The sequence below is a fragment of the Mesorhizobium sp. GW821-FHT04C10 genome (assembly GCF_059420305.1).
On sequence record NZ_JBWKTL010000001.1, the window covers coordinates 4,620,453 to 4,676,325 of the forward strand.

Below are 55,873 nucleotides of genomic sequence, written 5' to 3' on the forward strand. Positions count from 1 at the left end.
ATGGTCACGATGGTATGGCCGGGGCCCAATTCCCGGGCCAGCCTGATCGCGCCGGCAATGTTGATGCCTGTCGAGCCGCCGACGCAAAGACCTTCTTCCTGAATGAGATCGAAGACGATCGGCAATGCGTCCTCGTCCTTGATCTGGAAAGAGAAGTCCGGCGTGAACCCTTCGAGATTGGCGGTGATGCGCCCCTGCCCGATGCCCTCGGTGATCGAGCTGCCCTCCGACTTCAATTCGCCGCTGGTGTAGAAACTGTAAAGCGCGGCACCCAGTGGATCAGCGAGCGCGATCTTCACATCCTTGCTCTTGGCCTTCAGCCCGAAGGCAACGCCGGCAAGCGTTCCACCGGATCCCACCGCCGAGACGAAACCATCGACCTTGCCGCCGGTCTGGCTCCAGATTTCCTCCGCCGTGGTCCGGATATGGCCGTCGCGGTTGGCGACGTTGTCGAACTGGTTGGCCCATATGGCGCCGTTCGGCTCGCTTCTGGCCATCTGCTCGGCCAGCCGCCCTGACAGTTTCACATAATTGTTGGGGTTCCTGTAGGGCACGGCCGGCACCTCGATCAGCTCGGCGCCGAGCAACCGGATCGTATCCTTCTTTTCCTGGCTCTGCGTGTCCGGGATGACGATGACGGTGCGATACCCCAGCGCCTTGGCGACCAGCGTCAGGCCGATGCCGGTATTGCCGGCCGTCCCCTCGACGATGACACCGCCCGGCTTCAACAAGCCGCGCTGTTCGGCGTCACGAATGATGAACAGGCCGGCGCGATCCTTGACCGATTGGCCCGGATTCATGAACTCGGCCTTGCCCAGGATCTCGCAGCCGGTTTCTTCAGAAGCCTTGTTGAGGCGGATCAGAGGCGTGTTGCCGATCGCGTCGATCACAGAACGGGGCATTCAGGATTCCTTGTGTGCGTGCGCCGAAACCCTAGAAACCCGACGCTGCGGTTTCAAGGCAAGAATTCGCCTGGTCCAGTCGCATTTCCAGCATTGCGTTGCATTGGCGTTCCCGAGGCCGGGCTCGGTATCGCACAGTTCATTTGCACCCGATGTCGAGAAGCACTCTTTTCATTCGATTTCCTGACCGCTAGAGCAAAGCACCAACAAACTCGGCAGGGCGCAGCATGACACTCTATCGGGCCGATCCGAAACACGGCGTCGCCTGGGTCACGGGCGGCAGCAGCGGCATTGGCCGCTCGCTGGCCAGGGATCTGGCGTCCCAGGGCTACGCGGTGGCGGTAACCGCACTGGACGACGATCCGATCGATACGCTCATTGTCGAGACCGCGCAGATGCCGGGCAGCGTCACCGCTTTTCCCTGCGACGTGACCGACGAACCGCGCATGGCAAGAACGGTCGCCGCGATCGAGAACGAGCTCGGCCCGATCGTGCTCGCCGTCTTCAATGCCGGAAACTACATCTCCACGCCCGGAGAGGCCCTCGTCGTCAAGGACTTTCGCAAGTCCTTCGAGGTCAATTATTTCGGCATCATCAACGGGCTGGTGCCGGTCGTGGAGCATATGCGCGTGCGATCACGCGGCCATGTCGTGCTGGTGGGATCGGTCACCGCCTATTTCGGCTGGCCAACCACCGCTGCCTATGGCGGCACTAAAGCGGCGATCAACATCCTGGCAGAGTCGCTGAAGTACGATTTCGACAAGATGAACATCCGCGTCCAGGTGATAAACCCCGGTTTTGTCGACACGCCGCTGACTGAAAAGAACATGCTGCCGATGCCGGGCCTGATGCCGGTCAGCCGAGCCACGCGCCGCATGGTGAAGGCAATCAAATCCGGTGGCTTCGAAGTCACCTTTCCGTATCGAACGAGCTGGCCGCTGAAATTTCTCAGCCTGCTGCCCAGACCGATCACCCGATCGGTGATCAGTCTGACGACCAGCTGGAAAGCACGACCGCTGCATTACGAGCGCAAACCGCCCAGCAAATAGGATGCCCACAGGATTGGTGGCGTGGCTGCGGGAACGGCCGTTGCCTGTTTGCGGCCATCACCATAGGTTTGTTGTTGTTGCGTGGAGTCTGCGATGGGGCGACGGATCGTGCTTGCTGTGCTGGGCCTGATCGCCGTCCTTGCTCTGGCTTTTGTTCTTGGCCCACGCGTTCCCGTCGACACCACGATCCGCTTCGATCCTTCCGTCATCGGTGACGATCCGCAGGCCTATGTGGCCAAGGTGGAAGCCGCCGTGCCCGGTATCCGCGACGGGCTGGAGAAGGAGATCGTCTGGGCCAACCCGATGGTGCATGCCAAGACGCCGCTATCGATCGTCTATATCCACGGTTTTTCCGCTTCCAAAGGTGAAGTCCGCCCCCTGCCCGACGAGGTGGCGGAACAGCTCGACGCCAACCTCTTCTACACCCGCCTCACCGGTCACGGGCAGGATGGCGCGGCAATGGCGCAGGGCAGCGTCAATGCCTGGATCAACGACTATGAGGAGGCGCTCGCCATCGGCCGGGCGATCGGCGACAAGGTGATCGTCATCTCGACCTCGACCGGCGGCTCGCTGGCGGCGTGGGCGGCAACACAGCCTAGCGCGTCGGATGGTGTGGCCGCCATTGCATTCATCTCGCCCAATTTCGGTGTGAAGGCGTCAGGCGCCGAGACCCTGACCATGCCGTGGGGCAAGCAGATCGCCGAACTCGTCATCGGCAAGGAACGCAGTTTCGTGCCGCGCAACGCGCTGCACGAGAAATTCTGGACCACCAAATATCCGGTTGCCGCGACATTGCCGATGCAGGCGCTGACCGAACTCGCCTATGGAGCGCCGGTGGAGAAGGCTGATATCCCTGCTTTGTTCATCTTCTCGGATTCGGACAAAGTGGTGCGGCCTGACCGCACCCGCGAAATCGCCGCGCGCTGGGGTGGCGCGCATGAGCTCGTCCCCGTCGAAAGCACTGGTGACCCCGACAATCATGTCATTGCCGGCGATGCGCTGTCGCCATCGACCACGGCTTTTCTGGCGCAACGGATTGCCGTCTGGGCCGAGGCGGTCGCGAAGTAAGGTGTAGAGACGAAAAAGGGTGGCTGAAGCATCGCTTCAACCGCCCTCTTCTATATCAGTCAGGCAACCAGCCAAGCGCCAAGGCTTGGCCGACCGCCGCGAGGCTTAGTCAGGCAGCGCGCGCCGCCGGACGCTTGCCACCGAAGCGGCGCTTGTTGTTGCCCTTGAAGGGCTTGGCGCCTTCGGGCTTGCGCTCACCGGCGAAAGCCGGCTTGTCGCCGAAACGCTTCTTGCCGAAGCCGCTGCCCTTGTTCTCGCCGCCCGGACGCCTGCCGTCGCGACGGCCATTGCGGTCGTTGCGGTCATTGGCGGGCTCGAAGCGCTCGTTCTTTTCCGCCGGATTGCGCTGCGGATCGGGGCTGCCGAGATGGTCGGCGACGATCGGCAGCTTGGTGCGGATGATGCGCTCGACCTGACGCAGCTTGCTGTTTTCCGAAGGATCGCAAAGCGTGATCGCGATGCCGTCCATGCCGTTGCGGCCGGTGCGGCCGATGCGGTGGACGTAGCTTTCAGCCTCGTCCGGCAGGTCGAAATTCACGACATGGCTGATGCCGGGCACGTCGATGCCGCGCGCGGCGATGTCTGTCGCGACCAGAATGCGCACCGATCCATCACGAAAATCGTTCAGCGCCTTCTGACGGGCATTCTGCGACTTGTTGCCATGGATGACGGCGGCCTTGAAGCCGTCGCGCTCGAGGTCCTTGGTCACCCGGTCGGCGCCATGCTTGGTGCGCGAAAAGATGATGACGGACTTCATCGCCTCGTCGGCGAGCATGGTCGACAGCACCTGGCGCTTCTGCTTGGTGCGGGCGAAAACCACGCCCTGCACGATCTCGGCCGCCGCCGTGCTTTGCGGCGAGACTTCGATGCGAACCGGGTTCTTCAACAGGCCCTTGGCCAGTTCGGCGATCTCGTCCGGCATGGTGGCCGAGAACAGCGCCGTCTGGCGGTCAGGCGCGGTCGCCTTGGCGATGCGCTTGACGTCGTTGATGAAGCCCATGTCGAGCATGCGGTCGCCCTCGTCCAGCACCAGCCATTTGGTGTCGGAGAGGATGAGGTCGCCCTCGCGCACCAGGTCGGTCAACCGGCCCGGCGTGGCAATGAGGATGTCGACGCCGGGAGCAACCTTCTTCACCTGGCTGAAGCGCGAGACGCCGCCCAGCACCAGTGCGGTCGAGACATGCTGGCCTTTTGCGAGGATCTTGATGGTGTCCTCGATCTGCACCGCGAGTTCGCGGGTCGGCGCCAGGATCAGCGCACGCGTCGTCTTGGCGCGCCGCTTGGTGCCGAGCGCGATGATCTTCGACAGGATCGGCAGCGCAAAGGCCGCGGTCTTGCCGGAGCCCGTCTGCGCGATGCCGAAAATGTCACGGCCTTCCAGCTGCGGCGGGATGGCCTGCACCTGGATCGGCTTCGGTTCGGCGAAGCCGGCATTGTGGGTGGCCTTGAGCAGCGCACCGGTAATTCCCAGCGCAGCGAAACCGGTGAGTTCCGCAGTGACGTTGCCGGGCAATGTGTTTTCGTTGGTCAAAATAATCTTCTTTCACGCGGCTTCTTGGCCGCAAACGTCGATGGCGGCAGGGCGCAACCTGCCGTCGAAAAATTGGATATGAAACGACAAGGCGGGCGGACGGTATCGTCCACTCGGCTGCGCTGTCGTGCCCGCAGGCATCATGCCACGGGGCTTTTTCGCCGCTTTGTGATGTACCGGAAAGAGGGCCGATATACCGGAAAGAGGGAAAACAGACGCAACCAGTCTCATTTGTCGAGAAGGCCGGAATCTCCCGGCCCAAGCGCCTATGGGCTGCATATGGCTGAGTTCGCCCCGGAATGCAAGGGGTGTCATGTTGCAGCGCAGCAAAAACCGGCCAAAGCCGACGCTTGCGCTCCCCGGCGGGCATCATTACCACAAACGCAGCTTTCCGTTTCTGGGGACCAGGTGATGAAGGACGTGCTGAAGGAACTCGAGCGCCGGCGCGAGATCGCCCGCATGGGCGGTGGCCAGGCCCGCATCGACGCCCAGCACAAGAAGGGCAAGCTGACCGCACGCGAACGCATCGAGGTGTTTCTCGACGAGGGTTCGTTCGAGGAGTTCGATATGTATGTCGAGCATCGCTCGACCGATTTCGGCATGGAGAAGACCAAGATCGCCGGCGACGGCGTCGTTACCGGCTGGGGCACGGTCAACGGCCGCCCGGTCTACCTCTTCGCCAAGGATTTCACCGTGTTCGGCGGCTCGCTGTCGGAAGCGCATGCCGAAAAGGTCATCAAGGTGCAGGAGATGGCGCTGCGCAACCGCGCTCCGATCATCGGGCTCTACGATGCCGGCGGCGCGCGCATCCAGGAGGGTGTGGCGGCGCTCGGCGGCTATGCCGAGATTTTTCAGCGTAATGTGCTGGCCTCCGGCGTCATTCCGCAGATTTCCGTGATCATGGGCCCGTGCGCCGGCGGTGACGTCTATTCGCCCGCGATGACCGACTTCATCTTCATGGTACGCGACACCTCCTACATGTTCGTCACCGGGCCGGATGTGGTGAAGACCGTCACCAACGAGACGGTGACCGCCGAAAGCCTCGGGGGCGCCTCGGTCCACACCACGAAATCCTCCATAGCCGACGGCGCCTATGACAATGATGTCGAGGCACTGCTGCAGATGCGCCGGCTGGTCGATCTCCTGCCCGCTTCGAACACATCAGAGATTCCCGAGATCGAATGCTACCAGTCGGTGACCGACCATGATTTGTCGCTTGATCGCCTGATCCCCGACAACGCCAACAAGCCCTACGACATCAAGGAACTGATCCTGAAGGTCGCCGACGAGGGCGACTTCTTCGAGATCCAGCAGAATTTCGCCAAGAACATCGTCACCGGCTTCGGGCGCGTCGAAGGCCGCACGGTCGGCTTCGTCGCCAACCAGCCGATGGTGCTGGCCGGCGTGCTCGATTCCGACGCCAGCCGCAAGGCGGCGCGCTTCGTGCGCTTCTGCGATTGTTTTTCGATCCCGATCGTCACCTTCGTCGACGTTCCAGGCTTCCTGCCGGGTACCGCGCAGGAGTATGGTGGGCTGATCAAGCACGGCGCCAAGCTGCTCTTCGCCTATGCCGAAGCGACCGTGCCGAAGATCACCGTCATCACCCGAAAGGCCTATGGCGGTGCCTATGACGTGATGGCCTCCAAACATCTGCGCGGCGACATGAATTATGCCTGGCCGACGGCGCAGATCGCTGTCATGGGCGCCAGGGGCGCGGTGGAAATCATCTACCGCAAGGACATTGGCGACGCTGAAAAGATCGCAGCCCATACAAAGACTTACGAGGATCGCTTCCTGTCGCCCTTCGTCGCCGCAGAGCGCGGTTATGTCGACGAGGTGATCATGCCGCACTCGACCCGCCGCCGTATCGCCCGGGCGCTGCGGATGCTGCGCAACAAGGACATGCAGAACCCCTGGAAGAAGCACGACAACATCCCGCTCTGAAGCGTCTATCAGAGTAGCTGTCGAACACTCACTCCTCTTCCGCCGCGCCGAACCCTGCATCCCTGGTAGTGGCGGTCGCGCTTGCCCAGGGCGTCGCATGGTTGTCGATGCGCATCTGGAAGATGAAATAGGTCGGCGAGCAGAAGCCGATGCCTTTGACCTTGGCCGCGCCCGGCGTGTCCGACGGCAGCGACTGACACATATAGTCCTCGCGGCAGAAATGATCGGCCGAACACGCCGGCCGGTTGCCGCGATTGACCGCGCCGCCGAGGCATTGGTCGAAATTGTTGGTTGCCACGCAAGTGTCGAATTTCTTGCCGCCGACCAACCCGCAGATTTCGTTCGGCATCGGCTTGCCCTTCTTGAAAGCGGCAAAGCCGCGGTCCTTGTCGTCGCAGGCGCGGTAGGCGATGCCGGCCGGCACGCCGATCTTCGGCGGTCGGCAGGTATAGGCTGTGCGCGAAATCCCCGGCGCGAAGGCGGCGAACTGACCGGTGATTTTGTAGCGATCGTTGAAAGGCTGCGATTGGTTGCTGGCAATCGACCCGGTCAGGCAGGGATGGCCGGAGAACATCTTTTCGCTCTCCCTGGGCGGCAGACACTGCGCCAGCGTGGTGCCCACGCCAGACGCGGTCGCCAGCGGCGTGCAGACCGTGCCGCCGCCGCATGCCCAAGTCGCGCCGAAACGCTTGGCATCGTCCGGCATCAGGCATGGCATCGCCATCTCGGCCGGCGCGTAGTCGACGTCACCGGTATCAGCCCAGGCGGCTGGCGGCGCGAAGGACAGCGGCCGATAACGGTTCGGCTCCTTGCCTTCCTGCGTTGCGCGCAGCCAGGCCTGGCGCCGGGGAATCTCGGCATGGAGATGCGGCGAGATGCCGACCTCGATGCGGTTGAGCGGCGACGTCGTCTTGTCGTCGAGGCCGATCAAGTGGAAGCCGGCCGTGGAACCCGCCTGGTGACAGCCCTGGCAGGCGCCGTTGTCGAGCCGCTCGACCAGCGCCTCCGGCGTTCGCACCAGCTTCATCGAGGAATAATCGAGCGATATGAATTCCTTGGATTGGAATATTTGCGTAAACGGATGGTTGGCCTGCCGCGCGCTGCCGAAGGTCGACCACGAGATGATTTTTTTGGCCAGGAATTCGTTCGGGATTTCGTAGACGCCGAGATCGATCGCCGCGACATTGGCGCTGACATAATCGGCAAGCTCTTTCTTCAGCGCCGCATCCTGCGATAGCCGCGCGGTATCAGGCGTGTTCTCCAGCGGCTTCTCGCTGATCGTAGCCCCATCGATGCCGAAGATCCGCATGAGGTAGGCGGCCTGGCCGCCGAATTCAGTCTCCTGGCCCGAGGGAAAGCGCACCACTTGCGCATTGAGTTCGAGCTGCTTGAAAGTGAGCCCGGCCCGCTCCAGCGGCCCGCCGCTCAGCCAGCCAGCGTCGATGCTCTCATCCAGTTGCGGCGTCCAGCGTCCGGCAACGCCAACACAGCCGCCATCGGCATCCGGTGCAGCACTGTAGACCGCGTTGAAATTGAACGGCAGCCGCGAGGCCAGGACCTTGCCGCCCTTCTTGAAGCTGTAGGCGAGGCGATAGATGAAACGCACCTCCCCACAGCTCTTGTCGCCTTCCAGGGCAGCGAAATCACGCCGGTCGAGCCGGTTGACGACGGCGACCAGACGGAAGCGTGCCGCCTCCGTCTTCAGCCAGCGCATGTCCATGATGCGACCGACATTGCCATCGGTTACCTCGTAAAGCGTGCGCCCGCCGGCCTTCATCTCGGCCCGCAATGTGGCAATGTCTGATGCCACCGTATCGACGATCGCATGATAGGCGGGCGCTTCGTCATAGAGCGCCTTCAGGTCGTCCGCGCCATCGACGGCGAAAATGCCGGCGAAGCCAAAGCCCTTGGCATCGAGGGTGGCGAGAACCGCCGGATCATCGACGATGGTCACCGGCTGCTCGGCGCGCGCGCCATGCGAGGTGAGCAGCGCGATGAAAGCCGCAACGGTGAGCGCGAAACGGTTCATCCGTTAGGCACCTTGCGCCGTGCCTCGACCAGTTCGCGCAAAACCGGCACCAGCGCCAGCGGCAGATCCTCTGCAATCAGCCCCGGTCCAAACCGGCTACCGGCCTCGGCATGGATCCACACCGCCGCGCAGGCTGCTTCGAACGCCGGCATGGCTTGCGCCATCAGGCCGGCTGATATGCCCGACAGCACGTCGCCCGACCCGGCGGTGGCAAGCCAGGCCGCGCCGTTGGAATTGATCGCCGCCCGGCCATCGGGCGCGGCGATCACCGTGTCGGCGCCCTTGTAGACGATAATGGCATTGGCACGTGCGGCCGCCGCACGCGCCTTGTCCAACTTGGACGAGGCGTCATCACCGGCTATGTCGGGAAACAGCCTGGCAAACTCCCCTTCGTGTGGTGTCATCACCAACGCCGGCGCATTCGGCCTACGCGCCGCTTCGAACAAGACGTCCTGCGCCTCACGAAACGAGGTGATCGCGTCGGCATCGAACACAAGTCCCTCGACCTGTGCGGAAGAATTCCGTGGCTGGCCGGCAGCGAGCAGCGCGAGCCCGAAAGTCCGCGTTTTTTCGCCGACACCAAAGCCGGGTCCAAGCACGAAGGCCGAAGGCCGGCGTTCGCCGGCAAATTCCTCGATGTCCGCGACATCGTCGGTCTTGCGCAGCATGATCGACGTCAGATGGGCGGCATTGACCTGCATGGCGTTGCCCGGCGACAGCACGGTCACCGCCCCTGCCCCGCTTCGGGCCGCGGCAAGCGCCGACAACCGCGCCGCGCCGGTGGCGCTCGGCCCGCCGGAAAAGACACCGACATGGCCGCGTTTGTATTTGTGCGCGTCGACAGCCGGCACCGGGAAATCGCGCAGCCAGCGGGCCGGGCTGTTCTCGAACGCCCGGGACCGGAGCCGTGCAATGACGTCGTCGCCGATGCCTATATCGGCAAGCACGATCGCACCGCATCGCTCGCGGCCCGGCAGCAGCAGATGGCCGGGTTTCTTGCGCGCAAAGGTCACGGTGACGGCCGCGGTGAATGCGACGCTCAAAACCCTGCCGCTGTCGCCGGAAACGCCCGAAGGCAGATCGACCGCGATAACCGGCAGACGTCGGTTGGAGGCGATATCGACCGCCCTGGCGGCATCACCCGACAGCGGCTTGGACAGCCCTGCCCCATAAAGCGCGTCGACCACGATCGAGCCGGGCTCGGCTTCGAAGCCGGACAGCTGCCGAGGCGCAATCAGGCATTCCGCGGCGGCGAGCGCCGCATCGCTTTTTGGCCTCGGCGCTTCGGACGCCCAGATCGTCGTGGCGACGCCGCTGTCGGCCAGGATGCGGGCGACGACATAACCGTCGCCGCCATTGTTGCCCGGCCCGCAAAGCACATGGACATGGGTCGCTTCGGGATAGCGGGTGAAAACCTCGGCCGCGACCGCTTCACCGGCGCGCCGCATCAAGCCGATGCCGGCGACTGGACCGGCGGCAATCGCCAGCCGGTCCGCCTCGCCCATTTCGACGGAAGTAAGAAGTTCATCGCTCATGGATTGCCCATCCGCATTCGATCAAGCATTGTCCAGTTTTCGATCCGAAGCAAACCAAGAGGAGTTGGCGCGACTGCGACCATAGTGTTCGGATGGGAGGCATTGCAGACGGTAAATGCCTTCTATTTAGGCGATATGCTCAATTATTGTGCCGCGACACCCCTTGGCACCGTGGAGACTCAAGAAGCCGGTGCCGCATCCGATGCAGTGAATGACGCGAATTTGCATCCCGGCGCGGTACGGCTTTGAAATCGTATGAGACCGCTTCTGTTCCGCTGAATTGGCACAGTTCGTGCTTGATGGAGGCGCAAGCGGGGGCTCACAACCCGTTTTTTTGGCAGTGGAGGCCACTTTTTACATGAAAAAGATCGAAGCGATCATCAAGCCATTCAAGCTGGACGAAGTGAAGGAAGCGCTTCAGGAGGCCGGACTGCAAGGCATCACCGTCACCGAGGCCAAGGGCTTCGGACGCCAGAAAGGCCACACCGAACTCTACCGTGGCGCCGAATATGTCGTCGATTTCCTGCCCAAGGTGAAGATCGAGGTCGTGCTCGGCGACGATGCGGTCGAAGGCGCCATCGAGGCCATCCGCAAGGCGGCGCAGACAGGCCGTATCGGCGACGGCAAGATCTTCGTCTCCAACATCGAGGAAGTCGTGCGCATCCGCACCGGCGAAACCGGAATGGACGCGGTCTGATCGGACCCGGCCACCGTTCGAAACGTCATCCATCAAAAAACACGTCATCACACAGGGATACATGACATGACGACAGCCAAAGACATCATGAAGCAGATCAAGGACAACGACGTGAAATTCGTCGACCTGCGCTTCACCGACCCGAAGGGCAAGCTGCAGCACGTGACGATGGATGTCGTCGAAGTCGAGGAAGACATGTTCGCCGACGGCGTCATGTTCGACGGCTCGTCGATTGCCGGCTGGAAGGCCATCAACGAGTCCGACATGGTGTTGATGCCCGATCCGGACACCGTTCACATGGACCCGTTCTTCGCGCAGTCGACCATGGTCATCCTGTGCGACATCCTCGACCCGGTCTCGGGCGAATCCTACAACCGCGATCCGCGCGGCACGGCCAAGAAGGCCGAAGCCTACATGAAGGCCGAAGGCATCGGCGACACCATCTATGTCGGCCCGGAAGCCGAATTCTTCGTCTTCGACGACGTCAAGTACAAGGCCGATCCCTACAACACCGGCTTCAGGCTCGATTCCACGGAACTGCCGTCGAATGACGACACCGACTACGAAACCGGCAACCTTGGCCACCGCCCGCGCGTCAAGGGCGGCTATTTCCCAGTGCCGCCGATCGACAGCGCGCAGGACATGCGCTCCGAAATGCTGACCGTGCTCGCCGAAATGGGCGTGCGCGTCGAAAAGCATCACCATGAGGTTGCGGCCGCCCAGCACGAACTCGGCATCAAGTTCGACGCATTGGTGCGCAACGCCGACAAGATGCTGATCTACAAGTACGTCGTGCACCAGGTCGCAAATGCCTACGGCAAGACGGCAACCTTCATGCCGAAGCCGATCTTCGGCGACAATGGTTCGGGCATGCATGTCCACATGTCGATCTGGAAGGGTGGCAAGCCGACCTTCGCCGGCAATGAATATGCCGGCCTGTCGGAGAACTGCCTGTTCTTCATCGGCGGTGTCATCAAGCATGCCAAAGCGATCAACGCCTTCACCAACCCGCTGACCAACTCGTACAAGCGCCTGGTGCCCGGCTATGAAGCGCCGGTGCTGCTCGCCTATTCGGCGCGCAACCGCTCGGCCTCGTGCCGCATCCCGTTCGGCTCGTCGCCGAAGGCCAAGCGCGTCGAGGTCCGCTTCCCCGATCCGGGCGCGAACCCTTACCTGGCCTTCTCCGCGCTGCTGATGGCCGGTCTCGACGGCATCAAGAACAAGATCCATCCGGGACAGCCGATGGACAAGGATCTCTACGACCTGCCGCCGAAGGAACTGAAGAAGATCCCGACGGTCTGCGGTTCGCTGCGTGAGGCGCTCCAGAGCCTCGACAAGGACCGCGGCTTCCTGAAAGCCGGCGGCGTCTTCGACGACGACCAGATCGACAGCTACATTGAACTGAAAATGGCCGAGGTGATGCGCTTCGAAATGACCCCGCATCCGGTCGAATACGACATGTACTACTCGGTCTAAGAGCCCGTTCGGATAGCTTGCAAAGCCCTTGAAGGATTTCCCCCTTCAAGGGCTTTTTTGCTGCGCCAACGCTCACTGATGGATGCGCATGGTCAGTCACATCAGTGAATTGCTTTTGGATGTCGGGATCGCGGGGCTTTGCCCGCTTGTGACCGCCGCCGAAACACGCGGCTTCATGGTCGCACTATAAAGCCATGGCAGGCGCGTTGGCGGATGGCTCTAGGGCGCAACAAGCCGCCAGGAGCGAGCGGCGCACTGCCTCAGGCTGCAATGCCCGCTCGTCCGGCGCCCCCGCCAATGCCGTCGTTCAAGAAACCCCGCCCCGTTCGAACAGCATCGCTTTGGCGTAACCCCAAGGCACGATACGCATGCCGCGGCGCGATCTGTCAACGTTGCCAGCCGGTGGTGCAAACGGTCGATCTTAGTGTTTTAACAGAGACTTATATAAGAGCCTTTGAGTTTACAAAACCGCTCGAACTGGCGGTTTTCCGGGCTTTTCAGGCAATTTCCGCGCCTACGGCCCGGAGAGCACGGTGACCAAACGTTAGCCGGGGCGGACGGGCGCCTCGTTTTGGCCGGTCCTTTTCAACCTGACTTTTTTTGGGGGAATTCATTCTACCGGGCCGGCGCCGTCAAAAAAGGCTGCTGGCAAGGACCAAAGTTCTCACGGAACAGGGATAGCGCAGGGTGGGCGTCTCATCGGCATGGTCGTCGGTGCGGTGTGGGCTGTGTTCGGAACAAGCATCAAGCGGATATCCGTCGACGCCCTGAATTAGGAGGTTACCCGAAGGCGTCGTGGTGGATGCGTGCGCTGCCTCGCCCCAAAAAACACAAAAAGCCCCGGCGTTTTCCTGCCGGGGCTTTTTGTCACTGAAGTTGCGGGCGCGGGTCATCTCATGGCCCGCGCCGCGAAAACAATCAGGCGGCGGCCGAAACCGACGCGTCGGTCGCAACCTGCGAAATCGTCTTCAGAACCTGGGAGGCGATCTGGTAGGGGTCGCCCTGGGAATTCGGACGGCGGTCTTCCAGATAACCCTTGTAGTCATTCTTGACGAAGGAGTGCGGTACGCGGATCGAAGCGCCGCGGTCAGCGACGCCGTAGCTGAACTTGTTCCACGGCGCGGTTTCGTGCTTGCCGGTCAGGCGCTTGTCGTTGTCCGGACCGTAGACGGCGATGTGGTCCATGAGGTTCTTGTCGAACTGTGCCATCAGGGCCTCGAAATAGGCCTTGCCGCCGACTTCGCGCATGAACTTGGTCGAGAAGTTGCAGTGCATGCCCGAGCCGTTCCAATCAGTATCGCCAAGCGGCTTGCAGTGGAACTCGATGTCGATGCCGTAAGTCTCGGTCAGACGCAGAAGCAGATAGCGCGCCATCCAGATCTGGTCGGCGGCCTTCTTGGAGCCCTTGCCGAAAATCTGGAATTCCCACTGGCCTTTGGCCACCTCGGCGTTGATGCCTTCATGGTTGATGCCGGCAGCAAGGCACTGGTCGAGATGCTCTTCGACGATCTTGCGTGCGACGTCGCCGACGTTCTTGTAGCCGACGCCGGTGTAGTACGGACCCTGCGGTGCCGGGTAGCCGCTCTCGGGGAAGCCGAGCGGACGGCCGTCCTTGTAGAAGAAATACTCCTGCTCGAAGCCGAACCAGGCATCCTCGTCATCGAGGATGGTCGCGCGGCTGTTCGATTCATGCGGGGTTATGCCATCGGGCATCATGACTTCGCACATGACCAGAATGCCGTTGGTGCGAGCCGGATCCGGGTAAAGCGCCACCGGCTTCAACACGCAGTCGGAGCTGCGGCCCTCGGCCTGCATGGTCGAGGAACCGTCGAACCCCCACAGCGGCAGCTGTTCGAGCGTCGGGAATTCCGCGAATTCCTTGATCTGCGTCTTGCCGCGAAGGTTGGGGACCGGGGTGTATCCATCGAGCCAAATGTACTCGAGCTTGTATTTCGTCATTCTAGCCTCTCGTTGCTTGATCACCGAACACCAAACGGCATCGACATGCGTCTGCCGCCGGCAGCCGGCGCTGCCGATCACTAAAATGCAATTCGTGTGCCACTCCGGTATTGGCGGGTGCGGCAAAATGGCCGCGATATCGCGTCGAATTTGCTGAGCCGCCTCATCAGTGGGTTCGGATCGATCAAACGCGCAACTCGCACAAATATTAGGCAAATAATGATCTTTTCGTAGGCATATTGCCTAAAGGAATCGCAGGACCTATCTTCTGAGAAAGCTGAATCGACAAGCTCCTGAAGAAGAAAGGAGACGGCCCATGGAAATCGTTCCCACCCGTCCGTCGGCGAAAATTCTGATGTTCCCCCTGGCAGCGCGTAAATCTGCCTCAAATTTAGGCGCGAAGGCGAAATTCGCGGCAGAGCTCGCCTCGTTGCGTACCACATACGCCGATTTTGACGGCTGGTATCACGAAGCGGCCGTCGAGGAAGAAAATCATCGGAAGAGCTGATCCGCTTCTTCCGGTTTCCGACATGAAAAACCCGGCGTGACTGCTCACGCCGGGCTTTTCATTGGCACATGGATCCGATCGACTAATCCTTGGCGTGCAAGTTGGTGCCGAGCGTGTCCTTGACGAAGATCATGCCGATGACGAGCGTGATCGCCGCGATCACCACCGGATACCAAAGGCCGTAGTAGATGTCGCCCCTGTAGGCGCTGAGCGCGAACACCGTCGCAGGCAGCAAACCACCGAACCAGCCATTGCCGATGTGATAGGGCAGCGACATGCCCGTGTAGCGGATGCGGGTCGGGAACATCTCGACCAGGATCGCCGCGATTGGGCCGTAGACCATGGTAACGAGCAGCACCAGGAGGAACAGGATGCCGATTGTCATCGGCCAGTTCACGGCCGCCGGATCGGCGAACATGGCGAAGGCGCCGCCACCCGGTATATTATAGACGGTGACCTCCGGGGCGCCCGCCGCCTCATCCGTGGTCAAGAGCTTGTCCTTGACCGCCTGATCGGTCGGCACCGCTGCCTTTTCACCGCCGCGGATGGCGGCAGCATCAAGTTTCAGCTCAGGGTTGGCTGCGATGAAAGCGTCGAGCTTCTGGTCCGCGACCTTGATCGCTGCCCGCTTCAACGGATAACCGCCGTCCTGCAACGACATGTTGACGGCCTTGACGAAGGCCGAGTCCTTGGCCTTGGCCTGATCGCCGGCGGCGACCGCGTCGTAGGACGTCACCGTCTCGTTGCCGATCTTGACCGACGCAGCCGTTCCGGCCGCGGCCGTCGACACCACGTCATAGGGAACCGAGTTCTTGGTCAGGAACGAAGTCGCGATGTCGCAGGACGTCGTGAACTTGGCTGTGCCGACCGGATTGAACTGGAACCTGCAGTCTCCGGGTGCCGCCGTCACCGTCGCCCGCGTGTTCTGCTGCGCCTTGGCGAGCGCCGGATTGGCGGCCCATGTCAACGCCTTGAACAACGGGAAGGTGCTGACAATGGCGAGCGCAAGGCCAGCCATGATAATCGGCTTGCGGCCGATCTTGTCGGACAGCCAGCCGAAGACGACGAAGAAGATCGAGCCAAGCGCCAGCGCAACGGCAATCATGATGTTGACCGATTGCGCGTCGACCTTGAGCACGTTCTGCAGAAAGAACAGTGCGTAGAACTGACCATTATACCAGACCACGGCCTGGCCGGCGGTAAGGCCGAACAGCGCCAGCAGAGCGATCTTGGCATTCTTCCACTGACCGAAGGCTTCCGAAAGCGGCGCCTTGGATCCCTTTCCTTCGTCCTTCATCTTCTGGAAGGTCGGCGATTCCGAAAGCGACAGCCGAATCCAGATCGAAACGGCGAGCAGCACGAAGGAGACGATGAACGGAATGCGCCAACCCCAGGCAGCGTAGGTTTCCTTGCTCAGTGATCCCTGGACGATGAGGATAACGATCAGCGACAGAAACAGTCCGAGCGTCGCCGTCGTCTGAATCCAGGACGTGTAGAAGCCACGGCGATCATCCGGCGAGTGCTCGGCAACGTAGGTCGCCGCCCCACCATATTCGCCGCCGAGCGCCAGACCCTGCAGCATGCGCAGGAAGATCAGGATCACCGGAGCGGCGATGCCCAAAGTCGCATAACCGGGCAGCAGGCCAACCAGGAAGGTCGACAGGCCCATGATCGTCATGGTGACGAGGAATGTGTATTTGCGGCCGACAAGGTCACCAAGGCGGCCGAACACCAGCGCGCCAAACGGGCGCACGAGGAAACCGGCAGCGAAGGCCAGCAGCGCGAAGATGTTGCGCGTCGCCTCGGGAATGGTCGGGCTGAAAAAGGTCGAACCGATAAAGGCCGCCAGCGAGCCGTAGAGATAGAAATCGTACCATTCGAAAACAGTGCCGAGCGAGGAAGCGAAGATGACCTTCTTCTCCTCTCGCGTCATGCCGCGGCTCGTTCCGCTGGCGGTCGATGCCATTGCCATTGATATGTCCTCCCGTGAGACCCTTGCCCTCGATGCAACGCCAATGTCCGCGTTCTCCTCCGAACGCAGACTCAAAAAAGCGGAGCCATCAGGCAAAAAATGGCAGAAAGCGTCCGCCGGCGGCAGAGCGACGATGGGATTATGACTTTGGTATTAGGTGCGGTGCGGCAACGGCCCGGGCTCAGGCCCTGAGCGCCTCGAGAAGGCCGGCCGCGGCCATCATGTCGCGCTTACGGGCGGCACGGCGCGCGACCGCTTCGGCGTCCTGCCCCCATTGCTCGATCTGCCAGTCCTCGTCGACATGGCCGGCGGCCCAGGCGGCCTCCGCGTCGAGTTCACCGAAATCGACGGCCACCGCCAGCAGCGCCGAACCGGTCAGCGAGGTCATGAGGTGGATGGCGGCCAGCCGCAGCGGCTCGGCGCGCTGATTGAGATGACTGCCCAGAACGGCGATCGTCTCGCGCGGCTGCTCGACATGGATGATGCCCTCGGCAAGGTTGAAGCGCGCCCCGAATGCGGCGCGCGCCCAATCGATGACGGGATCCCACTGCTCGTTCTGCCGGTCAACCAGCCCTTGCGGCGCGTCGGCGCGGTAGCAAAGCAGGTCGGACGAGGCAAAACGCAGTATGTCTTCCAGCACCGCCTGCGGGTCACTGGCGACGCCATCGATGGCTGTGTTGACCAGGCGCATTACCGGCATCGTCACCGGATTGATCGTCTCGCCCTGTTCAGCGAATTCGTCGGCAACCAGCACCGCCGCCGCCTCGGTCGGCAGCGCCAGCAGCGCCTTGCCGGGCGTGCGCACCGGCTTGCCGTCGAGATGCACGGCGAAACCTTGCTCTACCGGCGCAACCGAAACGGTCTTGTAGAAGCGCTTGGGCAGCGGCGTCTTCATCTGGATCTGGGCGCGACGCACAGGATCCGGATCCGAAAGATACTTGCCCGCTTCGAGGTCGTTGAGGATGTCACGCATGAAAAATCTCTCTCACACCGGTGTCAGCTTGCGCGCCGGCCGGTTGACGATGATCAGGCCCGCTGCAATCAGGCCAAGCGCCAGAAAAATGCGAATGGTCAGCGGTTCGTTCAAGATGATCGCACCGCACAAGACACCAAAAACCGGCGACAGGAACGTGAAGCTGGACAGGCTTGACGCGGGATAGCGACGCAGCAGCCAGAACCACAGGACATAGGTGAAAGCGACGATGTAGATCGCCTGGAAAAGCAGCGCCAATGTCGGCAACAAGGAGGCATCGCGCACCGGCGGACCGGCGAGAGGCAACACCAATATGCCGACGACCGCCGCACCGGCGAGTTGATAGAGCAGCAGCTTTTCGGCGCTGGCTTCAACCAGTTTCGAGCGTTTGATGAGAATATTGGTCAAGGCCCAGAAAAATCCGGAGCCGAGACTGAGGAGATCGCCGAACAGCATGTCCCCGCCGCCGCCAAGCTTGTCTGAAAAGACAGCGGCAAGGCCGGCGAAGGCCAGCAGCAGGCCAAGGAACTTGCGCATGGTGATCTGTTCGCCAAGCAGGAGATGACCGCCAATCAGCATCCAGAACGGCATTGTGTTGACCAGCAGCGTGTTGCGGGCAACCGTCGTATGCTCCAGGCCGACATAGAGGCAGAGGAACTCGACGCCGAAAAGCGCACCCACGACAATGCCGGCGAGCAATGTGCCGTCGCGCGTGAACAGAGCAATGCCGCGCCAGCGGCACCAGAGGAAGACGCAGAAGCCGCCGATGATCGAGCGTGCGATCGACAGGAAGACGGGGTCGTAGCCGGCATAGGAGATCTTGGCGGCGACGTAGTTCAGGCCCCACGAAAAGGTCAGGCCGACCATGATGGCGGCGGCGGCCATGTCGACTGTGTCGCGCCGATCGAGCGCGTCGGTGGCGCCGCTCAAGGTCAGTCCTCCGCGTTCTGCTCGTCGAAGCCGATCAGGTTCCAGCTCTGGCGCATATGCGGCGGCATCGGCGCGGTAACATCGATGACGCCCTTGTCCGGGTGCGGAATGATGATGCGGCGCGCGTGAAGATGCAGTCGGTTTTGAATGCCGCCCGGAAAGTCCCAGTTGGTGTCGGCCTCGAAATATTTCGGGTCGCCGATGATCGGGCAGCCGATATAGGCGGCGTGCACACGAAGCTGATGGGTGCGGCCGGTATAAGGCTCCATCTCCAGCCAGGTCATTGTCTGCGCCGCCTGCTCGATGATGCGGTAGTAGGATACGGCGTGATCGGCGCCCTTTTCACCATGCGCGGCAATGCGCACCCGGTCGCCGTCGGGCGTTGGTTCCTTGATCAGCCAGGTCGAGATCTTGTCCTCACGCTTGGGCGGCACGCCCTTGACCAGGGCCCAGTAGGTTTTCTTCGTTTCGCGGGCGCGGAACGCCTCGGACAGCTTCATCGCGGCGAGCCTTGTGCGGGCGACGACCAGCACGCCCGACGTGTCGCGGTCGAGCCGGTGAACCAGCCGCGGCTTCTCACCCTTCTGGTTGCGCCAGGCTTCCAGCATGTCGTCGACATTGCGGGTGACGCCCGAACCGCCCTGCACCGCAAGGCCCGCCGGCTTGTTGAAGACGAAAACCTTCGGGTCCTCATGGATAAGCATTTTCGCCAGAACGTCGGCATCGCCCTGGTTGCGGATCGAATGGCCGGTCAGCGCGCTTTCACCCTTCTTGTCGACCTCGAGTGGCGGGATACGCACCACCTGGCCAGGCTCGACACGGCTGTCGGCCTTGACGCGGCCGCCATCGACGCGGATCTGGCCGGAGCGCAGCAGCTTCTGCAAATGGCCGAAACCAAGGCCCGGAAAATGGGTCTTGAACCAGCGATCGAGCCTCATGCCCGCCTCGCCGGCCTCCACCGTGATCTGTTCAACGCCTGCCATTTTTTCTTCGCTTACCCGTTTCCAAAGCAGGGCTCGGCCTGCGCTTGGCGCGGCAATAGCATTAAGGCAGGCTTCTTGCGAGCCAAAGACCCAAAAACAGGGCGATGATGGCGCCAATGACGCTGGCCATATCCAAACGCCGGCAGCGTGGCTCCCCGTTCCCACAGCGTGGCGAAATCGAGCGAAAAGGCGGAAAAAGTGGTGAAGCCGCCCAAGATTCCGGTGGCGACAAATAGCCTGACTTCGTTCGGCCCGCCGCGGCGCGCCATGATGGCGATGAACAGACCCATGGCAAAGGAGCCAAGGATGTTGATCGCCATCGTGCCCCAGGGATAGTTGGGGCCGACCAGGCGCAGCGCGCCCATGTTGGTGAGATGGCGGATGCCGGCGCCGATGCCGCCGCCGACGACAACAAGAAGCAGATTGAACATCGCCGTTTACTGCCCTTGCGAGGGCGGCGGCGTCAACCCGTCAAGCCCCTGACGGCATTCTCCGGAACGGCACAGATGGTCGAGCGCGTCAGGAACCGCCTCTCGCGCCCATTGTCGAGCGAGAACATGCCACCCCTGCCCGGCACGACGTCGATGGTAAGGTCGGTGTGCCTCCACACTTCATATTGCGAAGCGCTGATGTAGACCGGCGTTTCGCCGATCTCGCCCAGCATGACGTCATTGTCGCCGACGATGAAGTCGCTGCGGGGATAGCACATTGGCGAGGAGCCGTCGCAACAGCCGCCCGATTGATGAAACAGCACCGGGCCGTGGTCGGCGATGATCTCCGCCAGGAAGGCGATGGCTTCCGGCGTGGCCGAGACTTTTCCGAGTGAAACCTTGTCGGACATGCCGTCCTCCTCCGTCTCCAAACCATCCGAGGCGCGACTAATGGAGCCACGCCTCGGATCACGCATGATCCTCCCCGGGGGAGGATCATGCGCCGCCTCGGGAGGCAATCAGAAGAAACCCAGCTTTTTCGGGCTGTAGCTGACCAGCATGTTCTTGGTTTGCTGATAGTGGTCGAGCATCATCTTGTGGTTTTCCCGTCCGATGCCGGACTGCTTGTAGCCACCGAAAGCCGCGTGCGCGGGATAGGCGTGGTAGCAGTTGGTCCATACACGGCCGGCCTGGATGGCGCGGCCGAAGCGGTAGCAGCGGTTCGCGTCACGGCTCCAGATACCGGCGCCGAGGCCATAGAGCGTGTCATTGGCGATCGACAATGCCTCGTCGTCATCCTTGAAGGTCGTCACCGAGACCACCGGCCCGAAAATCTCCTCCTGGAAGATACGCATCTTGTTGTGGCCCTTGAACACGGTCGGCTTGACGTAATAGCCGCCGGCCAGATCGCCCGGCAGATGGTTCTGTTCGCCGCCGGCAAGCACTTCGGCGCCTTCCTTGCGGCCGATGTCGAAGTAGCTCAGGATCTTTTCCAGCTGTTCGCTCGATGCCTGTGCGCCGATCATGGTTGCCGGATCGAGCGGGTCGCCCTGCACGATCGCCTCGACGCGCTTCAATGCCTTTTCCATGAACTTGTCGTAGATCTTCTCATGCACCAGCGCGCGGCTGGGACAGGTGCAGACCTCGCCCTGGTTCAGCGCGAACATGACAAAGCCTTCGATGGCCTTGTCGAAGAAGTCGTCATCTTCCGCGGTCACGTCCTGGAAGAAGATGTTGGGCGACTTGCCGCCGAGTTCTAGCGTCACCGGGATGAGGTTCTGGCTGGCGTACTGAGAGATCAGCCGGCCCGTCGTGGTCTCGCCGGTGAAGGCGATCTTGGCGATGCGGTTCGATGAAGCGAGCGGCTTGCCGGCCTCGAGGCCAAAGCCGTTGACGATGTTGAGCACACCATCCGGCAACAGGTCGCCGATCAGGTCCGCCCACAGCATGATGGTGGCGGGTGTCTGTTCGGCCGGCTTCAGCACCACGCAGTTGCCGGCTGCAAGTGCCGGCGCCAGTTTCCACACCGCCATCAACAGCGGGAAGTTCCAGGGAATGATCTGACCAACGACGCCAAGCGGCTCATGGAAATGATAGGCGACGGTGTCGTGGTCGATCTCCGAGATGCCGCCTTCCTGGCTGCGTACGGCACCGGCAAAATAGCGGAAATGGTCGATGGCCAGCGGCAAGTCGGCAGCGGTCGTCTCGCGGATCGGCTTGCCATTGTCCCAGGTTTCGGCAAGCGCCAGGAGGTCGAGATTGTCTTCCATGCGATCGGCGATGCGGTTGAGGATCAGCGCGCGGGCGGCGGCGCTGGTCCTGCCCCACGCGTCCTTGGCCTTGTGCGCGGCATCGAGTGCTGCCTCGATGTCCCTGGCGTCCGAGCGAGCGATTTCGCCCAGCGGCCGGCCGGTCACCGGCGATATGTTCTCGAAATATTTTCCGGAAAGCGGGGCAACCCATTTGCCGCCGATGTAATTGTCATAACGCTTGGCGAAGGGAACCTTGGCCGTGCGGGAAAATTCCACCTTGTTCATTGTCTTCCTCCCAAGTGGCAGCGTCACGGGATGTGGCGCGTCGTTGGGAAGAGTCGCGGACGGGGTCAGCTTTGTCAGCCCCGGCTCCGGCATCCGCCAGCGCGGACTGTCGCAGATCTGCGACAGTCACGGGCTCAAAGCTCAGTGCGGACGGCGGATGCCGAAGCGGGCAAGCTTGCGGTGCAGGGTCGCCCGCGAAATGCCGAGGCTGCTGGCAGCCGCCGACACATTGCCCTCGGCGCGCGCCATGGCCCTCTGGACCACGCCGCGCTCGGCTTCGTCCAGATCTTCCGCCGCCCTGGCCAAGTTGCCCAAAATGTCCGCGGCAGGGAGACCCCTGGCGAGGATCTGCTGGGTGATGCCGAGGCCAAGGCGGGCCGAGCGTGTTGCGCCGATCACCAAATCATCGCCATTGACGGCGATCAATGCGCTGGCGCTGCGCTCGGCGACCGGTGCCAGCAGGATGCGAGCGTCTGAAAACACCAGGCGGAAATTCTCGGCCTCGATGCGACGCGCGGCGTCACCCACCGCGATGGCGATCAGGTTGACGAAGCCTTCGGTCAGGTCCGACCGGCAAGATGACACATCAAGGGCGGCGGCCAGATTGCCTTCATGATCGTAGATCGGCGCCGTGGTGCAACTGAGCAATGTGTTGCGCGAAAAGAAATGCTGGTCGCGGTGGATGGTGAGGGCACGCTGATCGGCAAGACAGGTGCCGATGCCATTGGTACCCTCGGAGTCCTCGCTCCATACCGTGCCCGTCCACAACCCCCACTCGTCGAACGTGTCGTCATCCGCAACGGCGCCGCGGCGCTCGACAGGAATGCCGTCACGGTCCGCAAGCAGCACACAGCAACCAACGCCGCCCACGGCGAGGTAGAGACGATCGAGGCTCGCATCCGCGGCGCGCAGCAGCGGCTCTATGCGTTGCCGGGCCTTGCTCAACTCGCTTTTGGTGAGACGCTGCGGCGCCTTTCGTTCGGCTGGATCGAGGCCGTGCAATGTGAGCGAGCGCCGCCAGGACGCAACCAGCGCCGAACGCGCTGCATCGCTGCCGGCGATGGCCGCCTGGATGAAATCCGCATGATGAACCGTAGGCTGCCGTCCGCTCACCTTATCCTCCAAAGGCGATTGTCGCTTCCAACCCGAGCTGCGTTATATCCACTCAGATATATCCGCAGTATGGAGTTGTAGGCACCGAAGCCCGGCGACGCTATTGGACGATGGTGCAACAGACGAGAAAGGCGGCCTGTGCCCGAAACCGCCAAGATGCTCGTCACCAGTCAGGCGTTGCCCAGCCCGGATACTTTTTCCTGAACTCACTGTAGAGGGCATCGACTTCGGCTCTGCTGACCGGGCGCACCCGCTCGTAGAGGTAACCGGTAACGCCGGACAATTGATATTCCGCGATACGCTTGTATGCAGCCCCGATGCCTTTTCCCTCGACAATGTACTGGTTCGGAATCGTGACGCAGATCTGGGCACCCGGTTGCAGATGGGTAACCGGACGGTCCGTCACGACAACGTATCTGGATTTCAATGCGTCCGGTTGGAACTGATCGCGACTGTCCACCTGGCAAATCCATCCGACATGGGTAACAAGATCCCGCTTCATGCCGAACAAGAGTGCGTCGCTCATCACAGGACCCGAGGCAAACACCGAAAACCGGTCCTCCGGTCCCATCCTGGCGATGAGGTCATCGATCAGGCGCCGGTACTCGGGGAGATTGTCGAGGTGAAGCGGAAGCGTGGCTTCCCTGGCGAAGACGAAGCCGACCGGCGACAACAACTGACGGCCAGCGGGAAAAAACGTGCCCAGAAACGCAAGTCCGGCAACAACGGCCATGGCGGCGGCCGACCATCGCGATTTCAGTGCCGGCGCGGAGACGATCGAAACGATCGCCTGGGCATAGGCGGGAAAGAGCCACAGCAACATCGGTAGAGAATGATGCCGTTCGGGATCCTGTGTCCGGATAAAGATCAGGAAGGTGAGCCCGGCGGCGATGGCACAGAGCAAGGAAAATCTGTTGCCGCGCACAACAGAGATGTAGAGGCCTGCTATGACCAACGCCCAGTTCAGATAGCTGAGCCGGGAGCCTATTCCACCAAGTTGGTTGACAAAGGTCGTCCTGTATCCGCTGTAAAGGTCGGCGTAGCTGGTTCCCAGGATCTTGGCGATCAGCGGCAGTTGGAAACTCAACGCTGTCGCGGCAATAAGGAAAATCGCACACACGCCGCCCAACACAGCGTTCCGGAAGGCCGGCAAATCCCGATCCCTTGCGATCTGCAGCAGACCCAGCAAGGCCGCGGAAACGGTGATCCCTATTGCGGCGTAGGCGTACCAGCGGCGCAGCATGAACGCCAACCACAGGCACGCGCCTACAGATATTCCGCTTATCACCGGTTCGCGGGTCAGGAACTTGGATTTCCAGAGGAAATAGGTTGCCGCGGTCAAAGCGAGACAGCCGGCGACGTCAGGCAATCCACGAAGCGTCGGCGCCCAGAACGGAGTATACAGGAAGGCCGCGATCCAGACGGCGATCCAACCTCGGGAGGGTGTTTCGGAGACCGCCTCCAGATAGCTTATTCTGCCTATGAAAAGCACCGCCGGGACCAGGTACACCGCGACTATTCCAGCGACGAAGGAAAACCTTGAACCGCCGAAAGCGAGGTGAAACGGCATCAGGGGCACCAGGATCGCCACGCCGTAATCTTCCGTCGCGATGGAGGTGCTCAATTGGCTCAGCCATTTGGAAGGGCTCTCGACCAGGAGGGCGCCTTGCTGGTTGAACATGTTGAAGTAGGCGGCGAAGTCCCAGTAGTAGACGGACTCTTCGAGATTTATGTATGCAGCGCTGAGGGCAAGCCCAAACAACAGGGTGCATAGGTAGGTACCCGTCCAGAATCCGAAGATTTTGTTCTTTGTCACTTGAGACCGCCAAGGAAGGAAGAGACAGAAACGCGGGACCAACGCCGAAGTCGTCCCCTGACGCCGCCAGGAGCCGCTCCGGCGAATCTTGTGACAAGATTCATATAATGAATTGTTGAGAGCCCATGGGCCGACGCCAAATGAGCTGATGCTTAAGTACCCACGCAGCAAGCATGGAGAACGCCAATAACCAGCGATCCGCAAAGCAGCCGGCAGAGATGCTTGCTTGCAAACTGCTGCCGGCTACGTTGACGTATTGTCAGTTCAGGTGGTTTCCACCTTCTTCGGCTTGGTCGAGCCGATCATTTTCCAGTTCTTGTAGAACATCGAATTGATGCGCTCGACACTGACCGACACGACGGCGAGCATGCCGGCGATGAGTCTTGGGAACGGGGACGGCCTGATGATGTCCATGAACACGCAGTACCGGCGGCCGTCATATTCGTTGACCGAGCGATGCAGCAGCGTATCGTCGAAAATGAACTGCGGATTGTCGTACCAATAGTTCTTGACGTTGCCGCATTCGACGAAGATTTCCGCCTTCACCGGGATCAGATTGTAGAGGATGCGCAGGCTGAGCCGCAGCGGCCCGAAGTGCCAGGAGGTCGATTCGCGCTTGCTGAAAACGGAAACGGCGATGGTCTTGATGTATTTGAAATCCTTGTTGAATTCGGCGACGTTGTCTATTTTGTGCTTGCCGTACCATTGATAGACATACATGCCGCGCCGACCGGCGCCGAAATTGGCATCGATATCGGCAATGATCTCGTCCTTGCGCGCCTTGAAGATGTCCAGGACCTCGTTGACCTCGCGCTGATAATCGTCCGGAAACTGCTCCAGCTTCCACACGCCGGGGTTCCGGTAGCACAGGAGATCAACCAGCAGGTTGAACGGCGAAAGCAGCCAGGTGAAGAGGCCGTTGCCAAGGAAATAACCGCTGAACAGCGCCAGATCCTTCCTGTCGTTGCGCAGCACGTCGATCAGCCCGCAAACGATGAAGATCGTCGTGAGGATGGGGATGAAGTAAAAGCCAAGGGCGAGAAGTGGGATGGCGATGGCGAATTTGCGAAGGGATTTGCGAAGGGTTTTTGTCATTTTTCCACGCGCGGAGCGCGATCCTGTTGCGAATGAGTGTGCCAAATCTCGGCAACGGCCACCGCCCGACCGTGCGCCTTGATAAGATTTTTTGGGTCGCCGCACAACGCCACGACTGCGTGGCCTGGCAGCTGCCTGGTGGAATTTGCCAGACTTCGGTCAATGAACCGCTGGGGTCAATGCACCGCCGGCAAGCCGAGCTCGTCCCATTTCTCCCTGGCCACGGGATCGCCGACCAGGAACTCAAAGCCGATGACGCTTTCGCCGTCTTGCGCGAGCTGGCATTTGAACTTGAGGTTATACCAGTTTTTGCGACTGCGGAAAGCCGCGCCATCCGCGGCGATCGTGGTGCCGCGGACCCTCTCCTCGGCCGTTGCGTAAGGCACGACGCGCTCCGGCTGAAAGTCCGCGCGCCATCGCCGTATCTGGTCCATGGCTTCGAGATTGCACAACTGCACCATGCGCTCGTCGGAAGCGAAGGTCGCAAGATCGGCGCGCGCCTGCCGGCTGCGCGGATCGGCGAGCGTCTTGCCCGACAGCATTTCGGTCGGCCGGATCATGGCCGGCGCGGTGGGTGGTTGAGTTTGAGGAGGAGTACTCGGCGGTGGTGATGGCGCTGGCGCCTCTGGTGTCGAGGGTGGTGCTGGCGCTGGCGATGGCCTTGTCGACGCCTCGAACTGCTGGGGCGTCAGAATGCCGACCGACACCCGCTCCTCTTCCAGCCGCTTCGGTAGCTTCGGCAGCGGCATGAGAGCCAGCGTCGCGGCAAGCAGCGTGTGGAGAACGACGGAGGTCGAGATACCCCATGGCGAGGCCTCGCTTCGAAGCGTGACGACCACCGGGCCGCGCAAAGTCAGCTAGCCCCGTTCCTTGCGCAGCTTTGCCCAGTAGTCGAGCCGCTTCCTGATGTCGCGCTCGAAACCACGCTCAGGTGGATCGTAGAACGTCTGGCGGCCCATCTTCTCCGGAAAATAGTCCTGGCCCGAAAAAGCGTCCGGCTCATCATGATCGTAGCGATAGCCCGCGCCGTAATCCTCTTCCTTCATCAGCTTGGTCGGCGCGTTGAGGATGTGCTTTGGTGGCAGCAGCGAGCCATGCTCCTTGGCAGCGCGCGTGGCTGCCTTGAAGGCGGTGTAGACGGCGTTGGATTTGGGCGCTGTGGCGAGATAGACAGTGGCCTCGGCAAAGGCCAGTTCGCCCTCAGGCGAGCCCAGATAGTCATAGGCGTCCTTGGCGGCATTGGCGACGACCAGCGCCTGCGGATCGGCAAGGCCGATGTCCTCCATCGCCATGCGCACCAGCCGGCGGCCGAGATAGAGCGGATCCTCGCCGGCATCGAACATGCGCGCGAGATAGTAGAGCGCGGCGTCCGGGTCCGAGCCGCGCACCGACTTGTGCAGCGCCGAGATCAGATTGTAGTGGCCGTCCTGGCCCTTGTCGTAGATCGGCGCGCGGCGCTGGACGATACGCTGCAGCCCTTCGGGATCGAATATCTCGCCAGGCTTGGCTGCGCGCCAGACTTCCTCGGCGAGTGTCAGCGATGCGCGTCCGTCGCCATCGCTCATGCGGATCAGCATCGCCCGCGCCTCGTCGTCGAGCGGAAGCGCCCTGCCCTCCGTGGCCTCCGCGCGCGTCATCAGCTTGGCGATGCTCTCCTCGCCGAGTGAATGAAAGACCATGACGCGCGCGCGCGACAGCAAAGCGGCATTCAATTCGAAGGACGGGTTCTCGGTTGTGGCGCCGACCAGAACGACCGTCCCATCCTCCATGACAGGGAGAAACGAATCCTGCTGGGCACGGTTGAAGCGGTGGATCTCGTCGACGAAAAGCAGGGTCTGGCGGCCGTTGGCGCGGCGCAGCTTCGCCGCCTCGAACACTTTCTTGAGGTCGGCGACGCCGGAAAAAACCGCGGATATCTGCTCGAAGGCCAGGCTGGTCTCGCCGGCAAGCAGCCTCGCCACCGTGGTCTTGCCGGTGCCCGGCGGCCCCCAGAAGATCATCGAGCCCAGCGAGCCGGAGCCGATCAGCCGGGTCAGCGCGCCATCGGGGCCGGTCAGATGCTCCTGGCCGACGACCTCGCCAAGATTTCTGGGCCGCAGCCTGTCAGCCAGCGGCCGTCCGGGCGGCGCCTTTTCCGGTTCATCGACGCTGAACAGATCGGCCATTTATGTCTTCAGGTTGGAGCACGACCGCTCGGGCCGAACTCAGTAACGCAACACCTGGCGCAGTATCTGCCCGCCGCGCTCGACGGTAAAGCGCCACCAGCGCGTATCCTGCTGGGCTACCTGCGCCAGCGTCGCGGCGGTGTCGATGGTGGTGCCGTTGACCTCGCGGACGATATCGCCCGGCTGGAAGCCGAAATCGGCGGCCGGCGAATCGCGATTGATATCGATCACCGTCACGCCTTTGAGATCTGTACGCAGGCCGAGCTTCTGGGCAAGCCGCGGCGACAGTTCGGCGACCTTGGCACCCGAAAACGGGCTGCGGCCATGCAGCGTCACTTCCGAGGCCTTCGCCCCCTCCGGCGCACGCTCCAGCGCGATATCCATCGCCGCCTGCTGGCCCTTGGTCAGGATCGCGAAATTCGCCTTGGTGCCGATCGACAGCGTCGCCATGCGATAGTCCAGCGCCGCGATGCTCTCGACCGGCTTGCCGTTGATCTGCATCACGACGTCACCGGGCTTCAGCCCTGCCTTGCCGGCGGGGCCAGCCGCATCGACCGAAGAGACCAGCGCGCCTGTCGGCTTTTCCATGCCGAGCGATTCGGCGATCTGCGGCGTCACCGCTTCGAACTCGGCGCCGATATAGGGCCGTTCGAAGAAATCGAGCCCGGCCTTGGCGGCGTCAGCGAAGGCCCGCACCATGTTGGCGGGGATGGCGAAGCCGATGCCGATCGAACCGCCGCTGCGGCTGTAGATGGCTGTGTTGATGCCGACCAGTTGGCCACCCATGTTAATGAGCGCGCCACCCGAATTGCCGGGATTGATAGCGGCGTCGGTCTGGATGAAATAGCCCGAATCCGAGACGCCGATATGGCTGCGGGCAAGTGCGGAAACGATGCCGCTGGTGGTGGTCTGGCCGACGCCGAAGGGGTCGCCGATGGCCAGCACCAGGTCGCCGACCTCAAGCGCGTCGGAATCGCCGATGGCGATGACCGGGAACGGCTTGTCGGATTCGATCTTGAGCACGGCGAGATCGAGTGTCTCGTCCTTGAGCATTATCTTGCTGGCGAATTCGCGCCCGTCGGCGGTCGCCACCTTGACCTCATCGGCATCCTTGATGACGTGGAAATTGGTGACAATGACACCGCTCGGATCGACAAGCACGCCCGAGCCGAGCGAGGACTGCGCCCGCGGCTGCGCGCGGCCGAAAAACTCCTCGAAGAACGGATCGCCTTCAAAAGGCGACGTGACCTTGGCCGTCTGCGAAGCATAGACATTGACCACGGCCGGCGCGGTCTGCTTGACCAGCGGCGCGAACGAAAGCTGCACCTCCTCGCGGCCGAACGGCACGCGCTTGTCGGGCCCAGAGGTGGCATTCTCGCCTTCAACGCCATGCAACAGATCGGTCAACACGTCCGACAGGCCCGGATCCGCGGGCTTGGCGGCGTCTTCGGCCAGCGCCTGCCGGACTGCCGGTGCGGCTGCGACCACCATGAAGGCGCAGAGCAGAACAAAGGACAGTCTTTTGGCGCGCATTCGCGAATCCTCCAAGGCAAGTTCGGGCGCATTGTCCCGACGATTGTGCAAAATGAAAGGCTAAGCCGCTGAAATCCGATTATTTTCGCGCCAGAGGATCTTTATGTGCGCGCCTCGACGCATGCAGAACATGAAAAAGGGGCCCGCAGGCCCCTTCAATTCATTCCGGAAAGACGGTGCCTTATGCGGCCGCGGCTTCCGCGTCGGTGCCTTCGGCTTCGAGGCGGGCGCGGTCGCCGGCGCCCTTGGCCGAGATGTCGCGATCGACGAACTCGATGACGGCCATCGCGGCATTGTCGCCGTGACGGAAGCCCGCCTTCATGATGCGCAGATAGCCGCCGTTGCGGTTGGCGTAGCGCGGGGCGATGGTGTCGAACAGGCGCTTGACGACGCCTTCATTGCCGATCTGCGCGATCACCTGGCGGCGGGCATGCAGGTCGCCGCGCTTGCCGAGCGTCACCAGCTTCTCGACGATCGGACGCAGGTCCTTCGCCTTCGGCAGGGTGGTGACGATCTGCTCGTGCTCGAGCAGCGACACGGCGAGGTTGGCGAACATCGACTTGCGATGGCTAATGCTGCGGGCGAAGCGGCGGCCTTTGAAACCGTGGCGCATGGCTCTTTTCCTTCTTCAGTTGTTCAAGAGGCCAAGGCCTCTGATGGTTTTCCGCATGACCGTCGGATCGAGCGGCTCACGCCGCCGATCCTTGGAATTCATGCTCAATATTGGTCTTCGTAACGCTTGGCGAGGTCTTCGATGTTCTCCGGCGGCCAATCCGGCACTTCCATGCCGAGATGCAGGCCCATCGCAGCCAGGACTTCCTTGATCTCGTTCAGCGACTTGCGGCCGAAGTTCGGGGTGCGCAGCATCTCGGCTTCGGTCTTCTGGATGAGATCGCCGATGTAGACGATGTTGTCGTTCTTCAGGCAGTTGGCCGAACGCACCGAAAGCTCGAGTTCGTCGACCTTCTTGAGCAGCGCCGGGTTGAAGGCGAGCTCGGTGACGGCTTCCGCCGCGACTTCCTTCTGCGGCTCGTCGAAGTTGACGAACAGGCCAAGCTGGTCCTGCAGGATGCGGGCGGCGAATGCCACCGCGTCCTCGCCAGAGATCGAGCCATCGGTCTCGATGGTCATGGTCAGCTTGTCGTAGTCGAGAACCTGGCCCTCACGGGTGTTTTCGACCTTGTAGGAGACCTTCTTGACCGGCGAGTAGAGGCTGTCGACCGGGATCAGGCCGATCGGCGCGTCCTCGGCGCGGTTGCGCTCGGCCGGCACGTAGCCCTTGCCGGTATCGACGGTGAATTCCATGCGGATTTCAGCGCCTTCGTCCAGCGTGCAGATGACGTGGTCGGGATTGAGGATCTCGACATCGCCAACCGTCTGGATGTCGCCGGCGAGAACCGCACCCGGGCCCTGCTTGCGAACGACCATGCGCTTGGGGCCGTCGCCTTCCATGCGGATGGCGATTTCCTTGATGTTCAAGACGATGTCGGTCACGTCCTCGCGCACACCGGCGATGGACGAGAATTCATGCAGAACGCCGTCGATCTGCACGGCGGTAACGGCCGCACCGCGCAGCGAAGACAGAAGCACGCGGCGCAGCGCGTTGCCGAGAGTGAGGCCAAAGCCACGCTCGAGCGGCTCGGCGACCAGCGTGGTCAGCGTCTTCTTCTTCGACGAGAACTCGATCTTGTTCGGCTTGATCAGTTCCTGCCAATTTTTCTGGATCATGATGCTTTCCTTCCGTTGACCCGCCACCATCCAATCGTGGCGGGCGACCTGGAATGCCGCGGAGGAGCGCCGTTGAGGCGCTCACGCGGCGTTCGATAATTGCTTAGACGCGGCGCTTCTTGCGCGGGCGGCAGCCATTGTGCGGAATCGGCGTCACGTCACGGATGGAAGTGATGGTGAAGCCGGCCGCCTGCAGGGCGCGCAGTGCCGATTCACGACCGGAGCCAGGTCCGCAGACCTCGACCTCGAGCATGCGCATGCCGTGTTCCTGGGCCTTCTTGGCAACGTCTTCGGCAGCCATCTGGGCAGCGAACGGGGTCGACTTGCGCGAACCCTTGAAGCCCTGGGCACCGGCCGACGACCAGGCAATCGAGTTGCCCTGCGCGTCGGTGATGGTGATCATCGTGTTGTTGAAGGTCGAATTGACGTGGGCAACGCCCGACGAGATATTCTTGCGTTCGCGACGGCGAACACGAGCGGCTTCCTTGGCCATGATAGTCCTTTCAGTTGATCTCTACACCGCCGTAATGCCAGCGGCTCCACCTAGGAGAAGGTAGTAGGGGAATATGGCAGTAGGGCAGTATGTCTGCCGTTCCTATTGCCTTACTGCCCTACTCCCTTACTGCCCTAAATTACTTCTTCTTGCCGGCGATCGACTTGGCCGGGCCCTTGCGGGTACGCGCATTGGTATGCGTGCGCTGGCCGCGAACCGGCAGCGAGCGGCGGTGACGCAGGCCACGGTAGCAGCCGAGGTCCATGAGACGCTTGATGTTCATCGACACTTCGCGGCGCAGGTCGCCCTCGACCTGGTAGTCGCGGTCGATGGTCTCGCGGATCTGCAGCACTTCCGCGTCGGTCAGCTGGTTGACGCGGCGCTCGGCCGGGATGCCGACCTTGTCGACGATCTCCTGGGCGAACTTCTTGCCAATGCCGTGAATGTACTGAAGCGCGATGACGACGCGCTTGTTGGTCGGAATGTTGACGCCGGCTATACGAGCCATGTTCTTCTCTGCTCCATCTGGGCCGGCCAACCTTCAAAACAAGGAAGACCCGGCGCTGTCAAAGTTGCCCCGCGTCCGGTGGAGGCCGGCCCTTGCGGGAGTTTCCAGTTCAAAGCGACTGCCTTGCCCTTGCGGACAAGCAAAGTTCGCACCTGATAGGAAGACGGGCCGCCATACCGCAGCGGACCGCCCCCGTCAAGCTTAATCTTTAAATTCCCTTACCGCGCCTTGGCGGCCGCTGCCAGAACAGCTTCGATCTCGGTGGTCACCGCATCGATGCTGGCCATGCCGTCAACGGTCTTCAGCTTGCCCTTGGCGTAATAGTAGCCGGTCAGCGGAGCGGTCTTCTTGTAGTACTCGCGCAGACGCTCTTCGAACACCGCCGGATTGTCGTCCTTGCGCACCGGCTGGCCGGCGGCCTTGGCATCCTCGGCACGCTTGACGATGCGGCCGACCAGTGCCCTGTCGTCGACGACCAGTTCGATGACCGTGTCGAGGCCGATGCCACGTTCGGAAAGCATCTGATCAACCGCATCGGCCTGCACCAGCGTGCGCGGATAGCCATCGAGGATGAACCCCTTGGCGCAATCGGCCTGATCGATCCGCTCGGCAACGATCGCGTTGACGATGGCATCCGACACCAGTTCACCGGCATCCATCACCGCCTTGGCACGCTTGCCGACCTCGGTTCCGGCCTGGACGGCGGCACGCAGCATATCGCCCGTCGAGAGCTGGGGTATGCCGTGTTTTTCTACCAGTCTTTGTGCTTGTGTCCCCTTGCCCGCTCCTGGCGGCCCAAGCAAAATCAACCTCATCTGGCTTTCTTCCCCCCGCGCAGCTTCGACTTCTTGATCAGGCCTTCATACTGGTGCGCAATCAGGTGACCCTGAATCTGCGCGACCGTATCGAGCGTGACACTGACCACGATCAGAAGCGATGTGCCACCAAGGTAGAATGGTACGCCAGTCGCCGAGATCAGGAACTCCGGCAGCAGGCACACCAGCACCAGGTAGATGGCGCCGACGACGGTGATGCGGGTGAGAACGTAATCGATATAATCGGCGGTGCGCTCGCCCGGACGATAGCCCGGGATGAAGCCCGAATGCTTCTTGAGCTGGTCGGCGGTGTCCTTCGGGTTGAAGACAATCGCTGTGTAGAAGAAGGCGAAGAAAACGATCATCGCCGCATAAAACAGCATGTAGAGTGGTTGGCCGTGGCCAAGCGAAGCCAGGATGGTGCTCGCCCAGGCCGGCATGTTGGTCGTCTGCGAGAAGCCGGCGATGGTAGCCGGCAGCAAGAGCAGCGACGACGCGAAGATCGGCGGAATGACGCCCGACGTGTTGAGCTTCAGCGGCAAATGCGAGGTATCGCCCTGGAACATGCGGTTGCCGACCTGCCGCTTCGGATACTGGATCAGCAGGCGGCGCTGAGCGCGCTCGAAGAACACGATGAGCGCGATGACCACGATGGCCAGAACGATGATCGCCAGGATCAGACCGGTCGACAGGGCGCCGGTGCGACCGAGTTCCAGCGTGCCGGAGATGGCATGCGGCAGGCCTGCGACGATGCCGGAGAAGATGATCAGCGAAATACCGTTGCCGATGCCGCGCGCGGTGATCTGCTCGCCGAGCCACATCAGGAACATGGTGCCGCCGACCAGCGTGACGACGGTCGAGATGCGGAAGAACATGCCGGGATCGCTGACGATGCCGTTGCCACCTTCCAGGCCCACCGAAATGCCATAGGCCTGCACAAGCGCCAAAAGCACGGTGCCGTAGCGCGTGTACTGGTTGATGACCTTGCGGCCCTGTTCGCCTTCCTTCTTCAGCGCTTCCAGCGACGGGATGACCGAAGTCATCAGCTGCATGATGATGGAGGCGGAGATGTAGGGCATGATGCCGAGCGCGAAGATCGCCATGCGCTGCACGGCGCCACCCGCGAACATGTTGAACATGCCGAGCACGCCCTTGCTCTGCGAGGAGAAGGCCTGGGCGAAGGCGTCGGGGTTGATTCCGGGAAGCGGAATGTAGGTGCCGAGACGATAGACGAGCAACGCGCCGATGGTGAACCAGATGCGTTTCTTCAGGTCCTCCGCCTTGGCGAAGGCCGAGAAATTCAGATTCGAAGCTAGTTGTTCAGCAGCCGAAGCCATGCCTGATTCTCCGCTTGGTAACGCTTGATGGCCCGTGAGGTCAGGCGGTGCGTTTCACCGAAGCTCACGAGATAAGCTCCGGGCTGTAAACATGCAAGCGGCCGCGTTGACGCGGCCGCCTAATTGAGCAGGTCAAAGCGCAATCGTGAGCAAAAACTGGGTCCCACTCTTGCCGATCGCGCTTCAAATCGCCGTTACTCGGCAGCTGCCTTTTCCGGCAACTTGACCGAGCCGCCGGCCTTCTCGATCTTCTCGATCGCGGCCTTGGAGGCGCCGGCCACGTCGAAGGCGAGCATTGCCTTGAGCTCGCCGTCGGACAGCACGCGCACGCCATCCTTGACGCGGCGGATGACGCCGGCGGCGACAAGCGCCTCGGCCGTCACGGTTGCCTTGGCGTCAAGCTTCTTGGCGTCGACGGCTTGCTGGATACGGGCCAGCGAGACGACAACGAAGCTCTTGGCGAAGAGGTTGTTGAAGCCGCGCTTCGGCAGGCGCCTGTAGAGCGGCATCTGGCCACCCTCGAAGCCATTGATGGCGACGCCGGAGCGTGCCTTCTGGCCCTTGACGCCGCGACCGGCGGTCTTGCCCGAGCCGGAACCGATGCCGCGGCCGAGACGCTTCTTGGAGTGCGTCGCGCCGTCCTTGTCACGCAGATCGTTGAGTTTCATCTGGGTTCTCCTGCGCTTTGGCTCAGCCCTCGTCCACGACGCGGACGAGATGCTGAACGGCGGCGATCATGCCGCGCACGGAAGGCGTATCTTCCAACGTGCGCTGCTTGTGCATCTTGTTGAGGCCGAGGCCGACCAGCGTCGCGCGCTGTTCTTTCGGACGGCGGATCGGCGAACCGATCTGCTCAACGGTGATGGTCTTGGTTGCTTTCTTGGCCATGGTCAAAATCCCTGGTCAGTCGACTATTCTTCAGCCGCAACGGCGGTGCCGCGGCGGGCCTGAAGGGTCGAATATTTGATGCCGCGAGCGGCAGCGACATCCTTGGGATGCATCTGGCTCTTCAGCGCGTCGAAGGTCGCGCGAACCATGTTGTAGGGGTTCGACGACCCCATCGACTTGGCGACCACGTCATGCATGCCGAGCGTCTCGAAGACGGCGCGCATCGGGCCGCCGGCGATGATGCCGGTACCCTGCTTGGCGGCACGCAGAAGAACGCGTCCGGCGCCCCAGCGTCCCTCGACGTCGTGGTGCAGCGTGCGGCCCGAGCGCAGCGGCACGAAGATCATGTCGCGCTTTGCGGACTCGGTTGCCTTGCGGATCGCTTCCGGCACTTCGCGCGCCTTGCCGTGACCAAAGCCGACGCGGCCCTTCTGGTCGCCGACGACGACGAGTGCGGCGAAACCGAAGCGACGGCCACCCTTGACGACCTTGGCGACGCGATTGATGTGGACCAGCTTGTCCACCATGCCGTCGTCGCGCTCTTCACGCTCGCGGCCGCGGCCGCCTTCCCTACGTTCCTGTGCCATATCCTGTTCCTTGTTCTTTTCCGGAAGCACGGGTTGATGATTGTCGACGCCACTTTGGGTCGCCGACGGTGAAAGAATCAGAAGCTGAGACCGCCTTCGCGAGCAGCTTCAGCCAGGGCCTTGACACGGCCGTGATAGATGTACGGGCCGCGGTCGAAGACGACTTCCTTGACGCCGGCCTTGGTCGCGCGCTCGGCGATCAGCTTGCCGATCGCGGCGGCGGCAGCGGTATCGGCGCCGGTCTTGAGCGAACCCTTGAGGTCCTTCTCGAGCGTCGAGGCAGCGGCGATAGTGTGGCCCTTGGCGTCGTCGATCACCTGCACATAGATGTTCTTCGAGGTGCGGTGGACCGACAGACGCGGACGCTCGCCGGCGACCTTCCTGATCTGACGACGGACGCGCTGCGCGCGGCGCTGCGTGGATTCCTTGGTACCCATGATGGTCTTCCTTGCCTTCAAAAACGGGGGCCGCCATGTGCGGTAGGCGAAAGCGCCTCCCGCGACCGCTCCCCGCGGCGTTACATTTCCCTGGCTTGGCCCTTTCCGAAAAGTCCGAGACTTTTCAGGGCCAGGCCCACTACTTCTTCTTGCCTTCCTTGCGGACGATCTTCTCGCCAGCGTAGCGGACACCCTTGCCCTTGTAGGGCTCGGGACCGCGGTATTCGCGGATCTCGGCAGCCACCTGACCAACCTGCTGCTTGTCGATGCCGGCCACGGTGATCTCGGTCGGCTTCGGCACGGTGATGGTGATGCCGGCCGGCGTCTCGTAGACCACGTCATGGCTGAAGCCAAGTGCCAGCTGCAGGTTTTTGCCCTGAAGCGCGGCGCGGTAGCCGACGCCGGTGATCTCGAGCTTCTTCTCGAAGCCGTCCTTCACGCCCTGCAGGATGTTGACGATCTGCGTGCGCGACATGCCCCACTTGGAGCGGGCGGTCTTGGTCTGGTCGCGCGGCTGGACAGCGATCTCGCTGCCTTCCATCTTGACCAGGACTTCGTCGTTCACCACGAACTTCAGCTCGCCCTTGGGGCCCTTCGCCGTAACGGTCTGGCCGTTGACGGTCGCGGTCACGCCCTGCGGCAGCGAAACGGGTTTCTTTCCAATACGAGACATTTTGTTGTCCTCGTCACTTCTCTTGTTTCAGGTCTCTGTCTTCGGAACGATCCGAAGACCGGATTCCACTTTGCGCTCAGCTGCCAGATCAGAAGATCTGGCAGAGAATCTCGCCGCCGACGTTCTGTTCGCGTGCTTCGTGATCGGCCATCACGCCCTTCGGCGTCGAAAGGATGGCGATGCCGAGGCCGTTGGCGACGTGCGGGATCGACTTGGCCGAGACGTAAACGCGGCGGCCCGGCTTCGAGACGCGGGCGATTTCGCGCACGACCGGGGCGCCGTCGAAATACTTCAGCTCGATTTCGATTTCGGACTTGCCGTTGTCGAAGTCGGTCTGGCTGTAGTCGCGGATATAGCCTTCAGCCTTCAGCACGTCGAGGACGCGGGTGCGCAGACGCGAGGCCGGCGTCGAGACACTCGACTTCTTGCGGCCATAGGCGTTGCGGATGCGGGTCAGCATATCGCCGAGAGGATCGCTCAATGACATGTTATGTCCTCCTTACCAGCTCGACTTGACCAGGCCCGGGATCTGGCCGTTATTGCCGAGATCACGAAGCGCGATGCGCGATACTTTGAGCTTGCGATAGTAGGCACGCGGGCGGCCGGTGACTTCGCAGCGGTTGCGGATGCGGATCTTGGCCGAGTTGCGCGGCAGGGCAGCAAGTTTGAGCTGAGCGCGGAAGCGCTCTTCCATCGGCTTGGACTGATCCATGATGATCGCCTTCAGGGCAGCGCGCTTGGGACCGTACTGGTCGGCAAGCTTGCGGCGCCTGTTGTTCTTCTCGACTGAGCTGGTCTTTGCCATTTCAGATTTTTCCTTTTCTCGCTGCCGTTACTGGCGGAAGGGGAAGTTGAAGGCCTTGAGCAATGCCCTGGCTTCGTCGTCCGTCTTCGCAGTCGTACAAACGATGACGTCCATGCCCCAGATCTGATCAACCTTGTCGTAGTTGATCTCCGGGAACACGATGTGCTCCTTGATGCCCATGGCGTAGTTGCCACGGCCATCGAAGCTCTTGGGGTTCAGTCCGCGGAAGTCGCGGACGCGCGGCAGCGCGATGTTCACGAGGCGGTCGAGGAACTCGTACATACGTTCCTTGCGCAGCGTGACCTTGGCGCCGATCGGCATGTTCTCGCGGACCTTGAAGCCAGCGATCGAATTGCGGGCGCGGGTGACGACGGCCTTCTGGCCGGCGATCAGCGCCAGATCTTCGGCCGCAACCGACGGCTTCTTGGAGTCGGCGGTCGCTTCGCCAACACCCATGTTCAGCACGATCTTGTCGAGGCGCGGAACCTGCATGTTGTTGTCGTAGCCGAACTGCTCCTGCAGCGCCTTGCGGATGGTCTCGTTGTAGACCTGCTTGAGGCGCGGCGTGTTGGTGGCAGTCGCCTGCTTGGTTTGAGCCTTAGCCATTGATGACTTCTCCCGAGCGCTTGGCGACGCGCACCTTCTTGCCGTCCTTCTGGAAGATGAAACCGACGCGGGTCGGCTTGCCATCCTTGGGGTCGGCCAGCGCGATGTTCGACAGCTGGATCGGCGCTTCCTTGGTGATGATCCCGCCCTCCTGGGACTGGGACTGCTTCTGGTGACGACGGATCATGTTGACGCCGCGCACCAGCGCGGTGTCATCCTTCGGCTGAACCGAGAGGACTTCGCCCGAACGGCCCTTGTCCTTGCCGGCCAGCACGACGACCTTGTCGCCTTTTCTAATCTTTTGCATTGGTCCGGCTCCTTACAGCACTTCAGGCGCGAGCGAGATGATCTTCATGTGGTTCTTGGCGCGGAGTTCGCGCGGAACCGGTCCGAAGATACGCGTGCCGATCGGCTCTTTCTTGTTGTCGACGAGAACGGCCGCGTTCTTGTCGAAACGGATCACGCTGCCGTCCGGGCGGCGGATGTCCTTGGCCGTGCGAACCACGACCGCCTTCATCACATCGCCCTTCTTAACGCGGCCGCGCGGAATGGCTTCCTTGATGGACACCACGATGATGTCGCCCACGGAAGCGTATTTCCGCTTCGAGCCGCCCAGCACCTTGATGCACATGACACGACGCGCGCCGGAATTATCCGCCACGTCGAGGTTTGTTTGCATCTGAATCATGACTGGCCGCCTTCTTCTTTTCTAACGGGACGGGTTTTTCACCCCTCCCCGGTCTGTCCAAAATTCGTTTGTTTACGCCTGGTCCGAAGACACAACGATCCAGCGCTTGTCCTTGGAAATCGGCTTCGATTCCTGGATGAACACCTGATCGCCAACCTTGTGGGCGTTGTTCTCGTCGTGCGCCTTGTACTTCTTGGTCATGCGCACGGTCTTCTTCATCACGGGATGCGTGAAGCGCCGTTCGACCTTGACGACAACCGTCTTCTCGTTCTTGTCGCTGACGACGGTGCCCTGCAGAATGCGCTTTGGCATGGTTTTCGTCCTTAAGCCTTCTTGGCCGCGGACTTTTCCGCAGCGATGGTCTTGATACGCGCAATGTCCTTGCGGACCTGCCTCACGCGCGCGGTCTTCTCGAGCTGGCCGGTGGCCTTCTGGAAGCGCAGGTTGAACTGCTCCTTCTTCAGGCTGGCCAAATCGTCGGTCAGCTGGTCCTGGGTCTTGGTCCGGATGTCTTCGGCTTTCATGATCAGCCCGTCCTTATTCTGCGATGCGCTGTACGAAGCGCGTCCTGACCGAGAGCTTGGCCGCGCCGAGACGCAGCGCCTCACGGGCGGTTTCTTCACTGACGCCGTCGATCTCGAACATGATGCGGCCCGGCTTGACGCGCGCCGCCCAGTAGTCGACGGCGCCCTTGCCCTTGCCCATGCGGACTTCGGTCGGCTTCGACGTGACCGGCAGATCCGGGAAAATACGGATCCAGACGCGGCCGGCGCGCTTCATTTCGCGAGTGATCGCGCGGCGGGCCGCCTCGATCTCACGCGCGGTGACGCGGTTCGGCTCAAGCGCCTTCAGCCCGAAACCACCGAAATCCAGGTTGGTGCCGCCCTTTGCGGTACCATGGATACGGCCCTTGAACTGCTTGCGGAACTTTGTGCGCTTTGGCTGCAGCATCGTTCTAACTCCAAATTCCTAAATGTCTCAGGCGTTTTCGCGACGACGACCGCGTTCGCGATCACCACCACCGCCGTGCGCAGCATCACCCTCGGTCGCGCGACGTTCCGAAGCCATCGGATCGTGCTCGAGGATCTCGCCCTTGAATACCCAGACCTTGACGCCGCAGATGCCATACGCCGTATTCGCCTCGGCCGTGCCGTAGTCGACATCGGCGCGCAGCGTGTGCAGCGGCACGCGGCCTTCGCGGTACCACTCCATGCGGGCGATTTCAGCGCCGCCAAGACGGCCGGAGCAGTTGATGCGGATGCCTTCGGCACCGAGGCGCATCGCCGACTGCACGGCGCGCTTCATGGCGCGGCGGAACGCGATACGGCGCTCGAGCTGCTGGGCGATCGACTGGGCGACCAGGGTCGCATCGATTTCCGGCTTGCGCACTTCGACGATGTTGAGGTGCGTCTCGGACTTCGTCATCTCCATCAGCTTCTTGCGAAGCTTCTCGATGTCGGCGCCCTTCTTGCCGATGATCAGACCCGGGCGCGCGGCATGGATGGTGACGCGGCACTTCTTGTGCGGGCGCTCGATCACGACCTTGGAGATCGCGGCCTGCTTGAGTTCCTTCTCAAGATACTTGCGGATCTTGATGTCCTCATGCAGCAGCTTGCCGTACTCGCCGGTGTTCGCGAACCAGCGCGAATCCCAGGTGCGGTTGATGCCGAGGCGAAGACCGATCGGATTGACTTTCTGGCCCATTATGCGGCCTCCCCTTTTTCTTCGACTTCACGAACAACGATCGTGAGGTGCGAGAACGGCTTCTCGATACGGCTGGCGCGACCACGGCCACGAGCGTGGAACCGCTTCATGACAATCGACTTGCCGACATAGGCTTCCGCCACCACCAGCGCATCGACATCGAGGTCGTGGTTGTTTTCCGCGTTGGCGATCGCCGATTCCAGCGTCTTCTTGACCGTGCCGGAAATCCGCTTGGCCGAGAATTCGAGGTCGGAAAGCGCTGTCGCGACCTTCTTGCCGCGGATCAGCGCGGCAACGAGGTTCAGCTTCTGCGGGCTGATACGGATCGTGCGCAACACGGCGCGCGCTTCGTTATCAGCAAGCCTGCGCGGAGCTTTGGCCTTGCCCATGATTATTTCCTCTTCGCCTTCTTATCCGCGCCGTGACCGTAATAGGTCCGCGTCGGAGCGAATTCACCGAACTTATGACCGACCATGTCCTCGTTCACCGAAACGGGAACATGCTTCTGGCCGTTATAGACACCGAAGGTGAAGCCGACGAACTGCGGCAGGATGGTGGAGCGACGGCTCCACATCTTGATCACCTCATTGCGACCACCTTCACGAACCTTGTCCACCTTCTTGAGAAGGTAGCCGTCGATGAAGGGGCCTTTCCAAATAGAACGAGTCACTTGGCGTTACCTCTTCTTAGCTCTTGCGCTGATGGCGCGAGCGCAGGATGAACTTGTCGGTCGCCTTGTTGGACCGCGTCTTCTTGCCCTTGGTCGGCTTGCCCCACGGGCTGACCGGATGACGGCCACCGGAGGTGCGGCCTTCACCACCGCCGTGCGGATGGTCGACCGGGTTCATGGTCACGCCGCGATTGTGCGGACGCTTGCCGCGCCAAACCGTGCGGCCGGCCTTGCCGTCGTTGATGTTGCCGTGGTCGGGGTTCGACACGGCACCGACGGTGGCCATGCAGGAGCCGTGAACGACACGCTGCTCGCCCGAGTTGAGGCGCAGGATCGCCATGCCCTGGTCGCGACCCACGAGCTGGGCGTAACCGCCGGCCGAACGGGCAACCTGGCCGCCCTTGCCCGGCTTCAGCTCGATGTTGTGGACGATCGTGCCGACCGGCATCGATGCCAGCGGCATCGCATTGCCCGGCTTCACGTCGACCGCTTCGCCAGCCACGATCTTGTCGCCGGCGGCAAGGCGCTGCGGGGCGATGATGTAGGACAGCTCGCCATCGTCGTACTTGATCAGCGCGATGAAGGCGGTGCGGTTCGGATCGTATTCAATGCGCTCGACCGTGCCGACGACGTCGAACTTGCGGCGCTTGAAGTCGATGATGCGGTACGAACGCTTGTGACCACCGCCGATGAAGCGGGCGGTGATGCGGCCGTAATTGTTGCGGCCGCCCGACTTGGTCAGGCCCTCGGTCAGACCCTTGACGGGCTTGCCCTTGTAGAGGCCCGAGCGGTCGACGATGACCAGCTGGCGGGTGCTCGGCGTTACCGGGTTGAATTTTTTCAGTGCCATTGTTCTGTCCTCGCGGCCTTGCTCAGAGACCCGTCGCGACGTCGATCGACTGGCCGTCGGCCAGCGTCACGATCGCCTTCTTGACGTCGCTCTGGCGGCCGATCGTGCCGCGGAAGCGCTTGATCTTGCCCTTGCGGACAAGCGTGTTCACGGCCATCACCTTGACGCCGAACAGCGCTTCGACGGCGGCCTTGATTTCCGGCTTCGACGCCTTCTTGGCGACGTTGAAGACGACCTGGTTCTGCTCGGAAGCCATGGTCGACTTTTCGGTGATCGCCGGGCTGACGATCACGTCGTAGTGACGAAGGTCGGTCATTTAAAGCGCTCCTCGAGAGCCTCGACGGCGGCCTTGGAAAGGACCAGCGTGCCGCGGCGCAGAATGTCGTAGACGTTGATGCCCTGGATGGGCAGTACGTCGATGTTGGGGATGTTGGTCGCGGCCAGCTTGAAGTTCTTGTCAAGCTCGGCACCACCGATCACCAGGGCATTGCTCAGGCCCAGGGTCGCGAAATTCGCGATCAGCGCCTTGGTCTTGGCCTCGGTCAGCTTCAGCTCGTCGATGACGATGATCGACGCACTCTTGGCCTTGGCCGAGAGAGCATGCTTCAAGCCCAGAGCGCGCACCTTCTTCGGCAGGTCGTGCTCGTGGCTGCGAACGACCGGGCCGTGGGCCTTGCCGCCGCCGCGGAACTGCGGAGCGCGTGCCGAGTGGTGACGGGCGCGGCCCGTACCCTTCTGCTTGTACATCTTGGCGCCGGTGCGCGCGATTTCGGCGCGGCCCTTGGCCTTGTGCGTGCCCTGCTGCTTCTTGGCAAGCTGCCAGCGCACGACGCGCTGCAGGATGTCCTCGCGCGGATCAAGGCCGAAAATCTCCTCGGAGAGTTTCACCTTGCCGGCGTCCTTGCCGCCAAGCGTTGTGATCTTGAGATCCATTATTCCGCTCCCTCTGTGGCCGGAGCCTCGTTCTTAGCAGCACTTACTGCTGCAACTGGGCGGATCGCGGCGGGCTTCGGCGCATTGGCCGGCAGTGCCACCTTGGCCGCATCGCGGACCAGGATCCAGGCGCCCTTCGATCCGGGAACCGCTCCGCGGATCAGGATCAGGCCGCGGTCGGCATCGGTCGAGACGATCTCGACGTTCTGCGTGGTGACGCGGGTGTCGCCCATATGGCCGGCCATCTTCTTGCCCTTGAACACCTTGCCGGGGTCCTGGCGCTGGCCGGTCGAACCGTGCGTACGGTGCGAGACCGAGTTACCGTGCGTCGCGCGGCCACCACCCATGTGGTGGCGCTTGATGACGCCCTGGAAACCCTTGCCGATCGTCGTGCCCGTCACATCGACCTTCTGGCCGGCGACGAAGTGCTCGACGGTGATCTCGGCGCCGACATCGATCATGTTGTCGGCGGAGACGCGGAACTCGGCGACCTTCGCCTTCGGCTCGACGGAAGCGGTCGCGAAATGGCCGCGCATCGCCTTCGACGTGTTCTTCACCTTGGCGAGGCCAACGCCGAGCTGAACGGCGGTGTAGCCATTCTTCTCCTGCGTGCGCTGCGCCACGACCTGGCAGTTCTCCATCTGGAGAACAGTGACGGGAACATGTTCCCCGGCATCGTTGTAGATGCGGGTCATTCCCACCTTCTTTGCAATCACACCTGAACGCATCGGTTCAATTCCTTTAGAGTTCCGGGCCAGGGGCACCGCCCCTTACCGCGCTCTCATTCCCTCAGAGCTTGATCTCGACGTCGACGCCGGCGGCCAGATCGAGCTTCATCAAAGCATCGACGGTCTGCGGGGTCGGATCGACGATGTCGAGCAGACGCTTGTGCGTGCGCATCTCGAACTGCTCGCGGCTCTTCTTGTCGACGTGAGGCGACCGGTTGACCGTGAACTTTTCGATCCGCGTCGGCAGCGGAATGGGGCCGCGGACGTTTGCGCCGGTGCGCTTGGCCGTCGACACGATTTCCTTCGTCGAGGCGTCGAGCACGCGGTGATCAAACGCCTTCAGGCGGATGCGGATATTCTGTCCGTTCATGCGTCACTTCCTTGTTCTGGCGCGGCGCGGGCAACTTCCGCGCCCGCGACAGATCGGTTTAAGTCCAAATTACTCTTTGATGGTGACGACGATGCCGGCACCGACGGTGCGGCCGCCTTCACGGATAGCGAAGCGCAGCTTCTCTTCCATGGCGATCGGCACGATCAGCTCGACATCGACCGTGATGTTGTCGCCAGGCATAACCATCTCGGTGCCAGCCGGCAGCGACACGATGCCGGTCACGTCCGTCGTGCGGAAGTAGAACTGCGGGCGGTAGTTGGTGAAGAACGGCGTGTGACGGCCACCTTCGTCCTTGGTCAGGATGTAGGCTTCGGCCACGAACTTCTTGTGCGGCTTCACCGTGCCCGGCTTGGCCAGAACCTGGCCGCGCTCGACACCTTCACGATCAACGCCGCGCAGCAGCGCGCCGATGTTGTCGCCAGCCTGGCCCTGATCGAGCAGCTTGCGGAACATTTCCACGCCCGTGCAGGTCGTCTTGGTCGTCGGACGGATGCCGATGATCTCGAGTTCCTCGCCAACCTTGACCACGCCGCGCTCGACGCGGCCGGTCACGACCGTGCCACGGCCCGAGATCGAGAACACGTCCTCGATCGGCATCAGGAACGGCTTGTCGAGCGGACGAACCGGCGTCGGGATGTAGGCGTCGACCTGAGCCATCAGCTCGCGGATCGCGTCCTCGCCGATCGTCTTGTTCGAATCCTCAAGAGCGGCCAGCGCCGAACCCTTGACGATCGGAATGTCGTCGCCGGGGAACTCGTTCTTCGACAAAAGCTCGCGAACCTCGAGCTCGACCAGTTCGAGCAGCTCGGCGTCGTCGACCTGGTCGACCTTGTTCAGGAACACCACGATCGACGGCACGCCGACCTGACGGGCGAGCAGGATGTGCTCGCGGGTCTGCGGCATCGGGCCGTCAGCAGCGGAAACCACCAGGATCGCGCCGTCCATCTGCGCGGCACCGGTGATCATGTTCTTCACATAGTCGGCGTGGCCGGGGCAGTCGACATGGGCGTAGTGGCGGTTGGCCGTCTCGTATTCGACGTGAGCCGTCGAGATCGTGATGCCGCGCGCCTTCTCTTCCGGCGCCGCATCGATCTGGTCGTAGCGCTTGTACTCGCCAAAATACTTCGTGATCGCCGCCGTCAGCGACGTCTTGCCATGGTCAACGTGACCAATCGTGCCGATGTTCACATGAGGCTTAGTGCGCTCGAATTTACCTTTTGCCATGTGATGTCTCCATTTCCTGCTCGCCCATGCGGGCTTTGAATTGCGTTACCGCGGCAGCTCTTTCGAGTTACGCGTACTTTTTCTGGACTTCCTGGGCGACCGCGGTCGGAACCGGCTCGTAGTGATCGAATTGCATCGTGTAGGCCGCGCGGCCCTGGCTCATCGAGCGCAGGTTGTCGACGTACTTGAACATGTTGGCGAGCGGCACCATCGCGTTGATGACGACGGCCACGCCACGCGCTTCCTGGCCCTGGATCTGGCCACGACGGCCGTTCAGGTCGCCGATGACGCTGCCGACATAATCTTCCGGCGTCACGACCTCGACCTTCATGATCGGCTCGAGCAGCTGCACGCCAAGCTTGGGTGCGGCTTCACGGAAGCAGGCACGGGACGCGATTTCGAAGGCCAGGACCGAAGAGTCGACGTCGTGGTAAGCGCCGTCGATCAGCGTCGCCCTGACGCCGATCATCGGGAAGCCCGCGAACGGACCAGCGCCCATGACGCTCTGGATGCCCTTCTCGACGCCCGGAATGTATTCCTTCGGCACGGCGCCGCCGACGATCTTGGACTCGAACACGAAGTCTTCGCCCTCGGCATTCGGCTCGAACACAACTTTCACGCGAGCGAACTGGCCGGTACCGCCGGTCTGCTTCTTGTGGGTGTAATCCTGCTCGTGCTTGCGGGTGATCGTCTCGCGATAGGCCACCTGCGGAGCGCCGACATTGGCTTCGACCTTGAACTCGCGGCGCATGCGGTCGACGATGATGTCGAGGTGCAGTTCGCCCATGCCGGAGATGATGGTCTGGCCGCTTTCCTCGTCGGTCTTGACGCGGAAGGACGGATCCTCGGCAGCCAGGCGATGAAGGGCGAGGCCCATCTTTTCCTGATCGTTCTTGGTCTTCGGCTCGATAGCGATCTGGATGACCGGATCGGGGAATTCCATGCGCTCGAGGATGACCGGGTGCAACGGATCGCACAGCGTATCGCCAGTGGTCGTGTCCTTGAGGCCGGCCAGGGCAACGATGTCGCCGGCGAAAGCTTCCTCGACGTCGGCGCGCGAATTCGCATGCATCTGCAGCATGCGGCCGATGCGCTCCTTCTTGCCCTTGACGGTGTTGTCAACGGAGACGCCCTTGGTGAGCTTGCCTGAATAGATACGGGCAAAGGTCAACGAACCGACGAACGGGTCGTTCATGATCTTGAAGGCGAGCATCGAGAGCGGCTCGTTGTCATCCGCATGACGCTCGATCTCAGCATCGGTCTTGGCATCGACACCCTTGATGGCGGGAACGTCGGCCGGCGACGGCAGGTATTCGACCACGGCGTCGAGCAGCGGCTGCACGCCCTTGTTCTTGAAAGCCGAGCCGCAGAACATCGGGTAGAACTTGACCGCGATCGTGCCCTTGCGGATCAGCGAACGGATCTCGTCATTAGACGGCATCTTGCCTTCGAGGTAGTTCTCGAGGGCCGTCTCGTCCATTTCGACGGCGGCTTCGATCATCTTCTCGCGGTATTCCTCGGCACGAGCCTTGAGGTCGGCCGGGATCTCGACGATGTCCCAGGCAGCGCCCAGGGTCTCGTCACGCCAGACAAGCGCGTTCATCTCGACGAGGTCGACGACACCCTTGAACTCGGTCTCGGCGCCGATCGGCAGCTGCATGACGACAGCCTGCGCGCCGAGGCGCGAGCCGATCATCTCGACCGAGCGATAGAAGTCGGCGCCGATCTTGTCCATCTTGTTGCAGAAGATCATGCGCGGCACGCGGTACTTGTCGGCCTGGCGCCAGACGGTTTCCGTCTGTGGCTCGACACCGGCGTTGGCGTCGAGCAGCGCGATGGCGCCGTCGAGCACGCGCAGCGAACGCTCGACTTCAATGGTGAAGTCAACGTGTCCGGGAGTGTCGATGATGTTGAAGCGGTGCATCTTGCCGTCGCGACCCTTCCAGAAGGTCGTGGTCGCGGCGGACGTGATAGTGATGCCGCGTTCCTGCTCCTGCTCCATCCAGTCCATGGTGGCAGCGCCGTCGTGCACTTCGCCGATCTTGTGCGACTTGCCCGTGTAATAGAGGACGCGCTCGGTGGTCGTCGTCTTGCCGGCGTCAATATGCGCCATGATACCGAAATTGCGGTAGTCTTCGATTTTGTATTCGCGGGCCATCGTAGCTGCCTCTCAGTCCTGTTCGCGCTTTACCAGCGGTAGTGTGCGAAAGCGCGGTTGGCTTCAGCCATCTTGTGGGTGTCTTCACGCTTCTTGACGGCGGTGCCGCGGTTGTTGGCCGCGTCCATCAGCTCGCCCGAGAGGCGGTCGACCATGGTGGTCTCGTTGCGGTTGCGAGCAGCCGCGATCAGCCAACGGATGGCCAATGCCTGGCGGCGCTCGGGACGCACGTCGACCGGAACCTGGTAGGTGGCGCCGCCGACGCGACGCGAACGCACTTCCACATGCGGCGCGACATTGTCGAGCGCCTGATGGAAGACGGTGACCGGCTCCTGCTTGGTCTTCGACTGGACCTGGTCGAGCGCGCCATAGACGATGGTCTCGGCGACCGACTTCTTGCCGTCATACATGACGGCATTCATGAACTTGGTAACGATCAGATCGCCGAACTTCGGGTCCGGATTGATCTCACGCTTTTCTGCACTGTGACGACGCGACATGGCTTTTGTCTCTCAATCTCGTAGCCCGACGCATTGAAGCAGCGCCAGGGCCGGAAAATCTTACTTCGGACGCTTTGCGCCGTACTTCGAACGGCGCTGCTTGCGGTTCTTCACGCCCTGCGTGTCGAGCACGCCGCGGATGATGTGGTAGCGGACGCCCGGAAGATCCTTGACGCGGCCGCCGCGGATCATCACCACGGAGTGCTCCTGAAGGTTGTGACCTTCGCCGGGGATGTAACCGATCACTTCAAAACCATTGGTCAGGCGGATCTTGGCCACCTTGCGCAGCGCCGAGTTCGGCTTCTTCGGCGTCGTTGTATAGACGCGCGTGCAGACGCCCCGCTTCTGCGGGTTCTGCTGCATGGCCGGGACCTTGTTGCGCTTCACCGGCGCAATGCGCGGCTTGCGGATCAGCTGGTTGACGGTAGGCATTAAACCCTCTTGTCTCTCAATTCCGTGTCTCGCCCGGTCAGGGCCGCTCAAAGCGTCATTTCCATACGCAAATTCGGGCCACAAACCGCGCCTCGCGGTCTTGCCCGAACAAATGGCAGAGGAAGCGGAAGCCGCTTCATGCACGCCGGAAATGTCTTTTCGCTCGTAAAACGAACCCTGTTTGAAGCAAACTCCAAAGCGTGTCGCTTCGGAAAGGAGAGCCTCACATCGGTTCTGACTGGCCGGCTTCTACTCGCAAGCCCGCGAAGCGTCAACCCCGCAACGGCAAATATTGCATTGAAGCCCTGGCTTGGCAGCCATGCGAAAACCGCATGTAATTTTCTTTCGCCAGTTTGCAAGGGCGAGGAAGAAAGTGACCGGTTTTTGGCTTTTGCGCGACCTCGCTTCATGCGAAAAGCCGCCTGAGCAACTCAAAATCCCCTCGCCTGCCCTTTGCCAGGAGGAATCAGTCCGTGAACGACAATGAAGAACGCCCGGTCACCATCATTACCGGCCGGGTGTGGAAGCGCAAAGGCGGCAAAGCGGAGGGGGTGCATGTCATGCTGGTCGCTCCCGATGACGATTCGGCGGTGCGCCGCGCTCTCGAATCGCTTGCCGCGGAAGGTTACGCGGAGGCCGAGCTCGACCAGATCGGCGACATGGAAGGCGTACCCGATGACGAGCCGCACCTGTCGGCCTACCAGGGCGCGCTCGAAGGCGAAGTGTCGATCGTCACCTTCGACGAGCCGATCTGAGAATCATGTCCGGACGCGGCTGACGTCGGCCAGACCGATGCTCCATCCATTGCAACTTGCCAGGCTATCGTCTCACGCCTGGAAAAAATCTGCCCTTCCTATCTCGGAGCCCCCATGTCCTCGAACAGCAATCCCATCAAGATAGGCATTGTCGGCGTCGGCAAGATCGTGCGCGACCAGCACCTGCCGGCCCTGGCGAAGGACCAGAACTATCGCCTCGCCGCCGCGGCAAGCCGGCACGGCAAGGTCGACGGCATCCCGAATTTTCCCACCATCGAGGCGATGCTTGACGCAGTGCCGGAGCTCGACGCCGTCTCGCTCTGCATGCCACCGCAATTCCGTTACGATGCCGCGCGCACCGCGATCGAGGCGAAGAAGCATGTCTTCCTGGAAAAGCCGCCGGGCGCCACGGTCAGCGAGGTCGAGGATCTGAAGGTGCTGGCCGCGAAAAACGGCGTCTCCCTGTTCGCCAGCTGGCACTCGCGCTATGCGCCGGCGGTGGAGGCCGCGCGCAGCTTTCTCGCATCGACCCGGATCCGCTCGGCTGCGATCGTCTGGAAGGAAGATGTGCGCCGCTGGCATCCGAACCAGGACTGGATCTGGGCACCGGGCGGCTTTGGTGTCTTCGATCCCGGCATCAACGCGCTGTCGATCGTGACCCACATCCTGCCGGCGATGTTCATCACGTCGGCCGTGCTCGACTTTCCCGAAAACCGCGCTGCCCCGGTCGCGGCGCAAGTCACCTTCCGCACCTCGAACGGATTGCCGGTGACGATGGACCTCGACTGGCTGCAGACCGGCCCGCAAAGCTGGGACATCCTGGCCGACACGGATGCAGGCAAGATGGTGCTTTCCGGCGGAGGCTCGAAGCTCGCTATTGACGGCCATGTCGTTCATGACGAGCCGGAAGCGGAATACCCGATGCTTTACAAGCGTTTCGCGGAGATCGTGCGCGCCGGAGCCTCGGACGTCGATCTCGCGCCGCTGCAGCATGTCGCCGACGCCTTCATGCTCGGGAAGCGCAATGTGGTCGAGGCGTTTTTTGACTGAACAGGGATGCGCCGGCCGACCGTCGCTCGATTTTCAACTGACAATCGCAATCGCAAAGCCATCATATCCCTTGGCGCCGACTGTCTGGATGGCGGTGCCATCCAGACGCTTGTCGCCGCCGATGAACGAGAACGCCGCCCGGGCGCCCACGACATTGGCGTCATGGCCACCCTTATCGATCACCGCGCCGTCGCGGATGACATTGTCGCAGATGATCACCGTCCCCGGCCGCGAAAGCCGCATGGCCCAGGACAGGTAGTTCGGGTTGTTCGGCTTGTCGGCATCAATGAAGATGAGATCGAACGGCCCGGCATTCTCAGCGCTTAGCGCCGCAAGCGACTGAAGGGCCGGCCCGACCCGCAACTCCACGCGCTCCGACACGCCCGCACGGACAAAATTAGACCCCGCGACCTTGGCGTGGTGCGGATCGAGTTCAAGCGTCACGACCTTTCCGTCCATGGGCAACGCTCGCGCCATCCAGATCGTGGAGTAACCGCCCAGCGTGCCGATTTCGAGGATCTTCTTCGCTCCCTGGATTCGCGCGAGGAGCGAAAGCAGCTTGCCCTGCGCCGGCGAGACGTCGATCGGCGGTAAACCTTGGTCACGATTGGTCGCCAGGACAGCGTCGAGGGCGGGATCCGCCTCGAGCAGGGCATCAACGATGTAGTCATCGACAGCGGCCCAGGTTTTCCTGCTCATCGTTTTCTTCTCCGATCGAAAGCCGAAACGCGAAAGGTGGGACCCAGTGGGCCCTCTTACCGTCATGGATACCAACTTCGCCGCGCCCCGGAAAACAAAAAGGCCGCCGGGTTGCCCCGACGGCCCTGTTGCCTGAGATTTCCGAGAGCGGTTCATCGTTTCAAGGAAACGCCGAACCGCTCTATCTTTTGTTGTGGCGCAATTCCGGACGGAAAACCGCTTTGCACTTTTCCTGGAACTGCTCCCGCCGCGCTTACTGCGCGGCGGTTGTCATATCGGCCAGCATCGGCTCGGCGACTTCCACACCGGAGGCCTTGCGGCGCTCGTCGATGATAAGTTCGTCGCGCGAGGTGGCGATGCGCCGGATCTGGCTCATCGTGCCGCCCGTACCGGCCGGGATCAGCCGGCCGACGATGACGTTTTCCTTCAAGCCCTGCAGCATGTCGGTCTTGCCGGCAACCGCGGCTTCCGTCAGCACCCTGGTCGTCTCCTGGAAGGAGGCGGCCGAGATGAAGGACGGCGTCTGCAGCGAGGCCTTGGTGATACCGAGCAGCACCGGCTGGCCTTCGGCCGGCTTCTTGCCGTCTTCGATCAGACGCTCATTGACCTCTTCCAGCTCGATCACGTCGACGTGGTCGCCCGGAATGTAGGTCGAGTCGCCCTGCGTGGTGATCTCGACCTTCTGCAGCATCTGGCGGACGATCACCTCGATGTGCTTGTCGTTGATCGACACGCCCTGCAGGCGATAGACTTCCTGGATCTCGTTGACGAGGTAGGACGCGAGTGCCTCCACGCCCTTGATCGCCAGGATGTCGTGCGGCGCCGGATTGCCGTCGAGGATGTAGTCGCCCTTCTCGATGACGTCGCCGTCCTGGAGATGGAACGGCTTGCCCTTCGGGATCAGGTATTCGACCGGCTCGAGCGTCGAGTCATGCGGCTCGATGATGATGCGGCGCTTGTTCTTGTAGTCGCGGCCGAAGCGGATCGTGCCATCGATCTCGGCGATGATGGCGTGATCCTTCGGACGACGTGCCTCGAACAGTTCGGCAACACGCGGCAGACCGCCGGTGATGTCCTTGGTCTTGGCGCTTTCCATCGGGATACGCGCCAGCACGTCGCCGGGACGAACCTGCGCACCCGGCTCGACCGAGAGAATGGCCTCGACCGAGAGCAGGAAGCGGGCATCGCCACCCTTCGACAGCTTGCCGACCTTGCCCTTGGCGTCCAGAATGGCGATCGCCGGCTTCAGGTCGTTGCCGCGCGGTGTCGAACGCCAGTCGATGACCTCACGCTTGGTGATGCCGGTCGACTCGTCGGCCGTTTCCTGAACGGAAATGCCGTCGACCAGATCCTCGTACGACACCTTGCCCTCGATTTCGGTGAGGACCGGGCGGGTGTAGGGATCCCACTCGGCGATACGCTGGCCACGCTTCACCTTGTCGCCATCGTCCACGAAGATGCGCGAACCATAGGTGACACGGTGCGTGGCGCGCTCCTTGCCGGCTTCGTCGAGGATCAGCACCGCCATGTTGCGGCCCATGACCATCTGCTGGCCGTCGGAGTTGCGCACCACATTGCGGTTGCGGATCTCGACCTTGCCCTCATAGGAGGCTTCAAGGAACGAAGAGTCCACCACCTGCGCGGTACCGCCCATGTGGAAGGTACGCATGGTGAGCTGGGTGCCCGGCTCGCCGATCGACTGCGCCGCGATGACGCCGACGGCTTCACCCTGGTTGACCGGGGTGCCGCGCGCCAGATCGCGTCCGTAGCAGACCGCGCACACGCCAACCCTGACCTCGCAGGTCAGTGCCGAGCGGATGCGGACCGACTGGACGCCGGCCTTTTCGATCTGCTCCACGTCGCGCTCGTCCATCAGCGTTCCGGCCTTGACCAGCAGGTCGCCGGTCACCGGATGGTTGATGTCGTCGAGCGCGGTGCGGCCCAGCACGCGCTGGCCGACCGAAGCAACGACCTGACCGGCATCGACGATCGGCTGCATGGTGAGGCCCTTGTCGGTGCCGCAATCCACGGAGTTGACGATGCAGTCCTGCGCCACGTCGACTAGGCGGCGGGTGAGATAACCCGAGTTCGCCGTCTTCAAGGCGGTATCGGCCAGACCCTTGCGGGCGCCGTGGGTCGAGTTGAAGTACTCGAGCACGGTCAGGCCTTCCTTGAAGTTCGAGATGATCGGCGTCTCGATGATTTCACCCGACGGCTTGGCCATCAGGCCGCGCATGCCGGCGAGCTGACGCATCTGGGTGGGCGAGCCACGCGCACCAGAGTGCGACATCATGTAGATCGAGTTCATCGGCTTCTGACGGCCATTGTCCTCGAACTCGACCGCCTTGATGCGGGCCATCATTTCGTCGGCGACCTTTTCCGAGCACTTGGCCCAGGCGTCGACGACCTTGTTGTACTTCTCGCCCTGGGTGATCAGGCCGTCATTGTACTGCTGCTCGTATTCCTTGGCCAAAGCCTCGGTGTCGGAGACCAGCTTGATCTTGGTATCCGGGATCAGCATGTCGTCCTTGCCGAACGAAATGCCGGCACGGCAGGCGTGAGCGAAACCGAGCGCCATGATGCGGTCGCAGAAAATGACCGTCTCCTTCTGACCGCAATGGCGGTAGACGGTGTCGATCATCTTGGAGATGTTCTTCTTGGTCATCTCCTGGTTGGCGGTCTCGTAAGGCACGTTGACGTTCTTCGGCAGAAGCTCGCCGATGATCATGCGGCCAGGCGTGGTGTCGTGGATCTTCGACACGACCTTGCCTTCGGCGTCGACCGTGCGGAAGCGACCCTTGATCTTGGCGTGCAGGGTCACCGCCTTGGTCTCGAGCGCATGCTGGAGTTCGCCCATATCGGCAAACACCATGCCCTCGCCCGGCTCGTTCTGGTTGACGATCGAGAGATAGTAGAGACCCAGAACCATGTCCTGCGACGGCACGATGATCGGCGCGCCGGAAGCCGGGTGCAGGATGTTGTTGGTCGACATCATCAGCACGCGGGCTTCAAGCTGCGCTTCCAAGGACAGCGGCACGTGAACAGCCATCTGGTCACCGTCGAAGTCGGCGTTGAAGGCCGTGCAGACCAGCGGATGCAGCTGGATCGCCTTGCCTTCGATCAGGATCGGCTCGAACGCCTGGATGCCGAGGCGGTGCAGCGTCGGCGCGCGGTTCAACAGCACCGGATGCTCGCGGATGACCTCGTCGAGGATATCCCAGACCTCCGGGCGCTCCTTCTCGACCAGCTTCTTCGCCTGCTTGACGGTCGAGGAATAACCCTTGGCGTCAAGACGGGCGTAGATGAAGGGCTTGAACAGTTCGAGCGCCATCTTCTTCGGCAGGCCGCACTGGTGCAGCTTGAGCTCCGGACCGGTCACGATGACCGAACGGCCGGAATAGTCGACGCGCTTGCCGAGCAGGTTCTGGCGGAACCGGCCCTGCTTGCCCTTGAGCATGTCGGACAGCGACTTCAGCGGACGCTTGTTGGCGCCGGTGATGACGCGGCCGCGACGGCCGTTGTCGAACAGCGCATCGACAGCTTCCTGCAGCATGCGCTTTTCATTGCGCACGATAATGCCGGGAGCGCGCAGTTCGATCAGCCGCTTCAGACGGTTGTTGCGGTTGATGACGCGGCGATAGAGGTCGTTCAGATCGGACGTGGCGAAACGTCCACCATCCAGAGGAACCAGCGGGCGCAGGTCCGGCGGGATGACCGGAACCACCTTCATGATCATCCATTCCGGACGGTTGCCGGATTCCATGAAGTTCTCGACGACCTTGAGCCGCTTCAGATACTTCTTCTGCTTCAGCTCGGACGTGGTCGAAGCCAGTTCCGAACGCAGGTCGCCGGCGATCTTCTCCAGGTCCATGCCGGCCAGGAGGTCATGAATGGCCTCGGCGCCGATCATGGCGGTGAAAGAATCCTCGCCATATTCGTCGACGGCGATCATGTACTCTTCCTCGCTGAGCAGCTGGTGCTCCTTCAGCGCGGTGAGGCCAGGCTCGGTGACGATGTAGTTCTCGAAGTAGAGGACGCGCTCGATGTCCTTCAGCGTCATGTCGAGCAGCGTGCCGATACGCGAGGGCAGCGACTTCAGGAACCAGATGTGAGCGACGGGAGCGGCGAGCTCGATATGGCCCATGCGCTCGCGACGGACGCGCGACAGCGTGACTTCGACGCCGCACTTCTCGCAGATGACGCCCTTGTACTTCATGCGCTTGTACTTGCCGCACAGGCACTCATAGTCCTTGATCGGGCCAAAAATGCGCGCGCAGAACAGACCGTCACGCTCCGGCTTGAAGGTGCGGTAGTTGATGGTCTCCGGCTTCTTGATCTCGCCGAACGACCAGGACAGAATCTTCTCAGGGCTGGCCAGTGAGATCCGGATGGAATCGAACACCTGCGCAGGCGCCTGCGGATTGAAGAGATTCATGACCTCTTGGTTCATGCCGTTCTCCTTTTCGGGG

Annotated in this window: 59 protein-coding genes and 1 pseudogene (1 of these 60 running past the window's edge); 9 read left to right on the forward strand and 51 right to left on the reverse strand. The window is 62.0% G+C overall.

What is annotated here, in order from left to right; all coding sequences use genetic code 11:
• On the reverse strand, positions 1–902 hold the 5' portion of the coding sequence (locus tag AC07UC_RS22425; protein WP_202322776.1) for a cysteine synthase A. 133 nt of this gene lie to the left of the window's left edge; 902 of the gene's 1,035 nt are visible here — the first part of the coding sequence; the start codon lies at positions 900–902; its stop codon lies off the left edge, out of view.
• A 227-nt stretch (positions 903–1,129) separates the two neighbouring features.
• Here AC07UC_RS22425 and AC07UC_RS22430 point away from each other — a divergent pair, with 227 nt between their 5' ends.
• Both AC07UC_RS22430 and AC07UC_RS22435 read left to right on the forward strand, forming a co-directional pair.
• The gene (locus AC07UC_RS22430) at positions 1,130–1,951 is read left to right on the forward strand and encodes an SDR family oxidoreductase (protein ID WP_494907454.1); all 822 of its coding nucleotides are present in this window, start codon (positions 1,130–1,132) and stop codon (positions 1,949–1,951) included.
• Between the two features lie 93 nt (positions 1,952–2,044).
• Complete coding sequence (locus AC07UC_RS22435; protein WP_494907455.1) at positions 2,045–3,019, forward strand: alpha/beta hydrolase; 975 nt, start codon at positions 2,045–2,047, stop codon at positions 3,017–3,019.
• Positions 3,020–3,128: 109 nt separating this feature from the next.
• Here AC07UC_RS22435 and AC07UC_RS22440 read toward each other — a convergent pair whose 3' ends face one another.
• Positions 3,129–4,550 carry a DEAD/DEAH box helicase gene (locus tag AC07UC_RS22440; protein ID WP_140773896.1) on the reverse strand — a complete coding sequence of 474 codons (1,422 nt, stop codon included), beginning with the start codon at positions 4,548–4,550 and terminating at the stop codon, positions 3,129–3,131.
• A gap of 411 nt (positions 4,551–4,961) precedes the next feature.
• On the opposite strand from AC07UC_RS22440, the gene AC07UC_RS22445 reads away from it, so the two are divergent.
• Positions 4,962–6,494: an acyl-CoA carboxylase subunit beta gene (locus AC07UC_RS22445; RefSeq protein WP_056568004.1), complete on the forward strand. Its 1,533-nt coding sequence runs from the start codon at positions 4,962–4,964 to the stop codon at positions 6,492–6,494.
• Positions 6,495–6,522: 28 nt separating this feature from the next.
• On the opposite strand, the gene AC07UC_RS22450 is transcribed toward AC07UC_RS22445, so the two are convergent.
• Together AC07UC_RS22450 and AC07UC_RS22455 are read right to left on the reverse strand one after the other, a co-directional pair.
• Positions 6,523–8,523, reverse strand: a complete 2,001-nt coding sequence (locus AC07UC_RS22450) for a hypothetical protein (protein ID WP_494907456.1) — start codon at positions 8,521–8,523, stop codon at positions 6,523–6,525.
• Positions 8,520–10,058 carry an NAD(P)H-hydrate dehydratase gene (locus AC07UC_RS22455; protein ID WP_494907457.1) on the reverse strand — a complete coding sequence of 513 codons (1,539 nt, stop codon included), beginning with the start codon at positions 10,056–10,058 and terminating at the stop codon, positions 8,520–8,522. The genes AC07UC_RS22450 and AC07UC_RS22455 overlap by 4 nt, the downstream gene beginning before the upstream one ends.
• Positions 10,059–10,416: 358 nt before the next feature.
• Between AC07UC_RS22455 and AC07UC_RS22460 the strand changes: the two genes are divergently transcribed.
• Complete coding sequence (locus AC07UC_RS22460) at positions 10,417–10,755, forward strand: P-II family nitrogen regulator (protein WP_006205430.1); 339 nt, start codon at positions 10,417–10,419, stop codon at positions 10,753–10,755.
• Positions 10,756–10,821: 66 nt separating this feature from the next.
• Positions 10,822–12,231 (forward strand): type I glutamate--ammonia ligase, encoded by a 1,410-nt coding sequence (gene glnA, locus AC07UC_RS22465; protein ID WP_140773899.1) that lies wholly within the window; start codon positions 10,822–10,824, stop codon positions 12,229–12,231.
• A 918-nt stretch (positions 12,232–13,149) separates the two neighbouring features.
• Here glnA and AC07UC_RS22470 read toward each other — a convergent pair.
• Entirely contained in the window at positions 13,150–14,190 is a 1,041-nt protein-coding gene (locus tag AC07UC_RS22470; protein WP_494907458.1) for a glutamine synthetase beta-grasp domain-containing protein, read from the reverse strand.
• 316 nt (positions 14,191–14,506) lie between these two features.
• Between AC07UC_RS22470 and AC07UC_RS22475 the strand changes: the two genes are divergently transcribed.
• Entirely contained in the window at positions 14,507–14,698 is a 192-nt protein-coding gene (locus AC07UC_RS22475; RefSeq protein WP_494907459.1) for a DUF2735 domain-containing protein, read from the forward strand.
• A gap of 82 nt (positions 14,699–14,780) precedes the next feature.
• Here AC07UC_RS22475 and AC07UC_RS22480 read toward each other — a convergent pair whose 3' ends face one another.
• Entirely contained in the window at positions 14,781–16,670 is a 1,890-nt protein-coding gene (locus AC07UC_RS22480; protein WP_494907460.1) for an MFS transporter, read from the reverse strand.
• Between AC07UC_RS22480 and AC07UC_RS22485 the strand changes: the two genes are divergently transcribed.
• Positions 16,606–16,815, forward strand: a complete 210-nt coding sequence (locus AC07UC_RS22485; RefSeq protein WP_494909036.1) for a hypothetical protein — start codon at positions 16,606–16,608, stop codon at positions 16,813–16,815. The genes AC07UC_RS22480 and AC07UC_RS22485 overlap by 65 nt on opposite strands.
• Positions 16,816–16,851: 36 nt before the next feature.
• On the opposite strand, the gene AC07UC_RS22490 is transcribed toward AC07UC_RS22485, so the two are convergent.
• The 43 genes and pseudogenes from AC07UC_RS22490 to rpsL all read right to left on the reverse strand — a co-directional run bounded on the left by AC07UC_RS22490 (position 16,852) and on the right by rpsL (position 48,900).
• Positions 16,852–17,643, reverse strand: coding sequence for an ATP12 family chaperone protein (locus AC07UC_RS22490; protein ID WP_202322782.1), 792 nt, complete (start codon positions 17,641–17,643; stop codon positions 16,852–16,854).
• A 12-nt stretch (positions 17,644–17,655) separates the two neighbouring features.
• Entirely contained in the window at positions 17,656–18,528 is an 873-nt protein-coding gene (locus AC07UC_RS22495) for a DMT family transporter (RefSeq protein WP_181179985.1), read from the reverse strand.
• A 47-nt stretch (positions 18,529–18,575) separates the two neighbouring features.
• Positions 18,576–19,556, reverse strand: a complete 981-nt coding sequence (locus AC07UC_RS22500) for an RluA family pseudouridine synthase (RefSeq protein WP_140773904.1) — start codon at positions 19,554–19,556, stop codon at positions 18,576–18,578.
• Positions 19,557–19,617: 61 nt separating this feature from the next.
• A pseudogene (gene crcB / locus AC07UC_RS22505) lies at positions 19,618–19,987 on the reverse strand (fluoride efflux transporter CrcB).
• 32 nt (positions 19,988–20,019) lie between these two features.
• Positions 20,020–20,397 carry a DUF779 domain-containing protein gene (locus AC07UC_RS22510; protein WP_494907461.1) on the reverse strand — a complete coding sequence of 126 codons (378 nt, stop codon included), beginning with the start codon at positions 20,395–20,397 and terminating at the stop codon, positions 20,020–20,022.
• 108 nt (positions 20,398–20,505) lie between these two features.
• The gene (gene adh / locus AC07UC_RS22515; RefSeq protein ID WP_202322784.1) at positions 20,506–22,023 is read right to left on the reverse strand and encodes an aldehyde dehydrogenase; all 1,518 of its coding nucleotides are present in this window, start codon (positions 22,021–22,023) and stop codon (positions 20,506–20,508) included.
• Between the two features lie 141 nt (positions 22,024–22,164).
• Complete coding sequence (locus AC07UC_RS22520) at positions 22,165–23,136, reverse strand: helix-turn-helix domain-containing protein (RefSeq protein WP_202322785.1); 972 nt, start codon at positions 23,134–23,136, stop codon at positions 22,165–22,167.
• Positions 23,137–23,299: 163 nt separating this feature from the next.
• Positions 23,300–24,952: a hypothetical protein gene (locus AC07UC_RS22525; protein WP_494907462.1), complete on the reverse strand. Its 1,653-nt coding sequence runs from the start codon at positions 24,950–24,952 to the stop codon at positions 23,300–23,302.
• Between the two features lie 264 nt (positions 24,953–25,216).
• Positions 25,217–26,047 (reverse strand): aspartyl/asparaginyl beta-hydroxylase domain-containing protein, encoded by an 831-nt coding sequence (locus tag AC07UC_RS22530; RefSeq protein WP_494907463.1) that lies wholly within the window; start codon positions 26,045–26,047, stop codon positions 25,217–25,219.
• A gap of 176 nt (positions 26,048–26,223) precedes the next feature.
• Entirely contained in the window at positions 26,224–26,898 is a 675-nt protein-coding gene (locus tag AC07UC_RS22535) for a DUF930 domain-containing protein (protein WP_494907464.1), read from the reverse strand.
• Positions 26,899–26,904: 6 nt separating this feature from the next.
• Entirely contained in the window at positions 26,905–28,212 is a 1,308-nt protein-coding gene (locus tag AC07UC_RS22540; protein WP_140773911.1) for a replication-associated recombination protein A, read from the reverse strand.
• Between the two features lie 39 nt (positions 28,213–28,251).
• Positions 28,252–29,745, reverse strand: coding sequence for a DegQ family serine endoprotease (locus AC07UC_RS22545; RefSeq protein WP_172350634.1), 1,494 nt, complete (start codon positions 29,743–29,745; stop codon positions 28,252–28,254).
• A 181-nt stretch (positions 29,746–29,926) separates the two neighbouring features.
• Positions 29,927–30,358, reverse strand: coding sequence for a 50S ribosomal protein L17 (rplQ, locus tag AC07UC_RS22550; RefSeq protein ID WP_140773913.1), 432 nt, complete (start codon positions 30,356–30,358; stop codon positions 29,927–29,929).
• Positions 30,359–30,462: 104 nt separating this feature from the next.
• Entirely contained in the window at positions 30,463–31,473 is a 1,011-nt protein-coding gene (locus AC07UC_RS22555) for a DNA-directed RNA polymerase subunit alpha (RefSeq protein ID WP_006205443.1), read from the reverse strand.
• A 103-nt stretch (positions 31,474–31,576) separates the two neighbouring features.
• Positions 31,577–31,966, reverse strand: coding sequence for a 30S ribosomal protein S11 (gene rpsK / locus AC07UC_RS22560; protein WP_006205444.1), 390 nt, complete (start codon positions 31,964–31,966; stop codon positions 31,577–31,579).
• Positions 31,967–32,105: 139 nt separating this feature from the next.
• A complete protein-coding gene (rpsM, locus tag AC07UC_RS22565) occupies positions 32,106–32,474 on the reverse strand; it encodes a 30S ribosomal protein S13 (protein WP_006205445.1) in 369 nt (122 codons plus the stop codon).
• A gap of 218 nt (positions 32,475–32,692) precedes the next feature.
• Entirely contained in the window at positions 32,693–33,289 is a 597-nt protein-coding gene (locus AC07UC_RS22570; RefSeq protein ID WP_202322789.1) for an adenylate kinase, read from the reverse strand.
• Entirely contained in the window at positions 33,286–34,626 is a 1,341-nt protein-coding gene (gene secY / locus AC07UC_RS22575; RefSeq protein WP_056568050.1) for a preprotein translocase subunit SecY, read from the reverse strand. Before secY ends, AC07UC_RS22570 begins: the two co-directional genes overlap by 4 nt.
• A 194-nt stretch (positions 34,627–34,820) precedes the next feature.
• Positions 34,821–35,294, reverse strand: a complete 474-nt coding sequence (gene rplO, locus AC07UC_RS22580) for a 50S ribosomal protein L15 (RefSeq protein WP_494907465.1) — start codon at positions 35,292–35,294, stop codon at positions 34,821–34,823.
• Between the two features lie 22 nt (positions 35,295–35,316).
• Positions 35,317–35,514 (reverse strand): 50S ribosomal protein L30, encoded by a 198-nt coding sequence (gene rpmD, locus AC07UC_RS22585; protein WP_006205449.1) that lies wholly within the window; start codon positions 35,512–35,514, stop codon positions 35,317–35,319.
• 23 nt (positions 35,515–35,537) lie between these two features.
• Positions 35,538–36,101, reverse strand: coding sequence for a 30S ribosomal protein S5 (gene rpsE / locus AC07UC_RS22590; RefSeq protein ID WP_032933400.1), 564 nt, complete (start codon positions 36,099–36,101; stop codon positions 35,538–35,540).
• A 77-nt stretch (positions 36,102–36,178) separates the two neighbouring features.
• Entirely contained in the window at positions 36,179–36,538 is a 360-nt protein-coding gene (rplR, locus tag AC07UC_RS22595; RefSeq protein WP_010909284.1) for a 50S ribosomal protein L18, read from the reverse strand.
• A 139-nt stretch (positions 36,539–36,677) separates the two neighbouring features.
• Positions 36,678–37,211: a 50S ribosomal protein L6 gene (rplF, locus tag AC07UC_RS22600; RefSeq protein WP_013895694.1), complete on the reverse strand. Its 534-nt coding sequence runs from the start codon at positions 37,209–37,211 to the stop codon at positions 36,678–36,680.
• A gap of 88 nt (positions 37,212–37,299) precedes the next feature.
• Positions 37,300–37,698 (reverse strand): 30S ribosomal protein S8, encoded by a 399-nt coding sequence (gene rpsH, locus AC07UC_RS22605; RefSeq protein ID WP_006205453.1) that lies wholly within the window; start codon positions 37,696–37,698, stop codon positions 37,300–37,302.
• A 12-nt stretch (positions 37,699–37,710) separates the two neighbouring features.
• A complete protein-coding gene (gene rpsN, locus AC07UC_RS22610) occupies positions 37,711–38,016 on the reverse strand; it encodes a 30S ribosomal protein S14 (protein WP_010909282.1) in 306 nt (101 codons plus the stop codon).
• Positions 38,017–38,043: 27 nt separating this feature from the next.
• Positions 38,044–38,622, reverse strand: a complete 579-nt coding sequence (rplE, locus tag AC07UC_RS22615) for a 50S ribosomal protein L5 (protein ID WP_140773915.1) — start codon at positions 38,620–38,622, stop codon at positions 38,044–38,046.
• Positions 38,615–38,929 (reverse strand): 50S ribosomal protein L24, encoded by a 315-nt coding sequence (gene rplX / locus AC07UC_RS22620; RefSeq protein ID WP_006205456.1) that lies wholly within the window; start codon positions 38,927–38,929, stop codon positions 38,615–38,617. The genes rplE and rplX overlap by 8 nt, the downstream gene beginning before the upstream one ends.
• 12 nt (positions 38,930–38,941) lie before the next feature.
• A complete protein-coding gene (gene rplN, locus AC07UC_RS22625; protein ID WP_006205457.1) occupies positions 38,942–39,310 on the reverse strand; it encodes a 50S ribosomal protein L14 in 369 nt (122 codons plus the stop codon).
• A 72-nt stretch (positions 39,311–39,382) separates the two neighbouring features.
• On the reverse strand, positions 39,383–39,622 hold the full coding sequence (gene rpsQ, locus AC07UC_RS22630; protein ID WP_010909280.1) for a 30S ribosomal protein S17: 240 nt from the start codon (positions 39,620–39,622) through the stop codon (positions 39,383–39,385).
• Between the two features lie 11 nt (positions 39,623–39,633).
• Complete coding sequence (gene rpmC, locus AC07UC_RS22635; RefSeq protein ID WP_006205459.1) at positions 39,634–39,834, reverse strand: 50S ribosomal protein L29; 201 nt, start codon at positions 39,832–39,834, stop codon at positions 39,634–39,636.
• Between the two features lie 13 nt (positions 39,835–39,847).
• A complete protein-coding gene (gene rplP, locus AC07UC_RS22640; protein ID WP_010909279.1) occupies positions 39,848–40,261 on the reverse strand; it encodes a 50S ribosomal protein L16 in 414 nt (137 codons plus the stop codon).
• Between the two features lie 27 nt (positions 40,262–40,288).
• Positions 40,289–41,014 (reverse strand): 30S ribosomal protein S3, encoded by a 726-nt coding sequence (rpsC, locus tag AC07UC_RS22645; RefSeq protein ID WP_010909278.1) that lies wholly within the window; start codon positions 41,012–41,014, stop codon positions 40,289–40,291.
• Positions 41,014–41,403 carry a 50S ribosomal protein L22 gene (gene rplV, locus AC07UC_RS22650; protein WP_010909277.1) on the reverse strand — a complete coding sequence of 130 codons (390 nt, stop codon included), beginning with the start codon at positions 41,401–41,403 and terminating at the stop codon, positions 41,014–41,016. The genes rpsC and rplV overlap by 1 nt, the downstream gene beginning before the upstream one ends.
• 2 nt (positions 41,404–41,405) lie before the next feature.
• Positions 41,406–41,684, reverse strand: coding sequence for a 30S ribosomal protein S19 (gene rpsS / locus AC07UC_RS22655; protein WP_006205463.1), 279 nt, complete (start codon positions 41,682–41,684; stop codon positions 41,406–41,408).
• A gap of 16 nt (positions 41,685–41,700) precedes the next feature.
• Positions 41,701–42,534 carry a 50S ribosomal protein L2 gene (rplB, locus tag AC07UC_RS22660; RefSeq protein ID WP_010909276.1) on the reverse strand — a complete coding sequence of 278 codons (834 nt, stop codon included), beginning with the start codon at positions 42,532–42,534 and terminating at the stop codon, positions 41,701–41,703.
• A gap of 22 nt (positions 42,535–42,556) precedes the next feature.
• Positions 42,557–42,850, reverse strand: a complete 294-nt coding sequence (locus AC07UC_RS22665; protein WP_010909275.1) for a 50S ribosomal protein L23 — start codon at positions 42,848–42,850, stop codon at positions 42,557–42,559.
• Positions 42,847–43,467 (reverse strand): 50S ribosomal protein L4, encoded by a 621-nt coding sequence (gene rplD / locus AC07UC_RS22670; protein ID WP_019857964.1) that lies wholly within the window; start codon positions 43,465–43,467, stop codon positions 42,847–42,849. The genes AC07UC_RS22665 and rplD overlap by 4 nt, the downstream gene beginning before the upstream one ends.
• Complete coding sequence (gene rplC, locus AC07UC_RS22675) at positions 43,467–44,195, reverse strand: 50S ribosomal protein L3 (RefSeq protein ID WP_494907466.1); 729 nt, start codon at positions 44,193–44,195, stop codon at positions 43,467–43,469. The genes rplD and rplC overlap by 1 nt, the downstream gene beginning before the upstream one ends.
• A gap of 61 nt (positions 44,196–44,256) precedes the next feature.
• Positions 44,257–44,565, reverse strand: coding sequence for a 30S ribosomal protein S10 (gene rpsJ, locus AC07UC_RS22680; RefSeq protein ID WP_010909272.1), 309 nt, complete (start codon positions 44,563–44,565; stop codon positions 44,257–44,259).
• Between the two features lie 69 nt (positions 44,566–44,634).
• Positions 44,635–45,810, reverse strand: a complete 1,176-nt coding sequence (tuf, locus tag AC07UC_RS22685) for an elongation factor Tu (RefSeq protein ID WP_010909256.1) — start codon at positions 45,808–45,810, stop codon at positions 44,635–44,637.
• A 67-nt stretch (positions 45,811–45,877) separates the two neighbouring features.
• Positions 45,878–47,968, reverse strand: coding sequence for an elongation factor G (gene fusA / locus AC07UC_RS22690; RefSeq protein ID WP_140777457.1), 2,091 nt, complete (start codon positions 47,966–47,968; stop codon positions 45,878–45,880).
• A gap of 29 nt (positions 47,969–47,997) precedes the next feature.
• Positions 47,998–48,468, reverse strand: coding sequence for a 30S ribosomal protein S7 (gene rpsG, locus AC07UC_RS22695; RefSeq protein WP_008875664.1), 471 nt, complete (start codon positions 48,466–48,468; stop codon positions 47,998–48,000).
• A gap of 60 nt (positions 48,469–48,528) precedes the next feature.
• A complete protein-coding gene (gene rpsL, locus AC07UC_RS22700) occupies positions 48,529–48,900 on the reverse strand; it encodes a 30S ribosomal protein S12 (RefSeq protein ID WP_006333356.1) in 372 nt (123 codons plus the stop codon).
• 473 nt (positions 48,901–49,373) lie between these two features.
• Here rpsL and AC07UC_RS22705 point away from each other — a divergent pair, with 473 nt between their 5' ends.
• Together AC07UC_RS22705 and AC07UC_RS22710 are read left to right on the forward strand one after the other, a co-directional pair.
• Positions 49,374–49,655 (forward strand): transcriptional regulator, encoded by a 282-nt coding sequence (locus tag AC07UC_RS22705; RefSeq protein ID WP_140777459.1) that lies wholly within the window; start codon positions 49,374–49,376, stop codon positions 49,653–49,655.
• A gap of 114 nt (positions 49,656–49,769) precedes the next feature.
• Complete coding sequence (locus AC07UC_RS22710) at positions 49,770–50,705, forward strand: Gfo/Idh/MocA family protein (protein WP_494907467.1); 936 nt, start codon at positions 49,770–49,772, stop codon at positions 50,703–50,705.
• 33 nt (positions 50,706–50,738) lie between these two features.
• Here AC07UC_RS22710 and AC07UC_RS22715 read toward each other — a convergent pair whose 3' ends face one another.
• Entirely contained in the window at positions 50,739–51,404 is a 666-nt protein-coding gene (locus tag AC07UC_RS22715; RefSeq protein WP_494907468.1) for an O-methyltransferase, read from the reverse strand.
• 253 nt (positions 51,405–51,657) lie between these two features.
• Positions 51,658–55,854, reverse strand: a complete 4,197-nt coding sequence (rpoC, locus tag AC07UC_RS22720) for a DNA-directed RNA polymerase subunit beta' (protein WP_140777465.1) — start codon at positions 55,852–55,854, stop codon at positions 51,658–51,660.
• Positions 55,855–55,873 lie beyond the last annotated feature (19 nt).

Bases quoted from the DNA above. Each gene is read 5' to 3' on its own strand.
- AC07UC_RS22530 (WP_494907463.1), bottom strand. From the start codon at position 26,047: ATGACAAAAACCCTTCGCAAATCCCTTCGCAAATTCGCCATCGCCATC.
- rplR (WP_010909284.1), bottom strand. From the start codon at position 36,538: ATGGGTACCAAGGAATCCACGCAGCGCCGCGCGCAGCGCGTCCGTCGT.
- AC07UC_RS22495 (WP_181179985.1), bottom strand. From the start codon at position 18,528: ATGGCCGCCGCCGCCATCATGGTCGGCCTGACCTTTTCGTGGGGCCTG.
- tuf (WP_010909256.1), bottom strand. From the start codon at position 45,810: ATGGCAAAAGGTAAATTCGAGCGCACTAAGCCTCATGTGAACATCGGC.
- AC07UC_RS22430 (WP_494907454.1), top strand. From the start codon at position 1,130: ATGACACTCTATCGGGCCGATCCGAAACACGGCGTCGCCTGGGTCACG.
- rpoC (WP_140777465.1), bottom strand. From the start codon at position 55,854: ATGAACCAAGAGGTCATGAATCTCTTCAATCCGCAGGCGCCTGCGCAG.
- AC07UC_RS22570 (WP_202322789.1), bottom strand. From the start codon at position 33,289: ATGAGGTTGATTTTGCTTGGGCCGCCAGGAGCGGGCAAGGGGACACAA.
- AC07UC_RS22490 (WP_202322782.1), bottom strand. From the start codon at position 17,643: ATGCGTGACATCCTCAACGACCTCGAAGCGGGCAAGTATCTTTCGGAT.
- rpsG (WP_008875664.1), bottom strand. From the start codon at position 48,468: ATGTCGCGTCGTCACAGTGCAGAAAAGCGTGAGATCAATCCGGACCCG.
- rpsQ (WP_010909280.1), bottom strand. From the start codon at position 39,622: ATGCCAAAGCGCATTCTGCAGGGCACCGTCGTCAGCGACAAGAACGAG.
- rpsK (WP_006205444.1), bottom strand. From the start codon at position 31,966: ATGGCCAAGGAAGCCGCTCGTGTTCGCCGTCGCGAACGCAAGAATATC.
- AC07UC_RS22710 (WP_494907467.1), top strand. From the start codon at position 49,770: ATGTCCTCGAACAGCAATCCCATCAAGATAGGCATTGTCGGCGTCGGC.
- AC07UC_RS22500 (WP_140773904.1), bottom strand. From the start codon at position 19,556: ATGGCAGGCGTTGAACAGATCACGGTGGAGGCCGGCGAGGCGGGCATG.
- rpsM (WP_006205445.1), bottom strand. From the start codon at position 32,474: ATGGCTCGTATAGCCGGCGTCAACATTCCGACCAACAAGCGCGTCGTC.
- AC07UC_RS22455 (WP_494907457.1), bottom strand. From the start codon at position 10,058: ATGAGCGATGAACTTCTTACTTCCGTCGAAATGGGCGAGGCGGACCGG.
- rpsE (WP_032933400.1), bottom strand. From the start codon at position 36,101: ATGGCACAGGAACGTAGGGAAGGCGGCCGCGGCCGCGAGCGTGAAGAG.
- AC07UC_RS22460 (WP_006205430.1), top strand. From the start codon at position 10,417: ATGAAAAAGATCGAAGCGATCATCAAGCCATTCAAGCTGGACGAAGTG.
- rpsC (WP_010909278.1), bottom strand. From the start codon at position 41,014: ATGGGCCAGAAAGTCAATCCGATCGGTCTTCGCCTCGGCATCAACCGC.
- rplE (WP_140773915.1), bottom strand. From the start codon at position 38,622: ATGGCTAAGGCTCAAACCAAGCAGGCGACTGCCACCAACACGCCGCGC.
- rpmD (WP_006205449.1), bottom strand. From the start codon at position 35,514: ATGGCCAAGAAAGCAACCAAGACCATCACCGTTGAGCAGATCGGTTCG.
- fusA (WP_140777457.1), bottom strand. From the start codon at position 47,968: ATGGCCCGCGAATACAAAATCGAAGACTACCGCAATTTCGGTATCATG.
- rplD (WP_019857964.1), bottom strand. From the start codon at position 43,467: ATGGATCTCAAGATCACAACGCTTGGCGGCAAGGACGCCGGCAAGGTG.
- rplP (WP_010909279.1), bottom strand. From the start codon at position 40,261: ATGCTGCAGCCAAAGCGCACAAAGTTCCGCAAGCAGTTCAAGGGCCGT.
- AC07UC_RS22715 (WP_494907468.1), bottom strand. From the start codon at position 51,404: ATGAGCAGGAAAACCTGGGCCGCTGTCGATGACTACATCGTTGATGCC.
- rplC (WP_494907466.1), bottom strand. From the start codon at position 44,195: ATGCGTTCAGGTGTGATTGCAAAGAAGGTGGGAATGACCCGCATCTAC.
- rplV (WP_010909277.1), bottom strand. From the start codon at position 41,403: ATGGGCAAGGCCAAAGCTCCGCGCAGGCTTGCTGATAACGAAGCGCGC.
- AC07UC_RS22450 (WP_494907456.1), bottom strand. From the start codon at position 8,523: ATGAACCGTTTCGCGCTCACCGTTGCGGCTTTCATCGCGCTGCTCACC.
- AC07UC_RS22510 (WP_494907461.1), bottom strand. From the start codon at position 20,397: ATGTCCGACAAGGTTTCACTCGGAAAAGTCTCGGCCACGCCGGAAGCC.
- AC07UC_RS22475 (WP_494907459.1), top strand. From the start codon at position 14,507: ATGGAAATCGTTCCCACCCGTCCGTCGGCGAAAATTCTGATGTTCCCC.
- AC07UC_RS22540 (WP_140773911.1), bottom strand. From the start codon at position 28,212: ATGGCCGATCTGTTCAGCGTCGATGAACCGGAAAAGGCGCCGCCCGGA.
- adh (WP_202322784.1), bottom strand. From the start codon at position 22,023: ATGAACAAGGTGGAATTTTCCCGCACGGCCAAGGTTCCCTTCGCCAAG.
- AC07UC_RS22555 (WP_006205443.1), bottom strand. From the start codon at position 31,473: ATGATCCAGAAAAATTGGCAGGAACTGATCAAGCCGAACAAGATCGAG.
- AC07UC_RS22445 (WP_056568004.1), top strand. From the start codon at position 4,962: ATGAAGGACGTGCTGAAGGAACTCGAGCGCCGGCGCGAGATCGCCCGC.
- rplF (WP_013895694.1), bottom strand. From the start codon at position 37,211: ATGTCTCGTATTGGAAAGAAACCCGTTTCGCTGCCGCAGGGCGTGACC.
- rplB (WP_010909276.1), bottom strand. From the start codon at position 42,534: ATGGCACTGAAAAAATTCAACCCGGTAACGCCGAGCACCCGCCAGCTG.
- secY (WP_056568050.1), bottom strand. From the start codon at position 34,626: ATGGCTTCGGCTGCTGAACAACTAGCTTCGAATCTGAATTTCTCGGCC.
- rpsH (WP_006205453.1), bottom strand. From the start codon at position 37,698: ATGTCATTGAGCGATCCTCTCGGCGATATGCTGACCCGCATCCGCAAC.
- AC07UC_RS22480 (WP_494907460.1), bottom strand. From the start codon at position 16,670: ATGGCAATGGCATCGACCGCCAGCGGAACGAGCCGCGGCATGACGCGA.
- rplQ (WP_140773913.1), bottom strand. From the start codon at position 30,358: ATGCGCCACGGTTTCAAAGGCCGCCGCTTCGCCCGCAGCATTAGCCAT.
- rpsN (WP_010909282.1), bottom strand. From the start codon at position 38,016: ATGGCAAAGACCAGCTCAGTCGAGAAGAACAACAGGCGCCGCAAGCTT.
- rplO (WP_494907465.1), bottom strand. From the start codon at position 35,294: ATGAAACTCAACGATCTGCGTGACAAGGACGGCGCGACGCACTCCAAG.
- AC07UC_RS22545 (WP_172350634.1), bottom strand. From the start codon at position 29,745: ATGCGCGCCAAAAGACTGTCCTTTGTTCTGCTCTGCGCCTTCATGGTG.
- AC07UC_RS22470 (WP_494907458.1), bottom strand. From the start codon at position 14,190: ATGACGAAATACAAGCTCGAGTACATTTGGCTCGATGGATACACCCCG.
- AC07UC_RS22435 (WP_494907455.1), top strand. From the start codon at position 2,045: ATGGGGCGACGGATCGTGCTTGCTGTGCTGGGCCTGATCGCCGTCCTT.
- rpsJ (WP_010909272.1), bottom strand. From the start codon at position 44,565: ATGAACGGACAGAATATCCGCATCCGCCTGAAGGCGTTTGATCACCGC.
- rplN (WP_006205457.1), bottom strand. From the start codon at position 39,310: ATGATTCAGATGCAAACAAACCTCGACGTGGCGGATAATTCCGGCGCG.
- AC07UC_RS22485 (WP_494909036.1), top strand. From the start codon at position 16,606: ATGACCTTCTTCTCCTCTCGCGTCATGCCGCGGCTCGTTCCGCTGGCG.
- rplX (WP_006205456.1), bottom strand. From the start codon at position 38,929: ATGCAAAAGATTAGAAAAGGCGACAAGGTCGTCGTGCTGGCCGGCAAG.
- rpmC (WP_006205459.1), bottom strand. From the start codon at position 39,834: ATGAAAGCCGAAGACATCCGGACCAAGACCCAGGACCAGCTGACCGAC.
- rpsL (WP_006333356.1), bottom strand. From the start codon at position 48,900: ATGCCTACCGTCAACCAGCTGATCCGCAAGCCGCGCATTGCGCCGGTG.
- AC07UC_RS22665 (WP_010909275.1), bottom strand. From the start codon at position 42,850: ATGACCGACCTTCGTCACTACGACGTGATCGTCAGCCCGGCGATCACC.
- glnA (WP_140773899.1), top strand. From the start codon at position 10,822: ATGACGACAGCCAAAGACATCATGAAGCAGATCAAGGACAACGACGTG.